Annotated in this window: 49 protein-coding genes, 2 tRNA genes and 1 pseudogene (2 of these 52 only partly in view); 20 read left to right on the top strand and 32 right to left on the bottom strand. The window is 70.3% G+C overall.

The annotated features are described in order from the left end of the window. From ABIE44_RS16000 to tig, 3 genes are all read right to left on the bottom strand, one after another. A protein-coding gene (locus tag ABIE44_RS16000; protein ID WP_209715319.1) for an SRPBCC family protein crosses the window boundary here: on the bottom strand, positions 1-206 show its start. 244 nt of this gene lie to the left of the window's left edge; 206 of the gene's 450 nt are visible here — the first part of the coding sequence; it begins with the start codon at positions 204-206; its stop codon lies off the left edge, out of view. An 8-nt stretch (positions 207-214) separates the two neighbouring features. Continuing rightward, positions 215-1,441 carry an alpha/beta hydrolase gene (locus tag ABIE44_RS15995; protein ID WP_209715323.1) on the bottom strand — a complete coding sequence of 409 codons (1,227 nt, stop codon included), beginning with the start codon at positions 1,439-1,441 and terminating at the stop codon, positions 215-217. Positions 1,442-1,509: 68 nt separating this feature from the next. Further along, on the bottom strand, positions 1,510-2,907 hold the full coding sequence (gene tig / locus ABIE44_RS15990) for a trigger factor (RefSeq protein ID WP_209715326.1): 1,398 nt from the start codon (positions 2,905-2,907) through the stop codon (positions 1,510-1,512). 186 nt (positions 2,908-3,093) lie between these two features. Here tig and ABIE44_RS15985 point away from each other — a divergent pair, with 186 nt between their 5' ends. Then, positions 3,094-4,053: a hypothetical protein gene (locus ABIE44_RS15985; RefSeq protein ID WP_209715329.1), complete on the top strand. Its 960-nt coding sequence runs from the start codon at positions 3,094-3,096 to the stop codon at positions 4,051-4,053. A gap of 7 nt (positions 4,054-4,060) precedes the next feature. Here the strand turns inward: ABIE44_RS15985 and ABIE44_RS15980 are convergent. After that, positions 4,061-4,136: transfer RNA gene (locus ABIE44_RS15980), tRNA-Pro, on the bottom strand. A 111-nt stretch (positions 4,137-4,247) separates the two neighbouring features. On the opposite strand from ABIE44_RS15980, the gene ABIE44_RS15975 reads away from it, so the two are divergent. Then, positions 4,248-4,321: transfer RNA gene (locus tag ABIE44_RS15975), tRNA-Gly, on the top strand. Here ABIE44_RS15975 and ABIE44_RS15970 read toward each other — a convergent pair. The 8 genes from ABIE44_RS15970 to ABIE44_RS15935 all read right to left on the bottom strand — a co-directional run bounded on the left by ABIE44_RS15970 (position 4,322) and on the right by ABIE44_RS15935 (position 11,581). Beyond that, positions 4,322-5,341: an LLM class flavin-dependent oxidoreductase gene (locus ABIE44_RS15970; RefSeq protein ID WP_209715331.1), complete on the bottom strand. Its 1,020-nt coding sequence runs from the start codon at positions 5,339-5,341 to the stop codon at positions 4,322-4,324. Beyond that, positions 5,338-6,483, bottom strand: a complete 1,146-nt coding sequence (locus ABIE44_RS15965; RefSeq protein WP_209715334.1) for a DUF7802 domain-containing protein — start codon at positions 6,481-6,483, stop codon at positions 5,338-5,340. The genes ABIE44_RS15970 and ABIE44_RS15965 overlap by 4 nt, the downstream gene beginning before the upstream one ends. A gap of 104 nt (positions 6,484-6,587) precedes the next feature. Then, on the bottom strand, positions 6,588-7,691 hold the full coding sequence (locus tag ABIE44_RS15960) for a PP2C family protein-serine/threonine phosphatase (protein ID WP_354438164.1): 1,104 nt from the start codon (positions 7,689-7,691) through the stop codon (positions 6,588-6,590). A gap of 39 nt (positions 7,692-7,730) precedes the next feature. Beyond that, on the bottom strand, positions 7,731-8,564 hold the full coding sequence (locus ABIE44_RS15955) for an Fpg/Nei family DNA glycosylase (RefSeq protein WP_209715337.1): 834 nt from the start codon (positions 8,562-8,564) through the stop codon (positions 7,731-7,733). 8 nt (positions 8,565-8,572) lie between these two features. After that, entirely contained in the window at positions 8,573-9,070 is a 498-nt protein-coding gene (locus ABIE44_RS15950; protein WP_209715340.1) for a ribose-5-phosphate isomerase, read from the bottom strand. Between the two features lie 87 nt (positions 9,071-9,157). Further along, positions 9,158-10,111 carry a hypothetical protein gene (locus ABIE44_RS15945; RefSeq protein WP_209715343.1) on the bottom strand — a complete coding sequence of 318 codons (954 nt, stop codon included), beginning with the start codon at positions 10,109-10,111 and terminating at the stop codon, positions 9,158-9,160. A 19-nt stretch (positions 10,112-10,130) separates the two neighbouring features. Further along, entirely contained in the window at positions 10,131-11,015 is an 885-nt protein-coding gene (locus ABIE44_RS15940) for an alpha/beta hydrolase (protein WP_209715347.1), read from the bottom strand. A 2-nt stretch (positions 11,016-11,017) separates the two neighbouring features. Continuing rightward, entirely contained in the window at positions 11,018-11,581 is a 564-nt protein-coding gene (locus ABIE44_RS15935; protein ID WP_209715350.1) for an LURP-one-related family protein, read from the bottom strand. Positions 11,582-11,667: 86 nt separating this feature from the next. On the opposite strand from ABIE44_RS15935, the gene ABIE44_RS15930 reads away from it, so the two are divergent. Then, entirely contained in the window at positions 11,668-12,006 is a 339-nt protein-coding gene (locus ABIE44_RS15930; protein ID WP_209715353.1) for a DUF2568 domain-containing protein, read from the top strand. Here ABIE44_RS15930 and metG read toward each other — a convergent pair. After that, positions 12,003-13,805 carry a methionine--tRNA ligase gene (gene metG, locus ABIE44_RS15925; RefSeq protein WP_209715356.1) on the bottom strand — a complete coding sequence of 601 codons (1,803 nt, stop codon included), beginning with the start codon at positions 13,803-13,805 and terminating at the stop codon, positions 12,003-12,005. The two genes, ABIE44_RS15930 and metG, sit on opposite strands and share 4 nt — an antisense overlap. A gap of 79 nt (positions 13,806-13,884) precedes the next feature. On the opposite strand from metG, the gene ABIE44_RS15920 reads away from it, so the two are divergent. Continuing rightward, positions 13,885-15,690: a CotH kinase family protein gene (locus ABIE44_RS15920; RefSeq protein ID WP_209715359.1), complete on the top strand. Its 1,806-nt coding sequence runs from the start codon at positions 13,885-13,887 to the stop codon at positions 15,688-15,690. Between the two features lie 15 nt (positions 15,691-15,705). On the opposite strand, the gene ABIE44_RS15915 is transcribed toward ABIE44_RS15920, so the two are convergent. Then, on the bottom strand, positions 15,706-16,320 hold the full coding sequence (locus ABIE44_RS15915; protein WP_209715363.1) for a mycothiol-dependent nitroreductase Rv2466c family protein: 615 nt from the start codon (positions 16,318-16,320) through the stop codon (positions 15,706-15,708). Positions 16,321-16,567: 247 nt separating this feature from the next. Between ABIE44_RS15915 and ABIE44_RS15910 the strand changes: the two genes are divergently transcribed. The 3 genes from ABIE44_RS15910 to ABIE44_RS15900 are packed head-to-tail and all read left to right on the top strand — an operon-like array spanning position 16,568 to position 20,277. Then, positions 16,568-16,711, top strand: coding sequence for a hypothetical protein (locus ABIE44_RS15910; protein ID WP_209715366.1), 144 nt, complete (start codon positions 16,568-16,570; stop codon positions 16,709-16,711). A 22-nt stretch (positions 16,712-16,733) separates the two neighbouring features. Next, a complete protein-coding gene (locus tag ABIE44_RS15905) occupies positions 16,734-17,582 on the top strand; it encodes a peptidylprolyl isomerase (protein ID WP_209715369.1) in 849 nt (282 codons plus the stop codon). A 7-nt stretch (positions 17,583-17,589) separates the two neighbouring features. After that, complete coding sequence (locus ABIE44_RS15900; protein WP_209715373.1) at positions 17,590-20,277, top strand: ATP-binding cassette domain-containing protein; 2,688 nt, start codon at positions 17,590-17,592, stop codon at positions 20,275-20,277. On the opposite strand, the gene ABIE44_RS15895 is transcribed toward ABIE44_RS15900, so the two are convergent. After that, positions 20,270-21,847 carry a CHAP domain-containing protein gene (locus tag ABIE44_RS15895; protein ID WP_209715376.1) on the bottom strand — a complete coding sequence of 526 codons (1,578 nt, stop codon included), beginning with the start codon at positions 21,845-21,847 and terminating at the stop codon, positions 20,270-20,272. The two genes, ABIE44_RS15900 and ABIE44_RS15895, sit on opposite strands and share 8 nt — an antisense overlap. A gap of 132 nt (positions 21,848-21,979) precedes the next feature. On the opposite strand from ABIE44_RS15895, the gene pepN reads away from it, so the two are divergent. Beyond that, entirely contained in the window at positions 21,980-24,529 is a 2,550-nt protein-coding gene (gene pepN, locus ABIE44_RS15890) for an aminopeptidase N (protein WP_209715379.1), read from the top strand. Here pepN and ABIE44_RS15885 read toward each other — a convergent pair. Continuing rightward, entirely contained in the window at positions 24,522-24,932 is a 411-nt protein-coding gene (locus tag ABIE44_RS15885; protein ID WP_209715382.1) for a DUF5130 family protein, read from the bottom strand. The two genes, pepN and ABIE44_RS15885, sit on opposite strands and share 8 nt — an antisense overlap. After that, the gene (ctaJ, locus tag ABIE44_RS15880; RefSeq protein ID WP_209715385.1) at positions 24,919-25,305 is read right to left on the bottom strand and encodes an aa3-type cytochrome oxidase subunit CtaJ; all 387 of its coding nucleotides are present in this window, start codon (positions 25,303-25,305) and stop codon (positions 24,919-24,921) included. Before ctaJ ends, ABIE44_RS15885 begins: the two co-directional genes overlap by 14 nt. Before the next feature lie 96 nt (positions 25,306-25,401). Between ctaJ and ABIE44_RS15875 the strand changes: the two genes are divergently transcribed. Genes ABIE44_RS15875 through ABIE44_RS15865 form a run of 3 tightly spaced genes read left to right on the top strand, consistent with a single transcriptional unit; the run spans position 25,402 to position 30,377 of the window. After that, positions 25,402-26,400, top strand: a complete 999-nt coding sequence (locus tag ABIE44_RS15875) for a mechanosensitive ion channel family protein (protein ID WP_354438163.1) — start codon at positions 25,402-25,404, stop codon at positions 26,398-26,400. Between the two features lie 57 nt (positions 26,401-26,457). Continuing rightward, on the top strand, positions 26,458-30,003 hold the full coding sequence (locus ABIE44_RS15870; RefSeq protein ID WP_209715388.1) for an SCO7613 C-terminal domain-containing membrane protein: 3,546 nt from the start codon (positions 26,458-26,460) through the stop codon (positions 30,001-30,003). Further along, positions 30,000-30,377 (top strand): globin, encoded by a 378-nt coding sequence (locus ABIE44_RS15865; protein WP_354438162.1) that lies wholly within the window; start codon positions 30,000-30,002, stop codon positions 30,375-30,377. Before ABIE44_RS15870 ends, ABIE44_RS15865 begins: the two co-directional genes overlap by 4 nt. 14 nt (positions 30,378-30,391) lie before the next feature. Here ABIE44_RS15865 and ABIE44_RS15860 read toward each other — a convergent pair whose 3' ends face one another. Continuing rightward, positions 30,392-31,246: an acyl-CoA thioesterase gene (locus ABIE44_RS15860; protein WP_209715395.1), complete on the bottom strand. Its 855-nt coding sequence runs from the start codon at positions 31,244-31,246 to the stop codon at positions 30,392-30,394. 89 nt (positions 31,247-31,335) lie between these two features. On the opposite strand from ABIE44_RS15860, the gene ABIE44_RS15855 reads away from it, so the two are divergent. Next, positions 31,336-32,547, top strand: a complete 1,212-nt coding sequence (locus tag ABIE44_RS15855) for an acetyl-CoA C-acetyltransferase (RefSeq protein ID WP_209715398.1) — start codon at positions 31,336-31,338, stop codon at positions 32,545-32,547. An 85-nt stretch (positions 32,548-32,632) separates the two neighbouring features. Here ABIE44_RS15855 and ABIE44_RS15850 read toward each other — a convergent pair whose 3' ends face one another. Continuing rightward, positions 32,633-33,172, bottom strand: coding sequence for a YceI family protein (locus ABIE44_RS15850; protein ID WP_209715402.1), 540 nt, complete (start codon positions 33,170-33,172; stop codon positions 32,633-32,635). A 126-nt stretch (positions 33,173-33,298) separates the two neighbouring features. On the opposite strand from ABIE44_RS15850, the gene ABIE44_RS15845 reads away from it, so the two are divergent. Then, positions 33,299-33,793, top strand: coding sequence for a MarR family winged helix-turn-helix transcriptional regulator (locus tag ABIE44_RS15845; RefSeq protein WP_209715405.1), 495 nt, complete (start codon positions 33,299-33,301; stop codon positions 33,791-33,793). A gap of 135 nt (positions 33,794-33,928) precedes the next feature. Here the strand turns inward: ABIE44_RS15845 and ettA are convergent, their stop codons facing one another. The 5 genes from ettA to ABIE44_RS15820 form a co-directional block, all read right to left on the bottom strand. Beyond that, positions 33,929-35,611, bottom strand: coding sequence for an energy-dependent translational throttle protein EttA (gene ettA / locus ABIE44_RS15840; protein WP_209715408.1), 1,683 nt, complete (start codon positions 35,609-35,611; stop codon positions 33,929-33,931). Between the two features lie 11 nt (positions 35,612-35,622). Further along, complete coding sequence (locus tag ABIE44_RS15835) at positions 35,623-36,111, bottom strand: single-stranded DNA-binding protein (RefSeq protein WP_209715412.1); 489 nt, start codon at positions 36,109-36,111, stop codon at positions 35,623-35,625. A 113-nt stretch (positions 36,112-36,224) separates the two neighbouring features. Then, the gene (locus ABIE44_RS15830; RefSeq protein ID WP_209715415.1) at positions 36,225-37,856 is read right to left on the bottom strand and encodes a GTPase; all 1,632 of its coding nucleotides are present in this window, start codon (positions 37,854-37,856) and stop codon (positions 36,225-36,227) included. A 64-nt stretch (positions 37,857-37,920) separates the two neighbouring features. Next, entirely contained in the window at positions 37,921-39,600 is a 1,680-nt protein-coding gene (locus ABIE44_RS15825; RefSeq protein WP_354438159.1) for an ABC transporter, read from the bottom strand. Continuing rightward, the gene (locus tag ABIE44_RS15820) at positions 39,597-40,727 is read right to left on the bottom strand and encodes a PrsW family intramembrane metalloprotease (RefSeq protein WP_209715419.1); all 1,131 of its coding nucleotides are present in this window, start codon (positions 40,725-40,727) and stop codon (positions 39,597-39,599) included. Before ABIE44_RS15820 ends, ABIE44_RS15825 begins: the two co-directional genes overlap by 4 nt. 96 nt (positions 40,728-40,823) lie before the next feature. Here ABIE44_RS15820 and ABIE44_RS15815 point away from each other — a divergent pair, with 96 nt between their 5' ends. Beyond that, positions 40,824-42,245, top strand: coding sequence for an aminopeptidase P family protein (locus tag ABIE44_RS15815; protein WP_354438158.1), 1,422 nt, complete (start codon positions 40,824-40,826; stop codon positions 42,243-42,245). Positions 42,246-42,248: 3 nt separating this feature from the next. On the opposite strand, the gene ABIE44_RS15810 is transcribed toward ABIE44_RS15815, so the two are convergent. Together ABIE44_RS15810 and ABIE44_RS15805 are read right to left on the bottom strand one after the other, a co-directional pair. Next, positions 42,249-42,764 (bottom strand): Dps family protein, encoded by a 516-nt coding sequence (locus tag ABIE44_RS15810; RefSeq protein WP_209715423.1) that lies wholly within the window; start codon positions 42,762-42,764, stop codon positions 42,249-42,251. Positions 42,765-42,804: 40 nt separating this feature from the next. Continuing rightward, positions 42,805-45,894 carry an MMPL family transporter gene (locus tag ABIE44_RS15805; RefSeq protein ID WP_209715426.1) on the bottom strand — a complete coding sequence of 1,030 codons (3,090 nt, stop codon included), beginning with the start codon at positions 45,892-45,894 and terminating at the stop codon, positions 42,805-42,807. A 107-nt stretch (positions 45,895-46,001) separates the two neighbouring features. On the opposite strand from ABIE44_RS15805, the gene ABIE44_RS15800 reads away from it, so the two are divergent. Next, the gene (locus tag ABIE44_RS15800) at positions 46,002-46,610 is read left to right on the top strand and encodes a TetR/AcrR family transcriptional regulator (RefSeq protein WP_209715429.1); all 609 of its coding nucleotides are present in this window, start codon (positions 46,002-46,004) and stop codon (positions 46,608-46,610) included. A 6-nt stretch (positions 46,611-46,616) separates the two neighbouring features. Here the strand turns inward: ABIE44_RS15800 and pntB are convergent. The 3 genes and pseudogenes from pntB to ABIE44_RS15785 form a co-directional block, all read right to left on the bottom strand. After that, positions 46,617-48,027 (bottom strand): annotated as a pseudogene (gene pntB, locus ABIE44_RS15795) (Re/Si-specific NAD(P)(+) transhydrogenase subunit beta). 3 nt (positions 48,028-48,030) lie between these two features. Next, positions 48,031-49,572: a Re/Si-specific NAD(P)(+) transhydrogenase subunit alpha gene (locus ABIE44_RS15790; protein WP_209715436.1), complete on the bottom strand. Its 1,542-nt coding sequence runs from the start codon at positions 49,570-49,572 to the stop codon at positions 48,031-48,033. A 109-nt stretch (positions 49,573-49,681) separates the two neighbouring features. Further along, a complete protein-coding gene (locus ABIE44_RS15785; protein WP_209715440.1) occupies positions 49,682-50,413 on the bottom strand; it encodes an SDR family NAD(P)-dependent oxidoreductase in 732 nt (243 codons plus the stop codon). A gap of 76 nt (positions 50,414-50,489) precedes the next feature. Between ABIE44_RS15785 and ABIE44_RS15780 the strand changes: the two genes are divergently transcribed. Next, positions 50,490-51,491, top strand: a complete 1,002-nt coding sequence (locus ABIE44_RS15780; protein ID WP_209715443.1) for a hypothetical protein — start codon at positions 50,490-50,492, stop codon at positions 51,489-51,491. A gap of 3 nt (positions 51,492-51,494) precedes the next feature. Here ABIE44_RS15780 and ABIE44_RS15775 read toward each other — a convergent pair whose 3' ends face one another. The 3 genes from ABIE44_RS15775 to ABIE44_RS15765 all read right to left on the bottom strand — a co-directional run bounded on the left by ABIE44_RS15775 (position 51,495) and on the right by ABIE44_RS15765 (position 53,788). Further along, positions 51,495-52,937, bottom strand: coding sequence for a serine/threonine-protein kinase (locus ABIE44_RS15775; RefSeq protein WP_209715447.1), 1,443 nt, complete (start codon positions 52,935-52,937; stop codon positions 51,495-51,497). A gap of 15 nt (positions 52,938-52,952) precedes the next feature. Next, positions 52,953-53,096, bottom strand: a complete 144-nt coding sequence (locus ABIE44_RS15770) for a GPGG-motif small membrane protein (protein ID WP_209715450.1) — start codon at positions 53,094-53,096, stop codon at positions 52,953-52,955. A 74-nt stretch (positions 53,097-53,170) separates the two neighbouring features. Beyond that, on the bottom strand, positions 53,171-53,788 hold the full coding sequence (locus ABIE44_RS15765) for a TetR/AcrR family transcriptional regulator (protein WP_209715453.1): 618 nt from the start codon (positions 53,786-53,788) through the stop codon (positions 53,171-53,173). A 102-nt stretch (positions 53,789-53,890) separates the two neighbouring features. Between ABIE44_RS15765 and ABIE44_RS15760 the strand changes: the two genes are divergently transcribed. The 4 genes in view from ABIE44_RS15760 to mhpA are tightly spaced (at most 50 nt apart) and all read left to right on the top strand, a layout consistent with a single transcriptional unit that may run on beyond the window. Further along, positions 53,891-55,024 (top strand): VOC family protein, encoded by a 1,134-nt coding sequence (locus tag ABIE44_RS15760; protein ID WP_209715457.1) that lies wholly within the window; start codon positions 53,891-53,893, stop codon positions 55,022-55,024. Next, positions 55,021-55,764 carry a fumarylacetoacetate hydrolase family protein gene (locus ABIE44_RS15755; protein WP_354438156.1) on the top strand — a complete coding sequence of 248 codons (744 nt, stop codon included), beginning with the start codon at positions 55,021-55,023 and terminating at the stop codon, positions 55,762-55,764. The genes ABIE44_RS15760 and ABIE44_RS15755 overlap by 4 nt, the downstream gene beginning before the upstream one ends. 50 nt (positions 55,765-55,814) lie before the next feature. Then, the gene (locus ABIE44_RS15750; RefSeq protein ID WP_354438155.1) at positions 55,815-55,955 is read left to right on the top strand and encodes an SH3 domain-containing protein; all 141 of its coding nucleotides are present in this window, start codon (positions 55,815-55,817) and stop codon (positions 55,953-55,955) included. Position 55,956: 1 nt separating this feature from the next. Then, on the top strand, positions 55,957-56,719 hold the 5' portion of the coding sequence (gene mhpA, locus ABIE44_RS15745; RefSeq protein ID WP_209715462.1) for a bifunctional 3-(3-hydroxy-phenyl)propionate/3-hydroxycinnamic acid hydroxylase MhpA. 632 nt of this gene lie beyond the right edge of the window; 763 of the gene's 1,395 nt are visible here — the first part of the coding sequence; the start codon lies at positions 55,957-55,959; the stop codon falls past the right edge of the window.

The following is a 56,719-nucleotide window of genomic DNA, read 5'->3' as shown; positions in this document are numbered from 1 at the left end:
ACCTTCGAGGTGGTCGGCCACGCGACCGCCTTGCGTCGGTTGATGCCGAGGATGGTGGCTCCCAGTCCCGGACCGCCGAAGACGTACGCCTTGCGCAGCTCGGGGCTGAACTCCGGCATCCGGCCGAGGTCGGAGACCGCTGCCCACACCTGCTCCGGCGCGGCGTCGATCTCGATGGCGGCGGCCACGGGCAGAGGTGCGGTCATCAAGACTCCTAGGTCGGTTTCGGGTTCGGTTTCTGGGGCGTTCGCGCGAGCCAGCCGCGCAGGGCGGCGTAGACGTCGTCGTGGTTGAGCAGGTCGAAGTGGTCTGCGCCGGGCACGTGCAGCACGTCGGCACCGGGAAACATCTCGACGCCGCCGGGAAGCAGCCCGACAGCCGAACGGTACTGGACCAGGTAGTCGCCGACCGTGGCCGCGACCGGGTGCCGGGCCGACCTGCTCAGCGTCGCCGCGACCAGGTGGTACCGCGCGTTCGGCACCGCCGCCGTGTCCTCGGGCATCCCGTCGTGCAGGTCGAGGACACCGACCGAGCGCTGCTCGAAGATCCGGGCGAGCGGCACCAGCTCGGGCGCCCGGGCGGCCACCCGGATCCCCCGCGCGATCGACCGCTCCACCGGGGAGCCCGTGTGCGGGGCGCCGAGGGTGACGATGTCGGTGACCAGATCGGTCCAGGGCTCCTCGACGTCGAGGGACACCGCGCACGCGGCCCGGGCAATCAGTCCGCCCATCGAGTGCCCGACCAGCGCGATCCGCCGTACGTCAGTGGGCCATGCCTCGACCAGCCGGGTGAGCACCGAGCTGAGGTCGACGCCGGCCTCGGCCAGGGTCTTGCCGGTGTTGTTGCGGATGAACACCGGGCTCCAGCCCTCGTCGGCCTCCAGCCGGGCGCCGTACGACGCCGTGGTGCTGCCGTCCGCGGGGCGGGGACGGCTCTTGCGGACCCAGTAGTCCTCGGTCTCGCAGAGACCGTGCAGGAAGACCACGATCGCGTCGCTCGCCTCCGGGTACGCCGCGGCGAGACCCTCGGGCGTCAGCGGCACGTCCCGCCCGTCGCGCCGTACGCCGATCTCGATCGCCAGCGGCGAACCGTCGGCCACCAGCTTGTCGCCGATCAGGCCGTTCACCGCCGAGACGACGAATCGGCCCTTCGGGGAGTCCTCGATAGCCGGGCCGACGCCGAGGCGGTCCGCAGCGCGCAGCGCCTTGGCCGACGCGCGCAGACCGGCGCCGAGTCCGGCGTACACGCCGGTGGCGATGCCGTCGTGGACCCGGTGCCCGAGGCTCCGGTTGCCCGCGACCTTCTCGAACACGAAGCCGACCCGGTCCGAGACCGACCCGTGGATGTCGCGAGCGGCACCGAGGACGAGCAGGTCGAGGTGCTCGGCGGCCAGCGCCGCGGCTTCGAGAACACCGGCGTCGGAGGACGTGCGATCAGTCATGCCTGAATTGAAACACAGCCAGTGCACATGTGTGCACTGACTGTGTCTCGTGTCGCAGGCGGGGCCGCTCAGGCCTCGGCGGGCTCCTCAGCGGCGGCGTCCGCGGCAGGAGCCTCGGCGGTCTCGGCCTCGGGCTCACCGATGGTGCCGTCGGGGCGGAGCAGCTTCAGCTCGACGTGCGCACCGTTCGAGTCGGTGACCTTGGCACCCTCGACGATGAGCGCGAGCGCCTTGCCGCGGACGACCTCGGCCACCATCTCGGGGATGTGGTTGTGCTCGACCATGTGCTTGACGAACTCGTCCGGGTTCTGGCCGGACTGCTGCGCGCGGCGGAACAGGTGCTCGGAGAGCTCGGCCTGCTCGACGCCGATCTCCTCGGCCTTGGCGACCTCGTCGAGCAGGAACTGCGCCGCCATCGCGTCGCTGACCCGCTTCTCGAGCTCGGCCTCGAACTCGTCGACCGTCTGCTTCTGGTCGTCGAGGTAGCTCTCCATGGTCATGCCGGAGTAGAGGAGCTGCTGCTCGATCTCACCCTTGCGCTCGGCGAGCTCGGCCGACAGGGCCGCCTCGGGCAGCGGGATCTCGGCGCTGTCGAGCAGCTTCTCCAGGACGGCGTCGCGCGCGGCGGCCGCCTGCTCGAGCCGCTTGCCGCGGGTCAGGCGGGTCTTGACGTCCTCGCGCAGCTCCTCGGCGGTGTCGAACTCCGAGGCGGTCTGGGCGAACTCGTCGTCGAACGCGGGCAGCTCCTGCTCCTTGACGGAGTTGACCTTCACGGTGACGTCGACGTCCTCGCCGGCCAGGTCGCCGCCGAGGAGCTGGCTGACGAAGGTCTTCTCCTCGCCGGCGGAAAGGCCACGCAGCGCGTCGTCGACGCCGTCGAGCATGTCGCCGGCACCGACCTTGTAGGAGTAACCGGTGACCTCGCCGCCCTCGACGGTCTCGCCGTCCTTCGAGGCGACCAGGTCGATGGAGACGATGTCGCCGTCGGCGGCGGGCCGCTCGACGTCGTTCAGGGTGGCGAACCGCTCGCGGAGGTGCTCGACCTGCTCGTCGATGTTCTCGTCGGTGACCTCGACGGCCGGGACCTCGACGGCGAGGTCGTCGTACTTCGGGACGTCGATGCTCGGGCGGACGTCGACCTCGGCGGTGAACTCCAGCGCCTCGTTGTCCTCGAACTTGGTGATGTCGATCTCCGGCTGCGCCAGCGGCTGCAGGTCGTTCTCCTGGAGAGCCTGCACGTACAGCTTCGGCAGCGCGTCGTTGATCGCCTCGTCGAGAACGGCACCCCGACCGACCTGACGGTCGATGACGGCCGGCGGGACCTTGCCCTTGCGGAAGCCGGGGATGTTCACCTGCTTCGCGATCCGCTGGTAGGCCGCGTCGAGGCTCGGCTTGAGCTCTTCGAACGGGACCTCGATGGTGAGCTTGGCCCGGGTGGGGTTCAGCGTCTCGACGGCGCTCTTCACAGGTGTTCTCCTTGTAACGACTGGGACCGGCGCACGGAGGGCGACCGACAGGTCAGCCTACTTCAGCGGCGAAGCGCTCAGAAATCGATGTGTCCGTTCCGAGCACCCGGGTACGGGACCGCGAGTTGGATGTCCGAAAACGTGAACGTGCTGACCTCGAGCCACGGAAATGGTGTACTACTCGTTATGACCGATATGTCCGTTCTTCGCCGCTGGCCCGCGTTCCTCGTCGGGGCCTCCCTCGCACTCGGTCTGGTCGCGCTCGCGCCCCTGAGCAGCGACCGTGCCGACGCCGCTCCGTGCGGCCGGCCCACCGGGTGCACCAAGTTCGAGCTGCTCAGCAACGCCTCGACGTACGACTGGTGGCCGTGGGGCAAGGACCCGAAGAGCAACATCGCCCGGTACGAGTTCCGCACCCAGGACGGGAACAAGGCCCCGGCCCGGTGGAGCCGGGGCGGGTCCTGGAACCAGTGGGTCGTCGGCAAGGCCGGCCACGGCACCCTGCAGGCCATCGCCCCGGACGTCCCGGGCGCCCGGACGCCGTTCCAGTCCAGCACCACCTGGGCCACCGGCCGCAAGACCGGTCGCTGGGAGATCCGCTTCCGCACCCGCAGCACCGGCAGCGCGGGTCAGCACTACCGGGTGCAGGTCGAGCTGGTCCCCTCCGGCCCGATCGAGGCGTGCGAGGCGCGCAGCATCACCGTCGCCAGCTGGGACCCCGACCAGCCGACCACCGCCAAGGTCGGCATCACCCGACCGGGCATCGCGCTCGGCTCGAACGTGACCGTGAAGACTCCCCCGCTCAACGCATCGCAGGCCGGCTGGACCAACGGCAGCAGCCCGACCACCTCGGGCTGGCACGTCTGGGCCGTCCAGGTGAAGCCGACCCACATCTCCTGGTTCCTCGACGGCAGGATCATCCGTCGCGAGTCCCGCAAGGCCGCCCAGTTCGACGAGTGGCTGAGCATGCGGCTCTCGCTGATCTCCGAGACCGGCAGGCCCACGGCGTCGGCCAAGAGCCAGCTCGACTGGGGTCGCTGGTTCTCGCTGAAGCGCACGACCAAGAACAAGAAGCTGGTCAAGCAGCTCCGGACCGCGCCCGCGCTCAGCCGCATCGGGTCGAGCGTCAACCCGGGCTGCCACTAGTCGGGCCTGGTCGGGGCGACAGGACTCGAACCTGCGGTCTCCTGCTCCCAAAGCAGGCGCGCTAGCCACTACGCTACGCCCCGTTTCGGCCCGTGTTCCGGGCCGCTGCACGAGTGTAGAGGACGCCCGACATGCGTGTGTCGGTGCTGCTGTGGCAACATAGGCGAGCGCTCCGGAGAAGATCCCGGGGCCGCGGGGATGTAGCTCAATGGTAGAGCCCCAGTCTTCCAAACTGATTACGCGGGTTCGATTCCCGTCATCCCCTCCACTACGGCGCGGCAGCAGCCTTCGCGGCCCGCGCCGCCGCGATGCCCTCCTTCACCGCCGGCAGCACGGTCTCGCAGACGAGTCGCAGACTCTCCCACGACGGCTCCTCAGGAAGGCCGCCGCACAACGGGTGGCTGCTGACGACCCGGATCTCCCGGGCCAGGCACTTGGCGACCAGGTCCTCGGGCGTCTCGACGACGTACACACCGGCCGCGCGCATCTCGGCGACCGAGTCCGAGGAGTCGCGCACCAGCGAGGTGAAGTCGTTGTGCCAGGCGTTGTAGCCGCGCGCCTCGGCGAGCAGGTACTGCCCGTTCTCGGCCCAGAAGCGATCCGGGTCCTCGGAGCAGAAGACCGTCGCCGGTCCCCCGGGCGGCAGCAGCACGAAGCCGGGCTCGCGGCCCGCCGCGCGGCACTCGGCGTCGTACAGGTCCTTGAGCGCGGGGTCGGCCACCTGCGGCTGGAAGTGCAGCCCGAGCCGGGCGGCTCGCCGCGCCGCGGCCTTCGAGCCGCCTCCGTAGAACAGCACCGGCGGCTGGTTCGGCGTCGGCAGCACCCGGACGGTGCGACCCTCGTGCTCGAACTCCTCGCCGGTCCACGCCTGCTGCAGCACCGCGATCGCCTTCTCGATGTCGGCGCCGCGGGTCTCCCAGGCGCGACCGAACATCGCGTACTCCTCGCGCCGGTACCCCAGCCCGATCGTGTAGGTGACCCGACTGCCGGAGAGGTGGTCCAGCACGGCGATGTCCTCGGCGATCCGCAGCGGGTCGCTGAGGTTGGCCAGCAGCGCGGCCACCGAGATCGAGATCGTCGATGTCCGAGCCGCCACCGCCGCGGCGGCGATCAGCGGGCTCGGCAGGTAGCCGTCGTCGGAGGCGTGGTGCTCCGACAGCACGATCGCGTCCTGCCCGTGCTCCTCGAGGTAGCCGACCTGGTCCAGGCAGCGCGCGAACATCTCGTGCTGACGCCCCAGTGCCTCCCCCGGGGCCCGGAAGTCGTAGCGGGTGACGAACGCGCTCATGGTTGCCTCTCGAGAACAGGATCGGGAACAGGGGTACGCCGGCGGGCGTCGCGCACGAGCGGCGCCGCGATGACCGCCGTCAGCACGAAGCAGAGGACGACGTACGGGAGCGACCCCACGAACCGACCGTCGTCGGTGACGCCGTCCGTCGCACCGAGGGTCTGCGGCAGCGCCCAGGCCCAGAGCACCGCGAAGGTCCCCAGGTAGGCGCCGAGATGGACCACCGGGTACCAGCCGAGGAAGCCGGGCTCCTGCGGTTCAGGCGCGCGCCAGCGAGCGAGCACCTCGCGCAGGGTGAGCACGCCGGCGCCGACGAGCATGGCGATCAGCACCGCGTGCACCGCGTCGGTGTTCGGGTCGTCGACCAGGTCGAGGTAGGTCACGGGCAGCTGGCCGGGCATCGAGACCAGCGGCGTCAGCACGCCGACCGCGACCGCACCCGGCAGCACCGAGCGCACCGACGGACGCTCCTTCCGGGTCAGGACCATCAGGCAGAGGAACGCGAACGCGGTCGGCATCACCAGGGCGAAGTTGACCACGCTCGACATCGGCACCGAGCCGAGCAGGTCCTGGTTCATCGAGGCGCTGTAGTCCCAGGCCCACCACAACCGCTGCGGTCCGAGGTGGTCGAAGATCTCGTAGAAGGCCTGGTGGGTGAAGCCCAGGCACACCGCCGTCAGCAGTGCGCCGCGCCAGCCGGGATGCCGCGCGCGGATCCCGAGCCGCTCGACGAGCACCCAGGCCAGGTACACCAGCGCCGGGTAGAGGCAGAGGATGTACAGCGGCATCCGTTCGTAGACGAACCCGACCGTGAACTCGTTGTGCACGAACACCGCGGACACGTAGTCGTCGATCCCGAACGCCGCCGGGAAGTAGAGCGGCGGCTCGAGCACCGCGACGTAGACGACGGCGGCGATCCAGACCCCCAGGTTGACCGCGCTGCCGGTACGCCGCAGCGTGCGGACTGCGTGCACCAGCGCGAGCACCGCGCCCCCGACCATCAGCAGCTCGACGAACGGCATCGTCGCGTCCGCGAGGTCGAACGGGTTGTTCACGTAGGCGACCCGGTGCGCGTCCTCGCACGGGACGCCGCCGAGCCGGTCCGCCAGCCCGAGGAACGTGGGCGTACACAGGTCGGACACCGGCTACCCCTCAGGACGACTGCGGCACTGCACGCGAAACTGCACGCGAAAACGAGAACGTGTTCTCATCTTGGCGGAAGCGGCCCGGCGGGTCCAGTACCGCTTCAGCGGCGGGCCGCGGCGTACGGCGGCCGGCGGTGCACCAGCACCAGGGCCCCGTCGTCGTTGCTGCTGGACAGGTCGTCGATCAGCCGTCGCGCTCCGCGCTCGTACCCGCTCGGGAGCAGCATCTGCGCCCGACCGGCGAGCTTGTCGATGCCGCTGGCGATGTCGCGGTCCACGGTCTCCACCAGACCGTCGGTGAACATCACCAGCGCGTCGTCGGGCATCAGCGTGCCGCGGACCGTCTCGAAGGTGGCCCCCGGGATCAGACCGAGGACGGGGCCGTCGGAGTCGAGCACCGACCAGCGACCGGATCCGGCGTGCAGCCAGACGGCCGGCGGGTGGCCCGCCTTCCGGAGCTCGAAGTCACCGGTGGCCAGCGAGAGGTGCAGGTGGATCGCGGTGGCGAAGCCCTCGGTCCACTCCTGGCGCAGCAGGTAGGTGTTCGCGTCGCCGAGGAACGAGTCGGCGGCGACGGCGGAGGCCAGGCCGCCGAACGCGCCGGAGAGCAGCAGCGACCGGGTACCGGCCTCGATGCCCTTGCCGGAGACGTCGACCACGATCAGCTCGAGGGTCGAGCCGTCGGTGGAGCGGCTGGCCACGATGAAGTCCCCACCGAACGACGTACCGCCGGCGGCGCGCGACGCCGACTCGACGTGCCACTCCGCCGGCAGGGTCGGGATGGCGCCCTGGCGGGCGATCCGGTCGCGCAGGTCGACGAACATCGATTCTCCCCGAGGACCCGCGACACCCAGGCGCATCCGTCGGAACGACGTGACGATGATGAGCAGCCCGATGGCGAAGGTGATCAGGACGCGGACGACGGTGACCGTGCTGATGTCCGGCGTGTAGGCCGCGAGGTAGACCACCCCCACCAGGCAGAAGATGACGAACCAGGGCAGGGTGCGCGGGCCGAGCCACAGACTGGCCAGCACCATCGCGAACACCACCGAGGTCTGCGGCACCACGTCCTCCGCGAGCCGCCCCGCGATGATCAGGGCGAGCGCGAGGGCCACCAGGAACGTCAGCGCCGGGCCGTCGGAGTAGCTGATCTGCCGCTGGAGACGCGCCCAGCGCATGCGCAGCAGGTCACGCAGCTCGCTCACGTCGCCTCGCTCCCCCTGACCCCTCGCACGGTGTGCTGCTCAGCCTACGGCCCTCGACCGGAACGTGGGCTGACAACGGGGGCACCAGAACGAGTTGCGGCCGACCAGGACGTCGGTCCGGACCTTCGCTCCGCAGACCAGGCACTCCTGCCCCGTACGTCGGTACACGTACACCTCGCCGCCGTGGTCGTCCTGGCGCGGCGCCCGCCCCATCGCCTCCGGGGTGTGCTCGGGACGCACCGTGTCGATCCGTCCGGTCCGCACCCCCTCGGCCATCAGCTCGACCAGGTCGTCCCACATCGCGGTGAACTGGGCGCGTCGCAGCGTCTTGCCCGGACGCAGCGGGTGCACCTTGTGCCGGAACAGCACCTCGGCCCGGTAGACGTTGCCGACTCCGGCGAGCACCGCCTGGTCCATGAGCAGGTCGCCGATCGGGCGGTGGCTGCGCGAGATCCTCGCCCAGGCGCGCTCGGGGTCGGCGTCGGGTTTCAACGGGTCCGGCCCGAGGCCGGCGAGCACGGCAGCACGTTTCTCCGGGCCGACGAGGTCGCACTGGGTCGCCCCGCGGAGGTCGGCGTACCCGGCGTCGTTCTGCAGGCGCAACCGGACCTGGCCGGTGGTCACCTCCGGGGGGACGCCGTCGTACAGGTCGAACTTGCCGATCAGACCGAGGTGGACGTGCACGTACCGCTCGCCCGTGAACTCGACGAACAGGTGCTTGCCGGCCGAGGAGGCCGCGACGAGCTCGGTGCCGTCGAGCAGCGCGGCGTCCGCGGCGAAGCGCCCCTGCGGGCTGCTGACCCGCACAGGTCCGCCTGCGAAGGCCGCGTCGAGGTCCTGGGCCAGCTTGAGAAGGGTGTGCCCCTCAGGCACGGCTGCCTTCAGGCATCGGGTCCGAGACCCTGTGCGGACTCCGGCAGGGCGGGGAGCTCACCGGTCGTCTCGTACGCCGCCATCATCGCGATCCGGCGCACGTGCCGCTCCTCGTCGGTGAACGGGGTGGTCAGGAAGACCTCCACGAAGCGGGTCATGTCCTCCAGCGAGTGCATCCGCCCGCCGACCGAGACCACGTTCGCGTTGTTGTGCTCGCGGGCGAGGACGGCCGTCTCCTCGCTCCAGACCAGCGCCGAGCGGACCCCGGCGACCTTGTTGGCCGCGATCTGCTCGCCGTTGCCGGAACCACCGATCACCACCCCGAGGCTGCCCGGGTCGGCCACCACGCCGGCCGCTGCGCGGATGCAGAAGACCGGGTAGTCGTCGAGCGCGTCGTAGACGAACGGGCCGTGGTCGACCGGCTCGTAGCCGTTGTCGCGAAGCCAGCCGAGCAGGTGTTCCTTGAGCTCGAGGCCGGCGTGATCAGATCCCAGGTGCACGCGCATGGGTAGAGGCTACCGAGCGTCCGAGCTTGCTCGTGACCGAGTGGCCGATAACCCGTTGACGAGCGCAGCGAGGAGTACGGGTGAGGGTTATCGGGCGGCGGCGGTCTCTCCCTCAGCGGCTGCGGACCGCCAGACCAGCCAGCCGCCGGCAACTGCGGCCACGAGACTGATCACCAGGCCGACGACGGCGCCGGTCCGCAGCGGCGAGGACACCGCGTCCCAGATGGCGCCGGTGACGTAGGCGTCCGCGGAGGCCCCGATCAGGTCCGAGCGCACCCAGCCGGCAAGACCCAGGACCCCGAGCATCCCGGCCGCAGACGCGGCACCGAGCGCGACCAGCGTCCACCCGCGACGTCGGCTCGTGACCAGGGCCACGGCGACCGCGACCACCCAGACCAGCGGCAGCACCACGCCGAGCGGCTTCAGCACCGAGTAACCGGTGCGAGCAGCGCTGAGGTCGCCGACGTCGACCATGGCCACCGGGACGTCGACGTCGGGCATCTCGATCGGCAGCGCGCCCCCGGTCATCGAGTCGGTGACCTCTTGGAGCACCGTGCTCAGGTCGAGCGAGACGCACCCGTTCTCGTCGACCCGGGAGTCATCGCCGTCCAGCACTCCGAGCAGCTGCTCGTGGCCGCTGCGGTTGGCACTGCCCCAGGCTTTTGCGAAGGTCGGGGTCCTCACGATCTCGCCCAGACCGGCGCGGATCGGGCCCTCGGCGAGAGGGACCAGCGCTGAGGCGAGACCTCCGAGACCGCCCAGGCCGTCGAGAGGGTTGCCGGACGCCTGGGCGCTCTCCCCGCAGACGGTCTCCCGCGCCTGCTCGCTGAACACCGCGATCGTGGCACCGGCGAGTGCATCAGCCACAGCGTTCTGCACCTCGGGGTCATCGGCCAGCGGGGCGACCGCGTCGACGTACCGGTCCGTGTCGGCGACGTACCCGTCGATCCAGGCCGCAACCATCCCCAGCGGCAGGGCGACCGCAGCGACGCCGATCGCGATCCTGGCGGCCAGGCTCTGCTGCTGCATGCCCTCGATCATGCCCGAAGAACCTGGGGCGCTAGGCGTGCTGAGCGAAGAATCCCGCTATCTGACGGGTCAGCGGGTCGGCCGCGTCGAAGACGTCGACGTGACGCCAGAACCCGTGCAGCTGTCCCAGGTAGCGGGTGCCGACCACCTCGACCCCCGCCTCGGCGAGCAGCCGGGCGAGCTCCTCGCCCTCGTCGCGCAGCGGGTCGTGCTCGGAGGTGACCACCAGCGTCGGCGGCAGCGAGCCGAGCCGGTCGCTGAGCAGCGGCGCGAGGTCCGGGTTCACCAGGTCCGCCGGCGTCGCGGCGTACTTCTCCCAGTACCAGGCCGCCTCGGCGGGGTCGAAACCGTCGGTCGCGGTCCGATAGGACTCGAAACCGGCCTGCGGATCCAGGAACGGGTAGGTCAGCGCCACCGCCCGGAAGACGCCGGGGTTGCGCAGCGCCGCGACCAGTGCGAGGTTCCCCCCTGCGCTGTCCCCGTGCACGTACGTCGGACCGTCGATCCCGAGCTCTGCTCGTGATCGGGAGAGCCAGCGCACGGCCGTGTCGGCGTCGTCCGGGGCTGCCGGGAACCGGTGCTCGGGAGGCCGCCGGTAGTCGACGCTGAGCACGGCGCGGCCGGACCGGTTCGCGAGCCGTCGAGCGGCCGCGTCGTGCACGTCGATGTCGTGGAACACGAACCCGCCGCCGTGCAGGTGCACGATCACGCCGTGCGAATTGACTGGCCGGTACAGCCGGCACCGGACCCCGTCGGCGTCGACGTCGGTGACCTGGTCGACGTCCTCGCGCTCGTCGGCCGCGGCGGCGCTCACGGCCGCGGCACGGGAGGCTGCGATGTCGAAGGACGGGTCGAAGACCGGGACCTCGGACAGGCCGGCTTCGACCGCTGCACGCGACTGCGGGTACAACGCCACGGCTAGCGGCCCATCAGGGCGTCCAGCCCCACCGCCATCGCGGCCGCGAGCCGGAAGTCCAGGCCCTGGTACGGCACGTGCACCGTGTAGCGGTCGCGCAACGAGAACTGCCGGTCGACGCTCATCACCAGGTTCTCGCCGTCGAGGAAGTCGAAGTGGAACGTGAACGGGAAGTCGACGAACCGCCGGATGATCGCGATCGCCTTGCTGCGCTCCTGGCCGACCGCGTTCACGTACGGCCCGTTGAGGTGGAACGTCGAGCGCAGCAGGCTCGCCTTGAAGTCCTTCCGGAAGTAGCCGATCGCCTCGCCGCGCTCGTCGAAGACGTCGTACTCGGCGCCGAGGTCGAGCTTCTGGCGGGCCTTGAAGGAGAACACCGGCTGGGTCTTGGCCAGGTCCGCGTAGAAGGTGACCTGCTCCTTGAACGTCATCCGCTTCTGCTCGGCGAATGCGAGCAGGTCCCCCGGTTGTCCGTCGGCGCCGATCGCCCGGATCTCGTAGCGGTTGACCATCAGCGTGAGCTTCTGGGTCATGAAGAAACCGGGGACGTGACTGGGAGTGCTCATGCGCAGAGCCTAGGGGGTGGGCCTGGTCCTCAACTCACGGTCCTCGCTGCGCTCGAGCAAGCCCGGGCACTCGCTAACCTCGGCTCATGGCGATCTTCGGCTGGGCGGTCCTGTTCCTCGTCTTCGTCGACGAGCTGCTCGCGATCTCCGCGGCGGCCACCTGGGGCGAGTACCAGCAGGGCGTCCCGCTCGCCGTCGCCGCAGCGCTGGTGACCGTTGCCGTGTGGTTCCTGTTCGCCTCGCCCAAGGCCCGGTACGGCGGACGCGGCGTCCGCCCCGCGGTGAAGGTGCTGGTGCTCTCGCTCGCCACGGCCGGCCTCTGGGCCTCCGAGCACCACACGCTGGCGATCGCGTTCCTCGCGTTCTCGGTGGTCGTCAACGCGGTCGCCGAGCTGCCCTCGATCAAGGTGCTGGTGACCGACTAGGCCAGCCGGGCGAGCTCCTCCTCGACGACCCCGACGTCGAGCTTGGTGAAGACCGGCGTCGGCTTCTCGATCGGCGTCCCGACGACGACCGGACGACGTGCCCACGCGGGCGCACCGGTGTAGTCGCCGGTGAGGATCGGGTAGCCCGGACCGCCGTCCAGGTCCTCGGCCTCGCGCAGCTCCGGCATCGGGGCGACGTCGCCCGCACCGCCGTACGCCGCGTCGATCGCGTTCGCGGAGAACGGCAGGAACGGCGAGAGCACCAGGTTGAGGTCGACCACGCACTGGGCGGTGACGTGCAGGATCGTGCCGAGCCGCTCGCGCTCGTCCTCCCCCTTGAGCTTCCAGGGCTCGTGGTCGGCCAGGTACTTGTTGACCTCACCGACGGCCTTCATCGCCTCGCCGATCGCGGCCTTCTGGCGGTGCCTGCCGATCAGGTCGCCGACGGTGTCGAACGCGCCGGCGACGGAGTCGAGCAGCGCCTGGTCGGCAGCGGTCAGCTCACCGACCGGCGGGATCTCCCCGAAGTTCTTGTTGATCAGCGTGGCCGTCCGGTTGACCAGGTTTCCCCACCCGGCGACGAGCTCGTCGTTGGTGCGGCGCACGAACTCGGCCCAGGTGAAGTCGGAGTCCTGGTTCTCCGGGCCGGCCGCCGCCACGAAGTAGCGGAACGCGTCGGGCTGGTAGCGCGAGAGCAGGTCGCGGACGTAGATCACGACGCGCTGGGAGGAGGAGAACTTCTTGCCCTCCATCGTCAGGAACTCGCTCGAGACGACCTCGGTCGGCAGGTTCAGCTCGCCGTACGCGTGCAGCGACCCACCCTTGTCGCCCTTGCCGGCGTACGCCAGCAGCTCGGCGGGCCAGATCTGGCTGTGGAAGGTGATGTTGTCCTTGCCCATGAAGTAGTAGGACAGCGCGGCGGGGTCGTTCCACCACTGCCGCCAGGCCTCGGGGTCCCCGCCCTCGAGGCCCGTACGCCGCGCCCACTCGATCGAGGCCGACAGGTAGCCGATCACCGCGTCGAACCAGACGTAGAGCCGCTTGGTCGGGTTGTCCCGCCAGCCGTCCAAGGGGATCGGGATGCCCCAGTCGATGTCGCGGGACATCGCGCGCGGCCGGATGTCCTCGAGGATGTTCTGGCTGAACTTGATCACGTTCGGCCGCCAGGTACCGCTGGCCTCCCGTTCGTCCAACCAGACCTTGAGCGCACCCGCCAGCGCGGGCAGGTCGAGGAAGAAGTGCTGGGTCTCGATGAACTCCGGGGTCTCGCCGTTGATCTTGGAGCGCGGGTTCTTCAGGTCGGCCGGGTCGAGCTGGTTGCCGCAGTTGTCGCACTGGTCGCCGCGCGCGGCGTCGTACCCGCAGATGGGGCAGGTGCCCTCGATGTACCGGTCAGGCAGCGTGCGGCCGGTGGACGGCGAGATCGCCCCCTTGGTCGTCTGCTCGAGGAAGTAGCCGTTGTCGAAGACACCCTTGAACAGCTCCTGGACGACGGCGGTGTGGTTGCGCGTCGTGGTCCGGGTGTAGAGGTCGTAGGAGATGCCGAGGTCGCGCAGGTCGGTCGCGATCACCCGGTGGTTCTGGTCCGCGAGCTCCTGCGGGGTGAGGCCGGCCTCGTCCGCGGCGATGAGGATCGGTGTGCCGTGCTCGTCGGTGCCCGAGACCATCAGCACGTCGTGACCCGCCATCCGCATGTACCGGCTGAAGACGTCGGAGGGCACGCCGAAACCGGCGACGTGGCCGATGTGTCGCGGGCCGTTGGCGTACGGCCAGGCGACTGCAGAGAGAACGCGGGTCATGGGCACGATCCTAGTGCGGCGAGATCCGGAACTCTGCGTTGCCGGAATGCGGTGGACGCGCGCGCAGAACAATGGCCGAATGCATCTTCGTCGGCGCGCCCTCGCCGTCCTGTGCGCCGTGGCTCTCCTGACGCCGGTCGCACTCGGGTTCTCCCCCGCCGAGGCCGCCAGGCCCGAGCCCGCTCCGGCCGCTGCTCCACGCGCCACGCCGGCGGCACCGCTGCTCGGTGAACGGTTCGACGTCACCGGGAAGATCGGCAGCAGCACGCGTGCGGTCAAGCTGCAGCGACGCTCCTCCGACGGCAGCTGGACGACCGTCGCGAGCGGGACGACCACCCGGACCGGTCGCTACGCCTTCGTCACGCGCGCCAGGTCCACCACGGTCGTGCTGCGCGTCCTCGCTCCGGCGACCTCCGAGAAGGCCAAGCGACGGACAGGCGCGGTCACCGTCACCACCACCGCCGAGACCAGCTCCCTCTCGCTGACCGGCAACCGTCCGACCCTCACCGTGGTCTCCACCCTGTCGCCGGCGCGGACGGGCCGGGTCCTCCGGCTGCAGGTCCTCCGGGGCGGCAGCTGGAGGACGCTGGCGGAAAAGACCCAGACGAGCTCGCCCACCCAAGGTTGGCCGCTCGCCGACCCGGGCGGACGGCCGCAGCAGTACCGCCTGGTGGCGCTCGGTTTCGACGGCTCCGCGCCGTACGTCGGCACCGCGATCGCACTGACGCCGTACCCGGCTCCCGGCACGCTGCCCCGGATCACCCTGAGCACCGAGGGCGCGAAGCCCGTCGCGAGCCGGGAGGAGTACGTGAGCGGCACCTTGCAGGTCGATGACGGCGCAGCCCAGCCGATGCAGATCAAGGGGCGCGGCAACAGCACCTGGGCCATGCCGAAGAAGCCGTACCGCATCAAGCTTGCCACCAAGGCGGGCCTGCTCGGCATGCCCGAGGAGAAGGACTGGGTCCTGCTCGCGAACTTCGCGGACCGTTCCGCGCTGCGCACCTGGACCGCCTTCGGGATCGCGGCGAAGACGTCGCTCGGATGGACGCCGGACTCGCGGTTCGTCGACGTCACGCTCAACGGCATCGACATCGGGCTCTACCAGCTGACCGAGCAGATCGAGGCGAACAAGGACAAGGTGGCGCTGAAGGCCGGCGGCCTGCTGCTCGAGGTCGACAGCCGGTACGTCGAGAACGAGGAGCCGGGCTTCACCTCACCGCACGGCATGCCCCTGGCGTTCAAGGATCCCGGCGAGCCGACCGAGAGCCAGAAGTCCGACGTCGGGGCGAGTGTCAGCGCGTTCGAGACCGCGCTCTACGGGCCGGACTACCTCGACCCGGTGACCGGCTACGCGAAGTACGTCGACCTCGACTCGTTCGCGGACTGGTACCTGGTCAACGAGCTCATGAAGAACCTCGACTCCGACTTCTGGTCCAGCGTCTTCGTCTCCTGGGACCCGGCCGGCACGTTCACCATGGGCCCGGTCTGGGACTTCGACTTCTCCAGCGGGTACGCCCGGACGAGCACGTCGACCTGCTGCGCGTCCACGCAGGGCTGGTGGCTGCGCTTCGACGAGGGTGCCAAGCGCCAGGCGACCCACAACACCCACTGGTTGACCCGGATGATCACCGACCCGGCGTTCCTCGCGCGGGTCGAGCAGCGCTGGCGGGACGTGGTCGGTCCCGCCACCGGCGAGGCGATCGACGGACTCGCCGCGCAGCAGGCGCTGATCGCCACGTCCGCGGCCGGTGACCGGGCAACCTGGCACGCCGACGGGCAGAGCCTGCCCGGCACGGTGCACGCACCGGACCAGCCGGGCGAGACCGACTACCTGATCAGCTGGCTGACCGCGCGTCGCGCCTGGATGGAGTCCCAGCTCGGCTGACTGCCCAGCAGGACCTCAGCTGAAGTCCAGGCTCCCCGTCCGCGTCCGCTTCAGCTCGTAGAAGTCGGGGTACGACGCCAGCGCGACCGCCCCGTCCCAGAGCTTGCCGGCTTCCTCGCCCCGCGGGATCGAGGACAGCACCGGCCCGAAGAACGCGACGCCGTTGATCGCGATCGTCGGAGTACCGACGTCGTCACCGACCTGGTCCATCCCCTCGTGGTGCGACTTCGCGACCGCCTCGTCGAGGGAGGAGTCGTCCATCGCGTCCGCCAGCTCGGGCTCCAGACCGACCTCGGCGAGCACCTCGGTGACCAGCTTCCGGTCGATCGGCTGCTTGCCGTGGTGGATGCGGGTGCCGAACGCGTTGTACAGCGGGAAGAGCACCTCGTCGCCGTGCTTGGCCGACGCCGCGATCAGCACCCGGACGGGTCCCCACGCCGGCGCGAGCAGCTCGCGGTACTCGGCCGGGATGTCCTTGTCCTTGTTCAGGTAGGCCAGGCTCATCACGTGCCACTTGACCTCGATGTCGCGGACCTGCTCGACCTCGAGGATCCACCGCGAGGTGATCCACGCGAACGGGCAGAGCGGGTCGAACCAGAAGTCAGCGGTGCCTGCGGCAGGAGTCGTCATGTCGGGCGAACCTCTCCCGGCCGGGCTCTATTCCCCCCGGGCATTCCCCGGGCACTACCTCGCCGACCGGCGCGGGTGTGACGCACGCGACGCCGCCCAAACCAGGACAAGCCGAACAGTTCGCTCCGCGGCAACAAAGTCGTAACCCAGCCACACCCCGGATGCGTTGAAATACGCCCCGGACGGGCCTACAAATAAACCACCAGCCTCGGGCTTCCCACCGGGGCGCAACAGATCGGGACACGACATGAACAGCACCTTCACTGACCTGGCCCCCACCGAGACCGACGCTGCCGGCGTCGTCGGCGGAGCAGCTTTCCTCGACCTCGGCCCCGCGGTCATCGCGCTCGTCGGCGGCATCACGGCCGTTCTCGGCCTGCACATCGACTGATTGCCCGAGCAGACCCACCACGATGACGGGCGTCTCCCTCCCTGACGCTCCTGCATCTCTCGCCGCACGCCGCGTCTTCGCGGCGGACGGCGTCGTCTTCACGGTCTCCGACCTCGCACGACGTGCGAGGCCCGGGGGCCGTGAAGCGCTTTTCGGCTCCCCGGTCGAGGCCGAGGAGGGCTTCCGCCGCAGCCGCGGCCTGCTCACGGCGGACCGGCTCGACGCCTGGCTGGCCACGTGGGAGATCGACCCCGACGACTTCCGCCGGTGGTGCGCCGATGCCTGCGCCGGTACGACGACCGCGAGCCCGTGGTGCGCCTTCGTGTGCTCCGGCGACCTCGAGGCCACCAGCGCCGAGCTGCTCAGCGCGGCGGCCGCGGCGTGCGCCCTGGGCGCCGGGCCGGTCGACGCCGCCACCTTCGAGCCGGACGGGTGGGTCGAGCGCCTGGCGACCACCCGCACCACCGACGCCGCGGTGGGGGCCGTCGTCGCGGCGCACCGCCTCGACTGGACCCGCCTGGTCGCGCACGTCGTGGAGACCACCTCCCGCGCGGTCGCCGAGGAGCTGCGGCACCAGGTGCTGCACGACGGCCTCCCGCTCGCCGACGCTGCAGCAGCAGCCGCGCTCCCGGTGCGCCAGGTCGACGACGTGCTCAGCCGGATCGGCGCACCCGCCGTACGGGCCGCGCTGGCCGGGGCCCTGCCCGGGGAGCTCCTCGGCCCCGTGCCCGCCGGCGACGGGTGGTGCCTGCTGCACGTCGTGTCCCGCACCGACCCGAGCCCCGAGGAACCCGGCAGCCGGGCACGTGCCGAGGCGGTCGTCCGCGCCGAGGTGATCTCCGGCGCAGTCGCGCGTCACGTCGTAGCCTGAGCGCGCGATGGAGCCATCACAGAGCACGAGGACCGCGCGGGCCGACCGACTCCCCGTCGGCCTGCTCGCCCTCGACGACGCCCCGTTCGAGGTACGCCGCCTGGTGGCGGGCTCGCTCGACGCGGCCGAGCACGTCCTCGGTGACGAGCTGGTCACCGAGGGCGAGGTGCCCGACGTCGTGCACGTGGTGGTCCGCGGCACCGCCCGCGCGACGGCGCGCGGCCACGACGGGTCCGAGGTGCAGGTCCGGACCCTGGGGCCCGGCGACCTGATCGGGCCGGAGGCAGCGGCCGAGGACCGCGCCGCGGTCAGCGTGCGGGCCACGGGACCGTTGCAGACCCTGACGCTGCACGGCTCGGTGGCGCGGGGTCTGATCGACCTCTGGGAGCCGACCGCCACGCTGTTCCGCTCCTCGACGCTCGCACGCCCCACGCCGCGCGCGAAGCGACGCTCCCCCGCGCCGCCGCTCCCCCCAGCCCCTGCCCCGGTGCCCCGCGACGCCGTACCGGTCGAGCTCCCGGCCGCGGACTGGTCCGCCTTCCGCAGCCGCGGCCGGACCGCCAAGGTCCCCCAGGTCTTCGGGCTCGACGAGATGGACTGCGGAGCCGCCGCCCTGACCGCGATCTGCCGCAGCTTCGGCCACCCGGTCAGCATGGTCGCCGTCCGGGAGGCGGTCTCGACCGCCTCCGACGGCACCAGCCTGCTCGGTCTGCACCGCGGGGCCCAGCACCTGGGGCTGACCTCCGCGATGACCACGGTCTCGACGTCCCGGCTCGACGAGCTGCCACTCCCCGCCCTGTGCCACGTCGACGGCAACCACTGGGTCGTGCTCGACAAGGTCGGCGCCCGCGAGGTCCGCGTGATGGACCCGGTCGGGGTCTCGGGGTTCCTGACCCGCACGGAGTTCGAGGAGCGCTTCACCGGCTACGCCCTGCTGGTCGCTCCCACCGAGGCGCTGGCGGACACCCCGGTCGCGTCCTCCGGTGGCCCCTTCTTCCGTCCGTTCCTGCGCGCCGAGTGGCCGGCGATCGTCGTCGCCACGCTGTCCGGCATCGGGATCGCCGCGACGAGCCTGGCCATCCCGCTGTCGAGCAAGTGGGTGATCGAGAACGTCATCCAGGGGCAGGACACCGGGTCGCTGCTCCCGGTGATGGCGATCGTCCTCGGGGTGCTCGGCCTGTCCGCCGCCCTCACGGTGCTGCAGCGCTACACGGTCACCCGGGCAGCACTGCGGATCGACCGGGCCAGTCTCGACAAGGTCGCCGAGACCCTCCTCGCCCTCCCGATCGGGTTCTTCGCCAACCGACGCACCGGGGACGTCGAGCGCCGGCTCAACGGGTTGCGCGAGGTCCGCAGCTTCTTCCTGGTCCGGGGCGTCGGCGCGTTCGTCGCCCTGTTCCAGGTGATCGGCGCCTGGGTGATCATGGCGACCTGGGACGTGCGCCTGCCTGCGGTGTACCTGGCGGTGGTCCCGCTCTACCTCGTGCTGATGTACGTCTCGCGCCGGAAGCTGCGACCGGCGTTCCAGAGCCTCGAGGAGTCCTGGGGCCGCTACAAGTCGCGGCAGATCGATGCCATCCGCGGGATCGACACCGTCAAGGCGGCCGGTTCGGAGAAGCAGCTGCAGCGCCGGCTCGCCGCCCAGTTCGACGACCTCTCCGGCCGGCTGTTCAGCGCGGATCTCACGATCATGCTCTACGAGGGCGCGCTGGCCGTCGTCGGTCTGATCCCGCTGTCGCTGGCGATCAGCTTCGGGTCCTACCAGGTCGTCGAGGGCAACATCCCGATCAGCGAGTTCGTGCCGTTCCTCTCCCTGGTCATGGTGACCAGCGCACCCCTCACCCTGCTGCTGGGCACCTGGGACGTGTGGCAGCAGGGCCGCGTCCTGCTCGACCGGCTCGGCGAGTTCGTCGACCACGAGCCGGAGCAGGTCGAGGGCACCGGCACCACCCCACCGGAACCGCAGGGGCGGGTGCGGCTCGACCGCGTCGGGTTCCGGCACCCCGGTGCGGTCGACCGGCTGGTCCTCGACGACATCTCGATCCAGGCCGAACCCGGCGAGACGGTCGCGATCGTCGGACGCTCCGGCGCCGGCAAGTCGACCCTGCTGCTCCTCATCGCCGCCCTGCTGCGTCCGGTCACGGGCAGGATCACCTCCGACGGCGTCGACCTGGCCGAGGTCGACCTGCGGGCCTACCGCCGCCGGCTCGGGGTGGTGCTGCAGGACAGCCACCTCTTCGACGGCACCGTCGCGGAGAACATCGCGTTCGGCGAGGACGAGATCGACCTGGACCGTGTCGTCCGGGCAGCGCGCACGGCCACCGCCGACGACTTCGTACGCCGGATGCCCCTGGGCTACGAGACCCGGGTCGGCGAGCGCGGCACCCGGCTCTCGGGCGGTGAACGCCAGCGGATCTGCATCGCCCGTGCGCTGTACCGCGACCCTCAGGTGCTGCTGCTCGACGAGGCGACCAGCGCGCTGGACGCGGAGTCCGAGACGCAGCTGCAGGCGAGCCTGCGGGCCGCCTTCGTCGACCGCACGGTGTTCGTGGTCGCTCACCGGCTGTCCACCGTGCGCGACGCCGACCAGATCCTGGTCCTCGACGGCGGTCGGATCGTCGAGCGCGGGCGGCACGCCGACCTGCTCGAGCGCCGCGGTCTCTACTTCGAGCTCGCGGGCAACCAGATCACTTGACCGCGACGGTCCGCGTGGTCGTCTTCTCGTGGACCTTGGAGGAGCCCGAGTAGACGACGGTCAAGGTGCGCTCACCCTGGTGCAGCCAGGACGGCGCGAACGTCGCCTTGCCGTTCTTCAGCGTCAGGGTCATCTTCTTCCCGCTCCGGGTGAGCAGGGTGACCGTGCCGCGCGGGCCGGTGACACCCGTGGCGTAGATCGCGACCGTCACCTGGCGGTGCGCGCGCGAGGCGACGGCGATCTTGGCGAACGCGTGCACCTCCCGCTTGATCTTGAGATCGCGGACGACCGTGGTGTAGCCGGGGCGGGCGAAGGACACCCGGACGCTGAGCCTCGTGCCGGGGTCCAGCGCGCTCGGGACGTACCGCGCGTTCGTGGCGCCGGCGATCGGCTTGCCGTCGCGCAGCCACTGGTAGGTCTCGGCGGCCTTCGGTGCGACGGCTCCCGGCGTGACCGTCAGGGCCCGCCCGACGTACGCGTTGCCGACCAGCCGCGGCTCGGCGGTGACCGCGAGCTTCTCCGGGAGCACTGCGACGGTGGGAGCGCTCGCTGCCGGGGCGGCGTCGTACCCGGTGCGGTTCGCGGTCGCGACGAAGCGGACCGCCTTGCCGAGCTGCTCCGGCTTCAGCGTGATGCTGGTCCCGCTGCCGCCCGGGATGAACCGGCCGTCGGCGAACCAGCCGTAGCGGATCCCCTCGGCGGCCGGCGCGAACGTCGGCACCGACGCGGTCAGGGTGGCGCCCACCTTCGGGATCCCCGAGATCACCGGCTCGCCGTCGACCGCCATCGTCCCGGGGACGGTGGCCTTGCTCACCGCGGTGTTACGGGTGCCGGTCTTGTACCCGGCCTTGGACGCGGTGACCTTGACGCTGAAGGTCTGGCCGACCTGGGCGGCGGTCGGCCGGTAGGTCGCCGTGGTCGCACCGGCGATCGCCTTGCCCGCTGCCAGCCACTGGTACTTGTACGTCGCGCCCGCCCGGTTCCACGTGCCGGGCTTCGCCGTCAAGGTCTGGTCGACCTTCGGCGTCCCCGTGATGGTCGGTGGCGCGGTCGAGGTGACGGCCTCGTCGACGAGGTGGATGAACCCGGTCGGCCAGCCACCGCCGGCGCGGGTGATCTTCCGCCAGTCGAAGTCTCCGCGGTAGTGGTCCTCGGAGATGATGATCGTGTTCGCGTCGACGATCTGCTGCACGTAGGCGACGTGGTTGCTGCTCCACCAGGCGACCGAGCCGATCATCGGCGTCTGGTTCACCTTGGACTTGAAGACGACGCCCCAGTTGCGCGCGTCGCCGCTGCCCTTCCACGGACGGTCGACCGGCATGCCGGCCTTGATCATCCGGTAGGCCATGTAGTTGGTGCAGTTGTGGCCGGAGTACATCCGCCACCACATCTTCTTGTAGTTGCTCGGCCCGTAGCCGAAGCTGCTGTACCCGGCCTTCTCGCACGCGGTGAAGCCCTTGCACAGGATCGTCGAGGATGCCTGCGCCTGCGGGGGCGACAGGAGGAGCCCCGCGACCAGCCCGAGAAGGGCGATCACGAGCCCAGGACGGGTCCAACGACGGGTCTGCACACCCGAACGCTAGAGCAACATGAGTCACTCTGACTACCACTCGTCCCAGAAAAATCAACACGACACGCCGTTACAACGTTGTAGTTTCATGCCTGTTTTCAGGGCCTTCTGCCCCGGTGGCATGATGCCGACATGCCTGGAACAAACCTGACTCGCGAAGAGGCGCAGACCCGCGCCACGATCATCGACGTCGACTCGTACACCATCGAGCTCGACCTGACGACCGGCGAGAAGACCTTCGCCTCGACCACGACCATCGCCTTCTCCTCCACGCTCCCCGGCGGCAGCACCTTCGCCGACCTCGTGGGCGCGACGATCCACGAGATCACGCTCAACGGAGAGTCCCTCGACCCCGCCGCGGTGTACGCCGACAGCCGGATCCAGCTGGACAACCTGCACGTCGAGAACGTGCTGGTGGTCCGCGCCGACTGCACCTACAGCCACAGCGGCGAGGGCCTGCACCGCTTCGTCGACCCGGTCGACGACCGCGTCTACCTCTACAGCCAGTTCGAGGTCCCCGATGCGCGTCGGGTGTACACCACCTTCGAGCAGCCCGACCTCAAGAGCGTGTTCACCTTCCACGTCACCGCTCCGGCGCACTGGACGGTCGTGTCCAACCAGGTCACCCCCGAGCCCGAGCCCCTCGCCGACGGCAAGGCCGTGTGGCGCTTCCCGACCACGAAGAAGATGTCGACGTACATCACCGCCCTGGTGGCCGGTGAGTACCACGAGGTGCAGGACGTCTACGAGGGCAAGTTCGGCACGATCCCGCTCGGGCACTACTGCCGGCAGTCGCTCGTGGAGTTCCTCGACCGCGACGAGCTGGTCAAGATCACCAAGCAGAGCTTCGCGTTCTTCGAGGAGCAGTTCGACTACCCGTACCCGTTCGAGAAGTACGACCAGCTCTACGTGCCGGAGTACAACATGGGCGCGATGGAGAACGCCGGCTGCGTGACGCTGCGCGACGAGTACCTCCCCCGCTCCCGGCAGCCCCGCTCGTTCTACGAGTTCCGCGCCTCGGTGATCACCCACGAGATGGCGCACATGTGGTTCGGCAACCTGGTCACGATGAAGTGGTGGGACGACCTCTGGCTCAACGAGTCCTTCGCCGAGTGGGCCTGCTACTGGTGCGAGGCGGAGGCCACCGACTTCACCGACGCCTGGACCGGCTTCACCAACGCGCGCAAGCAGACCGGGTACCGCCAGGACCAGATGCCGAGCACGCACCCGATCGCAGCCGACAACTACGACCTGCACGCCGTCGAGGTCAACTTCGACATGATCACCTACGCCAAGGGCGCCTCGGTGCTCAAGCAGCTGGTCGCCTGGGTCGGGCTCGAGCCGTTCCTGGCCGGACTGCGCCAGTACTTCAAGGACTTCGCCTACGGGAACCCCGAGTTCGCCGACCTGCTGGCCGCGCTCGAGAAGTCCTCGGGCCGCGAGCTCCAGGGTTGGGCCGCGGAGTGGCTGCAGACCGCCGGCGTGAACACGTTGACCCCGTCCTTCGAGCTCGACGGTGACGCGTACTCCTCCTTCTCGGTGCTGCAGACCGCCGACCCGGACTGGCCGACACTGCGCCGCCACCGCCTGGGCATCGGCCTCTACGACCTGACCGAGGACGGCCGCCTGGTCCGCCGCGAGTACCTCGAGGTCGACGTCGAGGGCCCCGCCACGCCGATCAGCGAGCTGGTCGGGAAGAAGCAGCCGGACCTGCTGCTGCTCAACGACGCCGACCTGGCGTACGCCAAGATCCGTCTCGACGAGCGCTCGCTGGCGACCGTGGTCGAGGGTCTCGACAAGCTCGACGACTCGCTCGCCCGCGCGCTGTGCTGGGGAGCCGCCTGGGACATGACCCGGGACGCCGAGATGACCGCGACCGACTTCGTGCACCTGGTCCTGGCCAACATCGGCTCGGAGACCGACGCCTGGGGCATCAGCCGGATCCCGGACTACGCGGCCCAGGCGACGAACTCCTTCTCCGCGCCTGCGAACCGGCCCGCGCTGCAGGAGCGCTGGGAGCGTGGGCTTCGCGCCCTCCTGGAGGAGGCTGCCGCCGAGAGCGACCAGCAGCTCACCTTCGCCCGCTCGTACGCCGGCGCGGCGCGCAGCGAGGCGGCCCTGACCGACCTCGAGGAGATCCTCGACGGGAAGCTCTCCTTCGAGGGCCTCGCCGTCGACCAGGACCTGCGCTGGGTGCTGATCAGCGCGCTGGCCCGTCGCGGGCGTGCCGGCGACCGGATCGAGACCGAGCTCGCGGCCGACAACACGATCTCGGGCAAGGAGCACGCCGCTGCGGCCCGGGCCGCCCAGCCGACCGCGGAGGCGAAGGCGGAGGCGTGGCAGGCCTCGGTGCTCGACGCCGACACCCCCAACGAGACGCACCGCTCGATCGTCGGCGCGTTCCAGGCGAGCGGCCAGGAGGAGGTGCTGGCGCCGTACACGGCCAAGTACCTCGAGGCCGTCGAGACGATGTGGGAGCACCTCGGTACGCACAAGGCGTCCACCGCGCTGGCGGCGCTGTTCCCGCGTCCGGCCGCGTCGCAGGCGCTGCTGGACGAGGTCGACGCGTGGCTGGAGAGCACCAGCGCGAACCCGGGCGCGAAGCGCTACGTGGCCGAGGGACGCGCGGACGTCGCCCGCTACCTGGCCGGCCAGGCCAGGGACGCCGCCGCGACTAGCTAGAGGCGTGTCCAGAGGCGTGCCCAGAGGCGTGCAGGGTGGCCGGCTGGCGGGCAGCGTCCGCCAGCTGGCTGACCCCCCGCTTGATGCCACCGACGAGGTCGCCCTGGCTGAACGCCGACTCCATCGCCGCAGCAGCGAGCCGGACTGCGTCGTCGTTCAGGACCCGGCGCACGACGGAGCCGGTGACGATCTCGAGCACCCGGGCGGCCGGGTCGATCATGATCAGGACGCTGCGTCCCGGCGCGATCAGCGACGCGTGCAGCCGCTGGGCGAACTCGGCCGAAGCGCCTTCGGCAGGACCGACGTAGAGCGAGAACTCGTAGCGGCAGGCCGTCTCGGCCGCCCGGATGGCTCGGTCGATGTCGTACCGCTGGTCGGCCGAGAACCCGTCACCACTGGCCACTGGTGCCACCCCGTTCGGACTCCGCGGCCTCGATCTGCTGGGCCGACAGGTCGTCCGCTGCCTCGACGCCCTTGCGCGGGCCGCCGAACCACTCGGGGTCGGAGCGCCAGGACTGGCCCGGCTCGTAGCCCTTGTCGCTGATCATCGACGGCAGCGCCGCCAGCAGCGTGATCACGGCGAACAGACCGGCGGGGATCAGCACCAGGATCAGCAGGTAGTGCAGGCCCGAGACGTGCGGGGCGTCCGGCTGGGTGACCGGGGTGTCGGCGAACGCGGTCGCCGGGACCAGCACGGAGCCGAGGATCCCCACCGAGAGCGCCAGCAGCGCACGACGAAGACGGGTACGGGACTTCCGGGCCTGGAGATCACTCATGGGCCAAGGATACTCAGTCGCGGACTCGGTCGAGCACCAGCGCACTGGTCCTGGTCGCGTGATCCTCACTACGCCCGTTCGCGTAGCCTCCGTTCCATGCCCGCCGCGACGACTGTGCAAGCGATCTTCTCCATGCCCGAGACCTGCAAGGACTCCGACAGCTGGACCTGTGCTGCGGTGTTCCACTGGACCGACAACGCGGACCTGGCACACGCGGCTGCCTGGGTGATCGGCAAGCCGTTCGCGATCCTCTGGCTGGTGATCCTGGGCCTGGTGGCCCGCTGGATCCTGCACAAGGTGATCGACCGGCTCGTCGCCCGGGCCAGCGCCGGGGTGGTTCCGACCAAGCTGATGAGGGGCCCGTTCGCCGAGCCGGACGCCGAGGTCGGCACCCACCGCCGCGTCCAGCGCGCCCAGACCATGGGCAGCCTGCTCAAGAGCATCGTCACCGGCGTGATCTTCGTGGTCGTCCTGATGATGGCGATCTCCGAGCTCGGCTACGACATCGCCCCGTTGATCGCCAGCGCCGGCATCGTCGGCGTCGCGCTCGGCTTCGGCGCCCAGAGCCTGGTCAAAGACTTCCTCTCCGGCATCTTCATGATCTTCGAGGACCAGGTCGGCGTCGGTGACACCGTGAACCTCGGCGAGGCCAGCGGCACCGTCGAGGCGGTCAGCCTGCGCGTGACCCGGCTGCGCGACGTCGACGGCACGGTCTGGTACGTCCGCAACGGCGAGATCCTGCGCGTCGGCAACCAGAGCCAGAACTGGTCGCGCTCGGTGCTCGACATCGCGGTCTCCTACAAGGAGGACATCGCCAAGGTCCGCCGGCTGCTCAAGGAGGTCGCCCACGACCTGTGGGAGGACAAGGGCTACCGGGACCGGATCATCGAGGAGCCCGAGGTCTGGGGCGTCCAGTCGCTGAGCCCCGACTCGGTGGTCGTGCGGGTCACCCTCAAGACCATGCCGCAGCAGCAGTGGGTGGTGGCGCGCGAGATGCGCGAGCGGATCAAGGCCCGGTTCGACGAGGAGGGCATCGTGATGCCCAGCCCGGGCCGGGTCGTCTGGAACGACCAGAACTCCCCCGGGACGAAGTAGCCCGATCCGAGTAGCCGTACTCAGGCGCAGGCCTCCGCGCCCCATCACGCTGGAGGCATGAGCAAGCTCGCTGACCGCACCGTCTGCCCCGACTGCCGCGCGCCCCTGGACCCCGACGTCACCTGCACCGGGTGCGGTCTGGCCCTGAACGGGACCGACGCCGCCGTTCTCTGGGGTCTGCTACGCCGCGCCGACCGCGTCGTCGAGACCCTGCGCGACGCACCGGTCCCGGCACTGGTCCCCGCACCCGCCCCGGCACCCACACCGGCACCCACGCCGGTACTTACACCGGCAGCCGCCGCTCCGACAGCTACGCCGGCGCCGTACCCGGCCTACCCGACCTTCGCACCGCGGACACCGCGTCCGCCGCAGGCTGCTCGTCCGGCCCGCGCGCCTCGCCCACGGGTGAACGCGCCGGCGGTCCTGCTCAGCCTCGGCGGTCTGTGCCTGCTGGTCGCCGCCATCGTGTTCATCGCGGTCCGTTGGGGCTCGCTCGGCCTGCTGGGCAGGACGACGGTCCTCATCGTCGTGACCGGGCTGTTCGCGGCCGGCGCCGGCGCCCTGACCCGCCGCGGCCTGCGCGGCGGCGCCGAGACCGTCTGGATGCTGACCTCCGCCCTGGTGACGATCGACATGCTCGCCGCCTACGACGCTGGGCTGCTCGGACTGGACACTCTGGACGCCCACCACCTCGGCGGGCTGATCGGCCTGGTCCTGCTCGGCCTCGGCACCGGGGTCGCGTCCTGGGCCGCCACCACACCGACGCGCACCTTGGGCGGCATGATCGGGATCGCCTCGGTCGGGCTCCTGACGCTGACGGCGAGCGAGGCCTGGACCCGCTCGCCCAGCACCGTCGCCTGCGCTGTCTCGGCCGCGCTGCTCGGGGCGTTCTCGGTCCCGTTCCTCCGTCCGAGCGCCGGGCGCCTGACCCTCCTCGGGTGGGTGGCCGTCGGACTCGGCACGGTCAGCTGGTTCGTCGTCCTCACCGAGGGCATCAACCGGGCTTCGGTCGTCACCACGGCCCAGTGGTGGCAGGACGCCCGCTGCTGGCCCCTGGTCGTCGCCGGCCTGTACGCCGCCGTCGTCGCATCCGTGAGCCGCTTTCCCGAAGCACTGCGCCTCGTCACCGCCGGCACGGCGCTGACCTGCGGCGGAGTGCTGGCCTTCGGCGGGACCACCACCGCCTCCGACGAGGTGCACCTGCTGATCGGCTGCGCGGTGGTGCTCGGCCTCGCCGCCGTGTCGGCGTACGGATCGCGGGTCTGGAGCGCCCCGGCCGCGCTCTTCGCAGCGACCGGGACGACGCTCGCCGCCGGGACCGTGATCGTCCGCCCGGTCGCCGTCCTGGAGAACCTGCCGAACCCCGCTTCGGGCTCGTCGTGGACGCTGGCGGCCTGGACCGCGCCGGTCCTCGCCGCGACCGCCGTGCTGACCGCGCTCGGGCTGCTCCGCCACGTCCCCGAGGACACCCGCGCCCGGGTGCGCGGGGCCCTGTACGCCGGCGCCCCGGTGCTGGTCGCCATCGGCGGTGCCACCGTCCACTTGGAGAGCGGACCCGCCCGGTTGTCGGCCGTGGTGGCCTGGAACTCGCTGCTGGTGCTGGTCACCGCGATCACCGTCGCGCTGCGCACCCGGCCCGGTTCCGACCTCGCCGGCCTGGTCGCCGGCGCCTACGTCGTCGCGATCGGACTCGCGCTGGCCTCCCCGTCCCACGGCCTGACCGCCGGTCTGACGACGCTGCTCTGCATCGGCCTGACAGTGCTCGCCACGCGCGCCGACACCGCCCGCCTCGACGGCGCACTGGTCCCGCTCCTCGCCTTCGCCGCAGCCGCGTCGGCGTACGTCGCCGCCACCCAGTGGCCCGACGTCGCGGGCGGAAGCACCAGCGAAGCGTCGGTCACCCTGGTCCTCACCGCGATCGCCATCGCCCTGGCCGCAGAACGCCTCGGACGGACCGAGGCGACCCGGACCGCCCTCGAGCTCTCCGCAGCACCGGCCGTGCTGGTCGCGATCGCGCTGGCCTCCGTCGCACCGTCGTACGAGCTGACCGCGACCCTGGCAACGCTGCTCTGCGCGGGCCTGACCGCGCTGGCCACCCGCAACGACGACCGCCTCGACGGCTCACTGGTCCCCCTGCTCGCCTTCGCAGCAGCCGCGTCGGCGTACGTCGCCGTCACCCAGTGGTCCTACGTCGCGGGCGGAGACGCGCGCGAAGCGTCAGTCACCCTGGTCCTCACCGCGATCGCGATCGCCCTGGCCGCAGAACGCCTCGGACGCACGGATGCAACCAGGACCGCCCTGGAGCTCTCCGCCGTACCGGCCGTGCTGGTCGCGATCGCGCTGGCCTCCGACGCACCGTCCCACGAGCTGACCGCGACCTTGGCAACCCTGCTCTGCGCCGGCCTCACCGTGCTCGCCGCCCGGCACGACACCCAGCGCCCCGAGGGGGCGCGCGTCCCCCTGCTCGCGTTCGCTGCCGCCGGCGCAGCGTACGTCGCCGCCACCCAGTGGCCCTACGTCGCAGGCGGAAGCAGCAGCGAGGCAGCGGTGACCCTGCTCCTCACCGCGATCGCCGTCGCCCTGGCCGCAGAGTTCATCGGACGCACGGATGCAACGAGGACCGCCCTGGAGCTCTCCGCCGCCTTCGCGGTCCCGGTCGCGATCGCCCTGGCGGCCGTCGCGCCGTCCCACGCGCTGACCGCAACCGTGGCGACGCTGCTCTGCGCCGGCCTCACCGTGCTCGCCGCGCGCGCCGACACCGCCCGCCTCGAGGGCGCACTGGTCCCGCTCCTCGCCTTCGCCGCAGCCGGCGCGGCGTGCGTGGCCGCCACCCAGTGGCCCTACGTCGCCGGCGCCGGGGCCAACACGGCGGGCCTCGCCCTGATCGGCGTCGCCGCGGTCGTCGGCACCGGGGCGTCCCGGATCCGGAGGACGGAGCCGACCCGGATCGCCCTGGAGTGCTCGGCCGTGCTGGGCTCCGCGGTCGCCGCGGGCCTGCCGGCGGACAGGGACGTCGTCACCCTGGTCGTCACGCTCGCCGGTGCCGCAGCCGCCCTGGTCGCCATCACGAACCGCGACCGCGAGCTCGCCTCGTGGCTCGCCACCGGCCTGCTCGGCGTCGCCACCGTGATGCGGATCGACGACGGCGTGAGCACCCCGGAGGCGTACGCGGTCCCGGTCGCGCTGGTCCTCCTCGCCGCCGGCTACCTGCGGCTGCTGCGCGACGACCAGGTCTCCAGCTGGCGCGCGCTCGGCAGCGGCCTGAGCCTGGGGGTGCTCCCGAGCCTCCTGCTCACCCTGGACGAGCCGGTCTCGCTGCGCGGTGCCCTGATCGCCGCGGCCGGGCTGGCCGTGCTCGCCGTGGGGGCTCAGCGCCGCTGGAGCGCGCCGTTCCTGACCGGCGCCGGGGTGGTCGCGATCCTCGCCGTGCGGCACGTGACCCCCATCGCTGCCGCGCTCCCCCGCTGGATCACGCTGGGCACGGTCGGTCTGGTCCTGCTGCTCGTCGGCATCACCTGGGAGGCGCGTCGGCGCAACGCGGCGGACGCCGAGAGGTACCTGGCCGCGCTGCGTTGCGCCCGGGTCGGCACAATGGGGTGGTGAGCACCTTCTACGACGAGATCGGCGGCATGGAGACGATCGCTGCGATCGTCGACCGCTTCTACGCCGGCGTGGCCGACGACGAGGTGCTCCGGCCGATGTACCCCGAGGAGGACCTCGGCCCCGCCGCCGAGCGGTTCACGCTGTTCCTGGCGCAGTACTGGGGTGGTCCGGGCACCTACTCCGAGACGCGGGGGCACCCGCGGCTGCGGATGCGGCACGCGCCGTTCCCGGTCGACCCGAACGCCGCCGTGCACTGGCTCAAGCACTTCCGCGACGGTCTCGACAGCGTCGACCTGACGCCCGAGCAGGATGCGCAGTTCTGGGACTACGTGACCCACGCAGCGCAGTTCATGGTGAACACGCCCGAGAGCTGACCGCAGCCGACCTCTCAGGCGAGACCCGAGGCCGCCAGCTGCTCGGTGAGGCGGAGGTGGTGGTCGGCCGGGAGCGCCGCTGCCCGCTGGGTCTCCTTGTCGAAGCCCACGGTGACGACCTGGGTGCGCGCGTGCACGGTGTCCCCGTCGCGGACCTCGCCGGCGAAGACCGCCGAGGTGCGCCCGACGTGGCTGATCCAGCTGTGCAGCTCGTAGGGTTCGTCGCGGTACGGCGTCGGACGCAGGTACTCCACGTCGATGCGGGCGACCACGAAGTCACCGAAGACGTCGCCGGCTTGGTGCATCGCCATCGAGTACTGGATCCGCGCCTCCTGGAAGTACTCGACGTACTTCACGTTGTTGACGTGGTGGTACGGGTCGAGGTCCGACCAGCGCACCTGCAGCGGGTACACGTGCTGCGACGTACCGGCCGAAGAAAGCGGCTTGCGGCTCTCTGCCGGCTCCAGGTACCGCTCCAGCGCTGCCCGCTCCTCGGGACTGATCCGCCGGGGCGCCTCCGTCTCCAGCACGATCGGCGCCTGCCGGCTCGAGGATCGCAGGTACACGACCCGACCCTCGGGACCCTCGTCGTAGATCTCCGAGGCCATCACGAACGACCCGGCCTTGATCTCGGTGATCCAGGAGTCGATCAGCACCGGACGCTTGCGGAACTTCAGGGGCGCGAGGAAGTCCATCTCGTGCCGGACCACCACGACACCGTCCGGGCCCGAACGTCGGAACCCGTCGGCCGGGGCGCTGAGCGTCGCGATCCGAGCCTCCTGGAGGTAGTCCAGGTAGGCGACGTTGTTGATGTGCCCGAGCAGGTCCATGTCAGCCCAGCGGATCGGGCACTCGTAGGTGTGACGCACGACCCAGATCCTTTCACCAGAACACGTTCTAGACTGACCGATGGCAACCGGAGTTGCCCATCTCACAGACCAGGATCGGAGTACCACCCATGCCCGAGGCAGTGATCGTTTCCGCGACCCGCACCCCCATCGGCCGCGCGAACAAGGGATCCCTCAAGGACTTCCGCGCCGACGACCTCACCGCCTTCATCACGCAGGCCGCACTGGACAAGATCCCGGAGCTCGACCCGAACGAGGTCGGCGACCTGATCCTCGGCTGCGGCCTCCCGGGCGGCGAGGCGGGCAACAACATGGCCCGCATCGTCACCACGCTCATGGGCTACGAGATCCCCGGTACGACGCTCACCCGCTACTGCGCCTCCTCGGTGCAGTCCAGCCGCACCGCGTTCCACGCGATCAAGGCCGGCGAGGGCGACGTCTACATCTCGGCCGGCGTCGAGATGGTCTCCCGCTACCAGTTCGGCACCTCCGACCACATCCCGAACACCAAGAACCCGAAGTTCGAGGACGCCCAGGCCCGCACGACCAAGTACGCCGAGGGCGGCCAGGACTGGCACGACCCGCGCGAGGACGGCCTGCTCCCCGACGTGTACATCGCCATGGGCCAGACCGCCGAGAACGTGGCCCGGCTCAAGGGTCTGGACCGCAAGGAGCTCGACGAGTTCGGCGTCCGCTCCCAGAACCTGGCCGAGCAGCAGATCGCGTCCGGCTTCTGGGCCCGCGAGATCACCCCGGTGACCCTGGCCGACGGCACCGTCGTCTCCGCCGACGACGGCCCGCGCGCCGGCGTCACCTACGAGGCGATCTCCCAGCTGCAGCCGGTCTTCCGCCCCGACGGCGTCGTCACCGCCGGCAACTGCTGCCCGCTGAACGACGGCGCCGCCGCCGTCGTGATCATGTCCGACACCCGCGCGAAGGAGCTCGGCATCAAGCCGCTCGCCCGGATCGTCTCCACCGGCGTCTCCGGCCTGTCGCCGGAGATCATGGGCCTCGGCCCGGTCGAGGCGACCCGGCAGGCGCTCAAGCACGCCGGCATGACCATCGACGACATCGACCTCGCCGAGATCAACGAGGCGTTCGCGGCCCAGGTCGTGCCGTCGTACCAGGAGCTCGGCCTGCCGCTGGACAAGGTCAACGTCAACGGCGGCGCGATCGCCGTCGGTCACCCCTTCGGCATGACCGGCGCCCGCCTGCAGAACACGCTGATCAACAGCCTGGACTGGCACGACAAGTCCACCGGCCTGATCACCATGTGCGTGGGCGGCGGCCAGGGCATGGCGATGATCCTCGAGCGCGTCTGAGCTACGCCGACCCGGCACTGATGTGCAGAAGACCCCGTGCGTCGCACGGGGTCTTCTGCACATCAGTGCCGGGTCGGCGTGATTTTCAGGCCTGGTCGAGCACAGCCTCCACGGCGAGGTGGATCTTGACCGCGTCGCCGACGAGCAGCTTGCCGCCGTCGAGCGGGATGTTGAAGTCGATGCCGAAGTCCTTGCGGTTGATCTCGGTGTTGGCCTCGAAGCCGATCCGCTGGTTGCCCCACGGGTCGTTCTCGATGCCCAGGAACTCGACGTCCAGCTCGACCTCGCGGGCGACGCCCTTGATGGTCAGCGTGCCCTTGGCGGTGGCGCCGTCGAAGGACAGCGAGGAGAAGGTCATCGGGCCGGAGTTCTCGACGTCGAAGAAGTCGGCGGAGCGCAGGTGGCCGTCGCGCTGCTCGTCGCGGGTGTTGATCGAGTTCAGGTCGATGGTGGCCTCGGCCTTGGTCTCCGACAGCGCGGTGCCGGTGGTGAGCTTGCCCTCGAACTTCTCGAACTGGCCGCGGACCTTCGACATCAGGTGTCGGACGGTGAAGCCGACCTCGGAGTGACTGGCGTCGATCGTCCAGGTGCCTGCGACCACGTCGGTGCTGATGGTGCTCGTCATTGCTGTGCCTCTTCCCAAATCTCGGATTGGTTGAATGTTCAACTCTGTGGCGACCCTAACAGCAGGTCGTAGAAGTTTCAACTAACGCAGCCGCGAAGGTATTCCGACTCCCCTAGACTCGCGCCCATGACCGGATCCGATACGCGCTGGCTCGACGCCGACCAGCAGCTCAACTGGCGCGCCTTCATCGTCGGCAGCACCCTGCTGATGGACACCCTCGACCGCGAGCTGCGTCAGGCGCACGGTGTCTCGATGGCCGAGTACGAGATCCTGGTCAGGCTCTCGGAGTCCCCTGACCGCACGTTGCGGATGGCGCAGATCGCCGAGTCGATGCAGCACTCGCGCAGCCGGGTCACCCACACCGTGAGCCGCATGGAGAAGGCCGGCCTGATCCGGCGCGAGGCAGCCGAGGACGACAAGCGCGGGGTCGACGCCGTGATGACCGCCGAGGGCTGGGAGCTCCTCCAGCAGGCCGCGCACACGCACGTCACCGGCGTCCGGGCGCACTTCGTCGACGTCGCCGACGCGGCGGACTACGCCGCGATGGGACGCGTCATGAACGCCGTCTCGGACCAGCTGCTGGCCGAGAACCCGGAGTTCGACGACATCCGGGAGCACTAGGGTTTCGAGGCCAGCGCCAGCGCGCCGGCACCTCAACCTCCTCGCTGCGCTCGGACCCTAGTCGCGTGTGATCGCGCTTCGCGCTCAACACACTCAATCGGCTCGGCCGTACGAGCAAGCTCGACGGCTCTCGCCTCAGTCGCGTGTGAGCCGCCGGTGGGTGACCCGGTGCGGACGGGCGGCCTCGACGCCGAGGCGCTCGATCTTGTTCTCCTCGTACGACGCGAAGTTCCCCTCGAACCAGAACCACTCGCCCTCGTTGTCCTCGGTGCCCTCCCACGCCAGGATGTGCGTGGCGATGCGGTCGAGGAACCAGCGGTCGTGGGAGGTGACCACGGCGCAGCCCGGGTAGTCCAGCAACGCGTCCTCGAGCGCGGAGAGCGTCTCGACGTCCAGGTCGTTGGTCGGTTCATCGAGCAGCAGCATGTTGCCGCCCTGCTTGAGCGTCAGCGCGAGGTTGAGGCGGTTTCGCTCTCCACCCGACAGCACCCCCGCCTTCTTCTGCTGGTCCGGGCCCTTGAACCCGAACGACGCCACGTAGGCGCGCGAGTTCATCTCGAAGTTCGCGACCTTGATGAAGTCCAGACCGTCCGAGACGACCTCCCAGACGTTCTTCTCCGGGTCGATGCCACCACGGCTCTGGTCGACGTAGGAGATCTTCACCGTCTGCCCGACCGTCAGCGAGCCCGCGTCGGGCTGCTCGCCGCCGGTGATCATCCGGAAGAGCGTCGTCTTGCCGACGCCGTTGGGGCCGACGACGCCGACGATGCCGGCACGGGGAAGCGTGAACGAGATGTCGTTCCACAGCACCCGGTCCTCGAACCCCTTGGTGAGGCCCTTGGCCTCCAGGACGACGTCACCGAGGCGCGGCCCCGGCGGGATGTTGATGTCAGCGGTGTCGATCTTGCGAGCCTTGTCCGCCTCGGCTGCCATCTCCTCGTACCGGGCCAGACGGGACTTGCTCTTGGTCTGACGAGCCTTGGCGTTGGAGCGGACCCACTCCAGCTCCTTCTCGAGCATCTTGGCGCGCTTGGCGTCCTTCTGCCCCTCGATCTTCAGACGTTCCTTCTTGGTCTCCAGGTACGTGGAGTAGTTGCCCTCGTAGGGGTGCGTCTTGCCACGGTCGAGCTCGAGGATCCACTCGGCGACGTTGTCGAGGAAGTACCGGTCGTGGGTGATCGCGAGCACGGCGCCCGGGTACGTCTTCAGGTGGCCCTCGAGCCACTGCACGGACTCGGCGTCGAGGTGGTTGGTCGGCTCGTCGAGGAGGAGCAGGTCGGGCTGCTGGAGCAGCAGCTTGCAGAGCGCCACCCGGCGCCGCTCGCCTCCCGACAGGGTGTCGACGATCGCGTCCGGCGGCGGGCAGCGCAGCGCGTCCATCGCCTGGTCGAGCCGGCTGTCGAGGTCCCACACGTTGGCGGCATCGAGCTCGCTCTGCAGGTTCCCGGCCTCTTCGTTGAGAGCGTCGAAGTCGGCGTCCGGGTCACCCATCGCGGTGTAGAGCTCGTCGAGACGCTTCATCTTGGCCTTGGTCTCGGCCACGGCCTCCTCGACGTTCTCCAGGACGGTCCGACCCTCGGTCAGCGGGGGCTCCTGCTGCAGCATCCCGACCGTCGCGCCCGGGTCCAGCAGGCCCTCGCCGTTGTTGGCGTTCTCGATGCCGGCCATGATCTTCAGCAGCGTCGACTTACCGGTGCCGTTCGGCCCGACGACGCCGATCTTGGCACCGTGCAGGAACGACAGCGTGACGTTGTCGAGAACCACCTTGTCGCCGTGCGCCTTGCGGACGTTGCGCAACGTGTAGACGTACTCACCCATAGGCGCAGAGCCTACGCGGGCGCGGGCACCTCGGGCGAAGCGGGTGCGACCTCGTCACCGTCGGAGTTCAGCTGCGGGCCGTCCGCGGAGAAGCTGTGCAGCTGCTCGCGAAGGGCGGCGTCCGGGACCGTGTCGACGGTGGTGGTCCGCGGCGACTTGGCGAACAGCGTCGTGCCCTTGTTGAGGTCGTGCCCGACGTAGGTCGCCTCCACGATCCAGGACACCGAGGCCGGCTGGTCCTCGCGTTCCCAGACGTCCACCTTGACCCGCCCGTGGACGACCACCGCGTCGCCCTTGCGGATCGACTCGGCCACGTTGCGCCCCAACCCGCGCCAGCAGTTCACCGTGAACCACGACGTGGTGCCGTCGACCCACGTGCCGGCCCGGTTGAACCGCGGCGTGCTCCCCACGCGGAAGGTGGCCACCCGGGTCTCCCCCACCTCGCGCACCTCGACGTCGTTGCCGACCCAGCCCTGCAGCGTCACCATCGTCTCGTTCATCAGCATCTCCCTCGCAGTAGTGGAAGGAGCACGATGCGTCAGAGGCGGTCGGCCGCAACCGGGTGCGAGGCCCGCCTGTGCGCCACCTGGGGACAGACCGGGTTGGGGAGAACTCAGCCGAGCGCGATCCGCAGGTTCTCCGTGGTCGCCCGGTACGCGTCCAGCTCCACGGTCAGCGGCGCGATCACCAGCTCGTCCGCGACCTGCTCCACGGCAGCGCGCAGCCGGGACTCGGCGCGTTCGGCCCGCCCGTTCGCGATGCTGCCGATCGCGGCCCGGCAGCCCAGCGCCAGCAGCAGCCCGCCGAGCAGCCCCCCGACGAGCAGCAGGGCAGGCACCAGCACCCCGCCCACCTCCGGGTCGGGCAGGTCGGCCGCCGACACACCGGCCCACCAGACCCCACCGGCCACGGCAGCGAGCAGCAGCACCCACTGCAGCCCGCGCACGAGCTGGGTCCACGCAGGCGTCCGCCCGACCTCGAGGTCGGTGGCCATCACGGCCCGGTCCAGCCGAGCTGAGATCTCGGGGAGCTGCGCGGTGGCCGCACGGCTGACGGCCGTCTGCCACGGCCGCGTCAGCGGCGCCGACAGCCGGTCCGCCAGGTCGCGCACGGCGCCGTCGACCCGCGGGATCTGGACCTGGTTGGTGTCCGGTACGGCGGAACGCGCGCTCGCGATGAACTCGCGGTCGCTGGCCCCGAGCTGGAGGTGCTTGATCGGGTCACGGCGCAGGCGCGCGACCCAGGAGACCGCCGGCCACCCGGTGGCACGCTGCGCGCGGACCAGGCTCGCCTTGCGGACGGCGTCGACCACGACCGGTACGCCGGCCGCCTCCGCGAGCGCCTGCCGCAGACCGTCGCGGTCCTTCTGCTCGATCACGGGCGGGGTGGCCTGACCGTTGACCTTCGCGATCGCGCCGGCGACCTCGGTCAGGTTGGTGGCGAGACGGGCCTTGGTGGCCGCCTTGTCGGCGACCTTGGCGATCAGCGTCTTGCGGAGGTCCTCGATGCCGATGCCCTCGCGCGCCGAGATCGGGATCAGCGAGATGCCGTGCAGCCCGTCGGCGTCGAGCAGCCGGCGCAGGTCGGCGAGCATGCCGGGGCGACGCTCCTCGGCGACCTCGTCGATGTGGTTGAGCACGATGATCATCACGCCGGTGTGCGCGGCGAGCGGGCGCAGGTAGCGGTCGTGGATCGCCGCGTCGGCGTACTTCTGGGGATCCAGGACCCAGATCAGCAGGTCGGCGAGCCGGACCAGGCGCTCGACCTCGAGGTGGTGCGCCACCTCGGTCGAGTCGTGGTCGGGCATGTCCAGCAGGACGAGCCCGTCCATGTCCTTGGGCTCGCGGCCGGTGTCGAGCATCGAGTCGCGCACCACCTGGTGCCGGGGCGGGATGCCCAGCCACTGCAGCAGCTCGCTGGCGCCGTTGGTGCCCCAGGTGCACGCGGAGGCCCACGAGGTCGTCGGGCGACGTACGCCGACCGAGGCCAGCTCGAGACCGACCAGCGCGTTGAACGTCGAGGACTTGCCCGAGCCGGTCGCCCCGCCGAGCGCGACGACGGTGTGGTCGGCCGAGAGGCGCAACCTCTCCGCAGCCTTGCCGACCACCTCGGTGGCGGGCGCGAGCAAGGCGTCGTCGAGTCGGCCGCGGGCAGCGCCCACGGCGGCATCGAGGCCCTTCACACGGACCCCGATCTCGGTACCCCGGGCGCCCAGGTTGTTGGGCCCCTCGAGCAAGGACGTCATCTGCTCCCTCACGACTGCTGGCGTTGAGCCCTCAGCCTACCGAGTGACACCCGTTGTTCACGCCTCAGCGGGGCTGTACGGCGAACCGGATGTCGTCGATCTGGCGGGCCGCTGAGCGCAGCTCCTCCTCGACGTGGGCAGAGACGCCCAAGGCGTCGAGCCGGTCGCCGTACCGGCGCTGCTCGCTGTCGACCAGCAGCAGCATCCGCTGGTTCAGGTCCCCGCGGATCTCCGCGGCGAGCCGGCGGGTGGCGGTCTCGCCGAACGCGGCCTCCAGGATCTTCGCACCGAGCGCCGCGACTCCGTCCGTCGTGCTGCCCGCATGACCGAGCACCACCACCATCATGGCGACCGAGAGACCCTCGCGCTGGTGCCCGCCCTCCGCGCCGATCAGCTCGGTGACCCGCTGCTGCCACTCCCGCACCGTCTGCTCGGCGCGCAGCCGCAGGTCGCGGGAGGCCCGGGAGAGGTCCTCGGGGATCGAGTCGAGCAGGGCTGCGCCGGCGTCCAGGGAACGCCACGCGGCATCGGTCCGCGCGGCTGCCGTCTCGGCGTGCTCGACGATCAGGGCCTGAAGACCGGACTCGACGGCGTCGATGAGCAGGCTCGCCTGCTGCGGCGCGCCCTTGACCGCGTTGCTGACCCGGTCGCGGAGCCTGCTGGCGCGCGACTCCAGGCCGTTGAGGATCTCCCCGCTCCCGACGAACTCCTGCCAGTGCGTGAGGACCTCGCCGCGCAGCAGGGAGCCGTCCGCCGAGGCGTGGTCGATCTCGTTCAGGGCGGCCTCGTACGCGATCTCGGCCTCCCGCCGCAGCCGCGCCTGGGTCTCGACCTGGTCGTGGGAGGCGTCGGCGACGGTGAAGCTGCGCGTCGGCAGCGTGCGGATCGCCCCCTCGAGCGTCTGCCGGATGACTCCCTGGCGGGCACTGGTGTCGGCGGCGAGCGAGCTCAGCCAGGCTCGGATCTCCCGCACGGTGCTCGACGGCAGCAGGCCGGCCGCGTCGACGTCACCCTCGGGCACGATGAACAGGGGCGAGTCCCGCAGGCCGCGCGCGCTGAGCATCCGGGCCAGGTGGGTGCTGACCTCGTCCACCGCGTCGGGAGGCGTCCGGTCCAGGACGATCGCGACCGCGGCACTGCGCTCGGCCGCCTGCCGCAGGTACTCCCACGGGATCTGGTCGGCGTACCGGGCGGCGGAGGTGACGAACAGCCAGAGGTCGGCGGCACCGAGGAGCTGGGTGGCCAGGGTCCGGTTCTGCTCCTCGACCGAGTCGATGTCGGGCGCGTCCAGCACGGCAAGGCCGGGCGGGATCGCGGTCGAGGCGACGAGCTGGAGAGCGCCCGGGTCGATCGAGGCGTCTGCTGTACGACGCAGGTCCGGCAGGATCCGCGGGTTGCTGAACCACTCGGCATCGGCCGGGTTGTAGACCAGGACCGCCGCACGGGTGGTCGGGCGCAGGACGCCGGGCTCGGTGACGCGCTGACCGATCAGCGAGTTCACCAGCGTCGACTTGCCGGCACCCGTCGAACCTCCGACCACGGTCAGCAGCGGGGCGTCGATCTGGATCAGCCGCGGCAGGATGTAGTCCTCGAGCTGGTCGAGCATCTCCGCGCGGGCCTTCCGCGCGGGCTCGGAGTCAGGGATCGCCAGCGGCAGCCGGGCACCCTCGAGGGCCTCGCGGAGACGCACCAGCGTGGTGACCAGCTGGGCCGTGGCCGGGCCGGGCAGGGGAAGGGACGTCATCGCAGCGCCTCCGCGGTCTGGGGCCAGAGCAAGGCCGGTCGCAGTGCGTGCATCCGGGCGACGTGCTCCTGACCGATCTCCTCGTAACGAGCCGGTGCGGTGCCACGCAGGTAGCGGTGGTGCAGGAAGCCGAGCTCGATGGCCTCCCCCTGGTAGTCCTTCATCGCCTCCAGCGCGGGCCTGCCGCCGACCTGGTCGGCGTACCGGCGGCACGCCTTGCGGGCCGGGATCCGGGTCAGCCACGGCACCTCGCGGGCGTCGAGGAACCCGCGCGCCGCGCAGTCGGTCAGCGACGTCGCGAGCAGCACGCCCTCGCGTCGGCGCGACCAGACCGCGAACGCGACCATGATGAGGAAGGCCGGGACCATCAGGCCCAGGTACGCCGCGAGCACGCCGGAGCCGCCGTTGATCAGCAGCGACCCGTTCCAGGCGGCGTGCGCACCGACCGCGAAGGCGTAGCCGACCACGGGCGCGAGAAGACGGACGGCGCCGCTGCGGCTCCCGACCGCGATGCCCAGACCGATGCCGATGAACGCCGTGAAGAAGGGGTGCGCGAACGGGCTCGCGATGCCGCGGATGATGAAGAGCGCCACCGCGTCCTCGATGCCACCGGTGCGACCGTCCTCGCCGATGTAGGCCTGGCTCAGGTAGAGGATGTCCTCGACGAAGGCGAATCCGACGCCGACCATGCCGGCGTACACGATGCCGTCGAGGATCCCGTCGAACTCGGCGCGCTTGTAGAGCAGCAGCAGGAGGACGAAGGCGCCCTTGGCCGCCTCCTCGGTGACGGGGGCGACCAGGACCGACTCGACCGCCTCGGACGGGCCGAAGGCGAAGGCGTCGAAGGCCTGCAGGAAGATCGCCGCCGTGGTGGCGACGAAGGCGCCCCAGCCCAGACCGAGCAGCAGCAGCGACCGCGGCTCCGGCTCGTACCGGTCCAGCCAGAGGTAGCAGCCGATCACGGGCCCGAACGGCATCGCCGAGAGCACCACGCCGATGGCGACCGCCTCGGGCGCGCCGGAGGCGAAAAGAACTAGCGCCATCACGCCGGCACCGATCAGCATCGTCACGCCGAGAGTCACCGTGAACGCAACACTGTTCCGGGGACTCCGACGACTGCTGGACATGGCCTGAAGCCTAGTGGCCCGGAGCACCGGATCCCGACATCCCCGCGCTCGGGGAGGACCGACGGGACCGTCGTACAGTGACGGGATGGAGGAATCGTGAGCGACCACACAGACGAGACCGGGGCCCGGACCGAGAACCACGACCAGGCCGTGCCCGAGAAGTACGCCGCGTTCATGCGCAGCGGCTGGGGCGATCGCGAGCTCGACCTCCCGGCACACCCGGTCGCCTCCTGGGCGGCCGCCCGGCGCGCACGGCTGGCCGAGATGTTCCCCGACGAGCGCCTGGTGATCCCCTCGGGCGGGTTCAAGGTGCGCTCCAACGACACCGACTACCGCTTCCGTCCGGAGACCGCGCACACCCACCTCACCGGCAACCAGACCTCCGACGCGGTGCTGGTGATCGAGGGCGGCGAGTCCACGCTGTTCGCCCGCCCGCGCAGCAGCCGCGAGACCGACGAGTTCTTCCGCGACCGCCAGTACGGCGAGCTGTGGGCCGGCCGACGACCGTCGCTGGGCGAGCTGTCGGACTCCCTGGGCATCGCGACCCGGCACATCGACGAGCTCGACGGCGCGCTCGGCGGCAGCGCCAAGACCCGTGTCCTGCGCGGCGTCGACGCGGCCCTCGACAAGCAGGTCGCCGAGGACGCCGGCCGCGACCAGGACCTCGCCCGGGTGCTCTCCGAGCTCCGCCTGGTCAAGGACGCCTGGGAGCTCGACGAGCTCGCGCACGCCTGCGACATCACGACGCTCGGCTTCGAGGACAGCGTCCGGGAGTGGGACCGCGTCCTGGAGTACGGCGAGCGCTGGGTCGAGGGAACGTTCTTCCGTCGCGCCCGCGCGATGGGCAACGACATCGGGTACGACTCGATCGTCGGCGGCGGCCGGCACGCGACCACGCTGCACTGGATCGAGAACTCCGGCCCGATCGATCCCGGCACCCTGGTGCTGCTCGACATGGGCGCGGAGGCCTCCTCGCTCTACACCGCCGACGTCACCCGGACCCTGCCGGTCGACGGCCGCTTCACCAGCCTGCAGCGCGACCTGTACACCGCGGTGCTCAACGCCCAGCAGGCCGGACTCGACGCGGTCCGCCCCGGCGCGCACTTCCGCGACCCGCACCACGCGGCGATGGACGTGCTCGCGCACGCGCTGGGCGACCTCGGGCTGCTGCCCTGCTCGGTGGAGGAGGCACTCGCTCCCGACAGCAAGGTCTACGCCCGCTGGACGCTGCACAGCACCAGCCACATGCTCGGCATGGACGTGCACGACTGCGCCGTGGCCGCGCCTGAGGTCTACCCCGAGGGACCGCTGGCCGAGGGCATGGTGCTCACCGTCGAACCCGGGCTGTACTTCCAGGAGGACGACCTGCTGGTGCCCGAGGAGCTCCGCGGGATCGGTATCCGGATCGAGGACGACGTCGTGGTCACGGCCGACGGCTCGCGCAACCTGTCCGCAGCGCTCCCCCGCGACCCCGACGAGATCGAGGCCTGGATGGGAGCGCTGCGGGACGGTCGCTGAGCCCTACTGGTCGGTGCGCAGCCGCCCCGAGGCGTCCTCGAGGTGCGCCCGCACGAACCAGTGGAAGAGCTCGAGCTTCTCGGTCTGGCCGATGAGCAGGTCCTGGGTGACCGGGTCCAGCTTCTCGAGCTCGTCGATGTTCTCCCGGTACGACGTCACGACGCCGCGGTAGACCACGTCGAGCGCCTCGAGGTGGTCCTGGGTGGAGGCACGGCCGATGCTGTAGTCGTCCCAGCTCCGCTCGGCGACGAGCGCTCCCGGCGTACCGCGCGGCGCGCCACCCAGGGTTGCGATCCGCTCGGCCAGGTCGTCGGCCATCGCGCGAACGGCCTCGACCTGCGGGTCGATCATCTCGTGCACCGCGATGAACTGCGGGCCGACCACGTTCCAGTGCACGTGCTTGAGCGTCAGGTGCAGGTCGTTGGTCGCGTGCAGGCGGGACTGCAGCAGATCGATGACGCGGATCGCGTCCGCCTCGTCCAGCCCGGGAGTCGTGTAGTGCAACTTTGTAGTACTCATGCAGGAGCACTACCCGACCAGGCCCGGGCGGAAACGGGTTCTACAAGGTGTCTGCCGTCATGATCGGCGGCGCCAGGATCTTCGGCTTCGGCAGCGAGAAGCCCGGACCGGCGGTCGCGGCGACCGACGTACCGGCATCCTCGGAACGTCCGGGCCACCAGCTCTTGTCCCCGAGCAGGGCGGCGCACGCCGGCACGATCAGGGTCCGCACCACGAAGGTGTCGAGCAGCAGGCCGACCACGACGGTGAAGCAGAGCTGGGCGACCGCCGAGAGGGTCGAGGCGACCATCGGCAGGAACGCGCTGGCGAAGATGATGCCTGCCGAGGTGATCACCGGGCCGGTGGCCGTGACAGCCTCGCCGACCGCCCGCGGCGTCAGCCGCCCCCGTGTCTCCCTCATCCGGGACATGAGCAGGATGTTGTAGTCCGCCCCGACGGCCACGAGCAGCACGAAGCTGAGCACAGGCACGTTGAACGGCATGTCCTGACCGAGGATCTGGTGGAACAGGATCACCGTCAGACCGAGCGCGGCGCCGTAGGACAGGATCACCGACAGCAGCAGGTACAGCGGCGCGATGAGCGAGCGCAGCACGATCATCATGAGCACCAGCACCGTGAGCAGCACCGCGATCAGGACCAGCTTGAAGTCCGCCTTGAAGTAGTGACGGAGGTCCGCTGCCCCACCGGCAGCGCCGGTCGTCTCGATCTTGCTCCCGTCCAGGGTCGTCCCCTGGAGCGCCTCGGCGACCCGGTCCTTCGCCGCATCGAAGCGGTTCAGGCCGTCGTTGGCGCTCGGGTCGGTCGCGCCGATGATCTGGATGCGGGCGACACGGCCGTCCGAGCTCAGGAAGTTCGAGAGGGCGGACGCGAACTTCTCGTTGTCCAGGGCCGAGGTCGGCAGGTAGAAGCCGGCCGCCTCGGAGGTGTCGGACTGCTCCTTGACGTCACCGAGGACGTCGCTGGTCTTGTCGAGACCGTCACCGAGCTTGATCGTGTTCTCCACGATGTCGCTGATCCCCGGCGGGAGCTTGTCGAGACCGTTGGCCAGCTGCTGGCTGCCGCTGGCGAGCTGGTTCAGGCCGCCGTACAGGCTGCGCTGTCCACCGTTGAGCTGCTGGTGACCGGCGACCGACCGGTTGAGGCCGTTCGCCAGGTTGCGCAGACCGTCGCTGATCTTGCCCTGGCCACCGGCCAGCTGCGAGGCCGCGCGGGAGGCCTGGGACAGGCCGGGCACCAGCCGGTTCTTCTGGCCGTTGTAGATCTGCGCGAGTCCGGCGCGGGCCTGCGGGCAGATCGGGCTCTGCGCGCAGAACGGGTCGGAGTTGAGCGCCTGCAGCACCTGGCCGATGCCGTTGGTCGACTGGCTCAGGCCGGACCGAGCCTGCTCGAGACCGTTGGCCAGGTCGCGCAGACCGCCGCGGATCTGGTCGGCGCCGCTGGCGAGCTGGCGTGCACCGCCGGCCGAGCGGGAGGTACCGCTGGTCAGCTGGGCCATGCCGTTGATCAGGCGCGGCATCGCGCTCGCGGCCTGGCGCATGCCGGCTGCCTGCTGGTCGGCGCCGCTCGCGAGCGACGCGGTGCCGTTCTTCAGCTCGTTGAGCCCGCCCTTGCCGCCCTTGATGTCGTCGGCCGCCGACCCGAGCTGGGTCGCGACCTTGTCCAGCGTGGACGTGATCCGGGCGTCCTTGAGGGCCTCGCCACCGGGCTGTGCCGCCGAGCGGACCGACGCGACGTTGTCCAGCTTCGCGACGTCGCGGCTCGCCGCAGCGAGCACGGCGAGGTCGCGGGAGTTGCGCATGTCGTGGTCGGCACTGATCAGCACGTAGTCGGGCTGGGTCGTGTACTTGCCGAAGTGGTCGTCCAGGACCTTCTGGCCGCTGGCGGCCTCGGTCGCGCTCGGGTCGTCCGGCTTCTCGGAGTACGCCATCGTGACCGTCGGGATGAAGGCGGTCAGCAGCACCAGGACGGCGGTGCCGGCGAGCAGGATGCGGCCCGGCTTCGCGGCGACGTACCGACCGGTGCGGTTCCAGAAGCTGTTCTCCGGGGCGGCCGGAGCAGGCCCGATCCGCCGGCCGACGAGCAGCAGCATGGCCGGGGTGACGGTCATCGCGATCAGCACCGTCGTGCTCACCGCGACCGCCATCGCAGGGCCGGTGGTGGCGAACACGCTGAGCTGGGCGAAGTTCAGCACCATCGAGGAGATCGCGACCGTGCCGGCCGAGGCGAGCAACGCCGGTCCGATCTTGATCATCGCCTGCGCGACGCCCTGGTAGACGTCACCGGTGCGGGCGTACTCCTCCCGGAACCGCGAGATCAGGAAGATGCTGTAGTCGGTTCCCGCGCCGAGCACGATCGCGACGCAGAACGACTCGGTGTAGGTCGACAACCCCATGCCCGCCTGGCCGGCGAGCGAGAGCACGCTGTTGGTGCACAGGGTGGCGATACCGATCGTGACGAGCGGGACGAACACGCTCGCGAAGCGGCGGTAGATGAGCAGCAGGATCACGAAGAGCAGGACCATCGAGACGATGCCCGAGATCTCGTTCGCCTTCGTCGCCAACGCTGTCATGTCGATCAGGTTGGCGGGGTCCCCGGTGACGTAGACCTTGGACTCCTGCGCGAGGCTGGCCGTGGACGCCTTGACCTGTTCGCGGACCCACTTCACCTGGTCGTTGGACTGCACCGTGCCGAAGTCGGCGGTCAGCCCGACCGGGAGGTAGGTCGCCTGCCCGTCCGTGCTGGTCAGCGCCTTCTTCTTGTCGGCGTCGCCGACGTAGTCCTGCACGTCCGCGACGTAGTCGGTCCGCGACTTCAGCTTGGCGACCAGGCTGGTGTACGCCGCCTCGTCGACGGCGGTGAGCTTGTCCTTGTTCTCGAACACGACCAGCACGAACGAGCGGGCACGGCCGGAACCGAACGCGTCGTCCATCTTGGTCAGCGCTGCCAGCGTCGGTGCGTCCTTGGGCAGACCACCGTTGCTCTGGCTCGCCACGACGTGATCGACGCTCGGCAGGAACGCCATGCCGAGTGCTCCGAGAACGACCCAGAGACCCATCGTGACGAGCGGCAGGCGGAGGATCGCCTTGACGCTGCGTCCGGGCTTCTTGTCGTGCGTCTGATTCGTGTCCACAGGATAGTTATACACCATGTTTGTACTCCGAGTACAAACGAAGCGTTTGGCACGCCCCTTTGACACGAAAGTTGTGCGGCACCCGCGGGACCGCAAGGATAACCCGCATGCGTAAGGTTCCGGCCCAGATTGCTTCTCAGCTCCAGAACGCCCTCCCGCTGATCGCTGGCCAGGGGCTGGAGCAGACCAAGATCGACGAGATCGCTGACGCCAGCGGTGTCCCGAAGGCGACGCTCTACTACTACTTCAGCGGCAAGGAAGAGATCCTCGCCTTCCTCTTCGAGGACATGCTCACCGCGATCGCGGACCAGGCAGCCATGGCGGCCGGCACCGAGGGCACCGCGAAGGAGCGTCTCGAGGCAGTCGTGAAAACCCAGATCCGGCTGCTCGTGGAGAACCCGGACCTCGGTGCCGCGCTGATCGGTGACCTGGGCCGCGTCGCTCGGACGCCGACGCTCATCGATGCACTCGCGCAGGCGTTCTACGCCCCGGTCGAGGGACTCATGGTCGAAGGCAACAAGGACGGCTCCCTGCGCGAGATCCACAACCCGCTGCTCGGGTCGATGTCGATCTTCGGCTCGGTGATCATGTCGATCCTGGTCACGGTCATCTCGCCCATCGCGGGACCGACTGTGGAAGACGTCGAGGTCCCCGACGATCTCGCCGGGGACCTCCTGGACGTCGTGATGCGGGGCCTGCAGCCCGAGGGTTCCTGACCCGCCCTAGCTCGGCAGCGCGCGGACGATCTCCTCGACCTTGTCCTTGGCGTCACCGAACAGCATCTGGCTGTTCTCCTTGAAGAACAGGGGGTTCTGGACGCCGGCGTACCCGGCTGCCATCGACCGCTTGAAGACGATGACGTCCTTGGCGTTCCAGACCTCGAGCACCGGCATGCCGGCGATCGGGCTGCCCGGCTCGTCCAACGCCGCCGGGTTCACGGTGTCGTTGGCACCGATGACCAGGACGACGTCGGTCTCCGGGAAGTCGTCGTTGATCTCGTCCATCTCGAGCACGATGTCGTAGGGAACCTTCGCCTCGGCCAGCAGCACGTTCATGTGCCCCGGCAGACGACCGGCGACCGGGTGGATGCCGAACCGCACGTTGACGCCCTTCGCACGCAGCTTCGCGGTCATGTCGGCGACCGCGTGCTGGGCCTGCGCCGTCGCCATCCCGTAACCGGGGGTGATCACCACGGACGAGGCGTTGGCCAGCAGCTCGGCGGCCCCCTCGGCCTGGATCTCGCGGTGCTCGCCGTAGTCCTTCGCATCACCCGCCGGAGCAGCGATGCCGAAACCACCCGCGATGACGGAGATGAACGAGCGGTTCATCGCCTTGCACATGATGTAGGACAGGTACGCAACCCGAGGACCCGACGAGCGCACCGGTGACGATGAGCAGGTCGTTGTTCAGGAGGAAGCCGGACGCCGCGGCGGCCCAGCCGGAGTAGCTGTTGAGCATCGAGACCACGACGGGCATGTCGCCACCGCCGATCGAGGCGACCAGGTGCCATCCGAGGGCGAGCGCGAGCAGGGTCAGCACGACCAGGATGACGTCCTGGAGCGCGTCACCCTTGTCGCCGGTCACGTAGATGACCGTGAGGACCGCGAAGACGACCAACGAACCTACGTTGATCAGGTTCTTGCCCGGCAGCATCAGCGGGTCGGACTTCATCTTCCCCGACAGCTTTAGGTTGGCCACGATCGAACCCGTGAAGGTGACCGCACCGATGAAGATGCCGATGGCGACCTCCGCCTCGTGGATGTTGATCAGGCTCGGCAGCGCGGAGTGTGCGCCCTCGAGGTGACCGTTGATGCCGATCAGCACGGCGGCGAGACCCACGAAGGAGTGCAGCGCCGCGATGAGCTCCGGCATGCCGGTCATCTCGACGATCTTGGCCCGCCACAGACCGATCGCAGCGCCGACCGCGATCGCGACGAGGGTCAGCAGGATGGAGGTGTCGTAGCTGGAGTCCCAGACCAGGGCGACGGTCGCGACCAGCGCGACCCCCATGCCCACGATGCCGTAGGTGAGACCGCTCTTGGCGGACTCGTGCTTGGACAGACCCGCCAGCGACAGGATGAACAGCAGTGCAGCGACGATGTACGCCGCATTCGCGACAGAGAACACGTCCATCGGTCAGGCCCCCTTGTTGAACATGCCGAGCATGCGACGGGTGACCGCGAAGCCACCGAAGATGTTGATCGACGCGAGCAGGATCGCGATCGTCGAGAGCGCCCGGATCACGCCGTCGTCGGTGGAGATCTGGAGCAGCGCTCCGACGACGATCACGCCGGAGATCGCGTTCGTCACCGACATCAGCGGCGTGTGCAGCGCGTGCGCCACCTTGCCGATGACGTAGTAGCCGATCACGATCGACAGCATCAGGGTCGTGAAGTGCTGCGGGATCGGGTCCGGAGCGGTCGCGTTGACCAGCCAGAACGCCGCGATCGCGCCGAGTACCAGCCCGACCTTCGCGCCGGCCGTCAGCGGGGCCTTCGGCTCGGTCGCCGGAGCCACCGGAGCCGCAGCGGCCGCCGGCGCGGCCGAGACCTGGACCGGCGGCGGCGGCCACATCGACTCACCGCCCTTGGCCACGGTGATGCCGCGGACGATCACGTCCTCGAGGTCGAGGAAGAGCTCCCCGTCCTTCTCCGGCGTCATCAGCTTGAGCAGGTTCACGATGTTGGTGCCGTACAGCTGCGAGGTCTGCGCGGGCAGACGACCGGCGAGGTCGGTGTAGCCGATGATCGTGACGCCGTTCGGGGTCACCACGACCTCGTCGGTGACGGTCAGCTCGGTGTTGCCGCCGTTGGCCGCGGCCATGTCGACGATCACCGAACCGGTCCTCATCCCGGCGATGGTCTCGGCGGTGATCAGCTTCGGGGCGGGACGGCCCGGGATCAGCGCGGTGGTGATGACGATGTCGGCGCCGCGCGCCTCCTCGTCGTACATCACCGCGGTGGCGGCCTCCTGCTCGGCGGTCATCTCCTTGGCGTAGCCGTCGGAGGAAGCTGCGGCCTCCATGGCCGGATCATTCACCGTCACGAAGGTCGCGCCCATCGACTCGACCTGCTCGGCCACCTCGGGCCGCACGTCGAAGGAACGGACGACGGCGCCCATCGAGCCGGCCGCACCGAGCGCGGCCAGACCGGCGACACCGGCACCCACCACGAAGACCTTCGCCGGCGGGACCTTGCCCGCCGCGGTGACCTGACCGGTGAACTGGCGACCGAACGCGTGCGCGCTCTCGATCACCGCGCGGTAGCCGGCGACGTTGGCCATCGAGGACAGCACGTCCATCGACTGCGCGCGCGAGATCCGCGGGACCGCGTCCATCGCCAGCGCGATCACGCCGGCGTCGACGAGCTGGTCGACCAGCTCCGGGCTGCGGCCGGGAGCCATCAGGGAGATGATCACGGCGCCCGGACGGAGCTTGCCGATCTCCTCGGGCGTCGGCGCGTTCACCTTGACGACGATCTCGCTGTTCCAGACGTCCTCGGCGCTGCCGACGGTGATCCCGGCGTCGGTGTACGCCGAGTCCGGCTGGTCGGCGTACACGCCGGCACCGGTCTGGACGACGACGTCGTACCCGAGCTTCTGCAGCTGTCCGGCCGTCGCGCTCGTCGCAGCGACGAGGGTCTCGCCGGCCTTCGACTCGCGGGGAATTCCGATACGCACGGTTTCTCCTTAGGACTCCGCGGTCAGCCCCGTGACCGCGCTAGTCGGACACTGTAGGGGCTTTCGGGTCCCAGGTGGGGGCACGTCCACGAGTGTGAGAAGGGACATGTCACCAGACGACGCCGCGGTCCACCTTCAGGTCGGTCGCGGTGATCGACGAGGCAGCGTCGGAGGCGAGGAACATGATCGCCTCAGCCACGTCGGCGGGAGGCATGAAGCCCGGCAGAACGCCCTGGCTCTTGGCGACGAGGTCCCAGTTCGCGTCCTGCGGGAGGCTGTTGGCCGCACCCTCGATCATCTTGGTGTCGATACCACCCGGCGAGACGCAGTTGACCCGGACGCCCTTGTCGGCGAGCTCGATCGCCAGCGCGCGCATCGCCAGGAGGACTCCACCCTTGCTGGCGCAGTACGCGGTGTTGTAGGGCTGGCCCATCAGCGCGGAGATCGATGCCACGGTGACGACGTTGCCCTTCGACTCCACCAGCGCCGGCAGCACCGCCTGGGTGAGCAGGATCGGCGCGACGGTGTTGACGGCGAGGTGCAGGCCCAGGCTCGCCGGGGTCAGCGCCTCGAGACGGGAGTGCGACTGGACGCCGGCGACGTTGCAGAGCACGTCCAGGCCGCCGAGCTCGGAGAGCGCGTGCTCGGCCAGCGCGGTGATTGCAGTCGGGTCGGCGAGGTCGGTCGCGACGACGCCCTCGGCCTCGGTCACGTCCGTGCCGACGACGGTGGCCCCCTCGGCGCGGAACAGGTCGGCGAGCTGCTTGCCGACGCCGCCGGCGGCGCCGGTCACGAGGACACGGCGGTCGGTGAAACGCTGAGCGCGGGACTGGTCGGACATCGGAGCTCCTGACGATAGGTGGACGGCCGCTATCTGATCACATGACCAAACAATCTGACTGGCATACTCCCGATCCATGTCGCAGCCCTCCCCCTCCGTCGCGGCCGAGCAGTGGTTCGTCAGCCGCGGGCTGCCCTACTTCGTGGACGACATCCGCCGCACGGTCAAGGGTCGCCTCGGACGCCGCCCGCTGGGTGCGGTGGCGGCCGTCGCCGCCCTCTTCGCCGCCGGCGCGGGCATCGGGACGGGCCTCGGCACCGAGGACACCAGCAGCATCGTGCTCTTCGCACTGCTCGCCAGCGGCGTCCCTCTCGTCACCTACGCCGCCCGCCGCCTGTACGCCGGCACGGTCGTCCGCTGGACGATCGGGCGCACGCTGTCCTCGCTCGGGCTCCTGGTGCCGCTGGTCACCCGGGCACTGCCGCTGCTGCTGCTCTTCGTGACCTTCTTGTTCATCAACACCGAGGTCTGGCAGGTCGCCTCGGCCCTGGACGACGGCGTGCTCTGGGTCTCGGTGGTGCTGTTCGCCCTGGTCGCGATCGCGTTCCTCCTGGTCCGGCTGCCCGAGGAGCTCGACCAGGTCGACGACGAGATGACCGGCTCGCGCCTGACGGCAGCGTGCGCCGGGACACCGCTGGAGGACGAGGCAGCCCGAGTCGCGGCGTCGTACGAGGACGCGGACCTGATCGCCACTGCCCAGGTCACCGGTCTCGCGAAGGCCAACCTCGTGCTCGTGCTGCTCATCTCCCAGGCCCTGCAGGTCCTGCTGCTCAGCCTGGCGATGTTCACGTTCTTCGTCGTCTTCGGCATGGTCTCGATCAAGCCGGACGTCATCCGGTCGTGGGTCGGGCCGGACGCTCCGACGCCCTTCGTCGACAGCCTGCCGCTGCTGACCCACGAGCTGGTCCGGGTCTCCACGTTCCTGTCGGCCTTCTCCGGTCTCTACTTCACCGTCTACGCGGTCAGCGACGAGACCTACCGGACCCAGTTCTTCGGGTCGCTCATGAAGCAGCTCCGTCGAGCCGTCGGGGTGCGCACGGTCTACCGGTGCCTGGCTCGGGAGAACGCCGGGCAGTAGCCGCTACTTGCGCTTGCCCTTGCCCTTGCCCTTCTTGCCCGGACCCTTGGGCTTGCTCTTCTTGTCGTTGCCCTTCGCCTTGGCCGGGGCCTTCTTGGTCGGCGCGGCCGGCGCCTTGACCACGGTCGGCGTGGGCGTAGCCGTCGGGGTCGGTGTCGGAGGGGCCGGCAGGCCAGCGCGCAACGCCGCCACCGCCGCCAGGATCGCGTCGGCTTCGGCTGCGGACACGGATCCCCCAGCCCGCAGCGCTCTCGTCTGAGCGGCGAGTGCCGTCAGGTCCCGACGTACCTGGGTGTAGCTGTGCGCCGCCAGGGACTGGTCCACGAGGCCGAGGCGGGTCTTCAGCGGCTCCGCCCCGGGCAGCGCAGCGTCTACCGACGCATGCAGCGTCTTGAGCGCAGGCTCCAGCGAGGCCGACACGCCCGCCGGAACCTTCCAAGCCGTTACAGCCGGAGACTGCTCCGGCCGGAGCAGGACCGCGCCTCCGACCACCAGGCCCACCGCAACGACAGCTGCGACCGCCCACCGCCACCAGGCGGTCAGCGGCGAGCGGCGTACGGCCGGCGTGTACATCGTGGCGGCCATGGTCTGCTCGACCTCGGTCGCCGGCGTCGGCACCACCAAGGGCACGAACGACGCGCCCGTTCCCTCGGCAGCCTCCGCCTCCAGGACCGCGGCGACCGCCGCGAGCGTGGGACGTTCCTCCGGGAGACGTCGGGTCATCGCCTCGAGGAGGTCGCGCCAGACCGGCCCCACCGAGACCGGGATCGCAGGAGCGGTCGTGAGTCGCGCGACAGCGGCCTCGACGGGCGTGCCGTCGTACGCACGCGCACCGGTCAGGGCCTCGAGCAGGACGAGCCCCAGCGAGTAGACGTCGACGGCCTCGGTCAGGGGTTCACCGCTGACCTGCTCGGGCGAGAGGTACGCCGGCGAGCCGATCGTGTCGCCCGTCCGGGTGTGCCTTGCGGCGTCCCCGAGCGCCCGCGCGATGCCGAAGTCGGTCAGCAGGACGCGGTCCCCGTCGACCAGGATGTTGCCGGGCTTCACGTCGCGGTGGACGATGCCGTTCGCGTGCGCGTAGGCCAAGGCCTGAGCGACCTGGTTGCCCAGCGCCGCGACGCGTGCGGGGGGTTGGGCGCCCTCGGAGCGCAGGAGCCGGGAGAGGTCGGTCCCGTCGACGTACTGCATGACCAGGTACTGGTTCTCGCCCTCCGTGCCGACGTCGAGCACGGTGACGAGCCCCGGGTGGCTCAGCCGAGCAAGCGTGCGCGCCTCGTCGCGGAAGCGCTCCCGGGCTCCCGGGTCGGGGACCGAGTCGCGCAGGAGCTTGACGGCGACGGTTCGTCCCAGCAGCGAGTCCTCGGCACGGTAGACGTCGGCCATGCCTCCGGAGCCGACGACGTCCCCGAGGACGTAGCGGCCGCCGAGGACGCGGGGTTCAGGCATGGTCACAGTCTGGTACTAGCTGAAGATCGAGACGCCACCCGGTCCGACGAGCAGGCCCAGGACGACCAGGAGCACACCGTAGAGAACCTGTCCGCGGAGCGCAGTCACGATTCCCGAGACGACGAGAACAACAGCAATCAGCCACAAGATGAGATCCACGGGGTTCCCCTTTCACGCGCGCCGACGCCGTGTCGGCCAGAAGCAGGTACCCGTGGTGCCGGCGGCCAAACCCGTCAGGACGGCAGCGCAGGGAGCGGTCGCGAGCAGATCTCCGCCGCCTCGTCCGCCGGGACGCCGAACATCCGCAGCAGGTCCTCGGCCATCTGGTCCACCGTCGACGCGTCGTCCAGGGCGGGGTCCTCGTGCAGGGCGGTGCCCAGCGTCAGCACTCCCCCGGCAGCGAGCATCAGCGCGACCTTCGGGTCGGCGAGCGTGAACCGCCCGGACTCCACCCCGAGCTCGATGTCCCGCAGTGCACGCGGCGCCAGACCGCGGTCCGACCCGATCACCGCCGGTCCGTAGGAGAGCAGCACCTTGCTCAGCTCGGGCATCACCCGGTGCAGGCGCCCGGTGAGCCGGTAGCTCTGGGCGAAGACGACGGCGGGGTCGTCGTACTCCTCGGCGAGCTGGTCGAGCAGGTCCGCGTGTGCCTCGATCGCGTCGTCGGCGGCTGCTTGGAAGAGCTCTTCCTTGCTGGCGAAGTGGTTGTAGAAGGAACCCATGCCGACGTCGGCGACCTGCGTGATCTCGAGGATGGCGACGTTGTCACGCCCCTCTGCGATCAGTCGCTGAGCGGCCTTCACCAAGGCAGCACGCGTCCGCGCCTTGCGCCCTTCCTGCTTCACGCTCACGCACGGAACCGTAGCAACGAATCTTCATTCCTGACGAATTCGTCAGAAACCCTTGACACTACTCGCGGGATAGTTGACGATTTCCTCAGAAAGAGGGGATCGATGAGCACTCACCACACCCACAGCGACCTGCACAGCGAGCAGGGCGGTACCGCCGGCGAGCACCCCGGCCGCGCGAGGAACCCCGTCGTCAAGGTCCGCGACCTCGCCTGGCTCGAGTTCGAGAAGCCAGACCTCGCGGCCGCGGAGAAGTTCGGCCACGTCTTCGGGTTCAGCACCAGCCTGCGCACGGCCGACGAGCTGCACCTGCGCGGCACCCTCGCCGGCTCCCCCGCGGTGCTGATCCGCCGGGGCGCGAGGTCGCGCTTCACCGGACCGGCCTTCCGGGCGGACTGCGACGCCGACGTGCTCCGCCTCGCCGACCACCTCGGCACCCGGGTGAGCCCGCTGCGCGAGTCCCTCGGCGGCATCACCGTCGACACGCTCGACCCGAGCGGCGCCCGGGTCCGCGTGGTCAGCGGGACCCACGAGCTCGACGCCCTGCCCGACCAGGAGCCCCTGGTGCACAACACCGGCACCGAGGTCCCCCGCACCAACAGCACCCAGCGGCCGCCCGCCGAGCCGGCGCGGGTCCAGCGCCTCGGCCACGTGGTGCTGCAGACGAACAAGTACCGAGCCGCACTTGACTGGTACCTGGAGAACCTCGGGCTCATCGTCAGCGACTTCCAGTACTACGAGGGCCAGCGCGAGCTCGGGCCGACGATGAGCTTCATCCGGTGCGACCGCGGTTCCGAACCCGCCGACCACCACACCCTGGCGATGACGCTCGGGCCGTCGAACCGGTACGTGCACTCGGCCTACCAGGTCACCGACCTCGATGCGCTCGCCGCCGGTGGGGAGGTGCTGCTCGAGGCCGGCTACCACCGCTCCTGGGGCATCGGACGGCACATCCAGGGCAGCCAGATCTTCGACTACTGGCGCGACCCGGACGGGTTCATGGTCGAGCACTTCACCGACGGCGACATGTTCGACAACACCCTCGAGCCCGGCTGGGCGCCGATGACCGCCTCCGGCCTGGCGCAGTGGGGCCCGCCGGTCACCAAGGACTTCCTCGGGCTCCGGCCCGGAAAGGACTCCATCGCCGAGGCACGCGCCATCGCCTCCGCCCTGCGCAGGAACGACTCCGACTTCACCCGCACCCGCCTCAAGGGCCTCCTGAAAGTAGCCAGCTCATGACCACCACCGTCCTCCGTGCCGACAACCAGTGGTGGGTCCTCACCGCCGAGGGCGCCCACCTGATCCCCACCCGCGCGACCACGACTGCCGAACTGCTGGCCGACCGGGCCGCCATCACGTCGGCCGCGGCGGCCGCGGCCGGTCCGGCGCCCGAGGCCCTGCAGTCCCCGGTGACCGCCCCCTGCCGGGTGGTCGCCCAGATGACGAACTACGTCTCGCACATCCGCGACTCCGGGATGAACCCGGCGACCGTCCCGATGACGTTCTTCCGCAAGACCTCGCACTCGATCACCGGTCCGCTCGACGACATCGTGCGCCCCGCCCACGTGACGCTGCTGGACTACGAGGTCGAGATCGGTCTGGTCATCGGCAAGGACGTCCCGGTCGGGACGACGATCACCGAGGCGAACATCGCCGAGCACGTCGCGGGCCTCGTGGTCACCAACGACGTCTCCGCCCGCGACCTCCAGCTGCCCAAGACGCAATTCTTCGAGGGCAAGTCCTACCCGACCTTCACTCCCGTCGGCCCGTACCTGGTGCTGCTCGACGCCGAGGACTGGAAGCGGTTCGGCGACCTGCGCCTGCGCACCTGGGTCAACGGCGAGATCCGCCAGGACTCCACGGTCGCGGACATGCTCTTCAAGCCGGTCGAGGCGTTCGGCACGCTGACCGGGTTCCAGCCGCTGGCCGCAGGCGACCTGCTGCTCACCGGTACGCCGGGGGGCACCGCACCGCCCTGAAGGCCCCCGCCAAGCCGGTCGAGATCGTCGGTGCCCTGCTGCCTCCGGCCGTGAAGTGGAAGGCGTTCTTCAAGGCCCAGGCCAAGAACGAGCTCTTCCTCCGCGACGGTGACGTGGTCGAGCTGCACATCGGCACCGACGACGGAGCGATCGACCTCGGCCGTCAGCGCAACACCGTCCGGTTCGGCTGACATGCACCACACCGTCGTGATCGCCGGAGCCGGACCGACCGGTGTCACCGCCGCGATCCTGCTCGGCCAGCACGACGTGGACGTCCTGCTGCTGGACCGGTGGACCGACGTCTACCCGCAACCGCGAGCGGTCCACCTCGACGACGAGGTCTACCGGATCCTGGCCAAGCTGGGTGTCGCCGAGGAGTTCGCCGCCATCTCCCGTCCCGGCGCGGGCCTGCGCCTGCTCAGCCCCGACCACCAGGTGCTGTCCACCTTCGACCGCACCAACCCGCGCACGGTCAACGGCTTCCCCGCTGCGAACATGTTCGACCAGCCTGATCTCGAGGCGATCCTGCGGAAGCGGCTGACGGCGTACCAGTCGGTGACCCTGCTCGGGGGCGCCGAGATCACCGCGGTGACGAACGGGTCGCGACCGTCGGTCACCTTCGAGCGTGACGGCGTGCCGGAGACCGTGACCGCCGAGTTCCTGCTCGGCTGCGACGGAGCCAACAGCCTGACCAGGGCGGCGATCGGCAGCGCGATGGAGAACCTCCGCTTCGAGCAGCGCTGGCTGGTCCTCGACATCGCCACCGACCGCGAGCTCGGTCACTGGGAGGGAGTGCACCAGGTCTGCGACACCACCCGCGCCGCGACGTACATGCGGATCGGTGAGCGCCGGCACCGCTGGGAGTTCCAGCTCCTCGACCACGAGACAGCCGCCGACTTCAGCACACTCGCTGCTGTCGCGCCGCTGCTCGCGCCGTGGGACACCGATCTCGACG

The sequence above is a fragment of the Marmoricola sp. OAE513 genome, from assembly GCF_040546585.1.
Lineage (GTDB): Bacteria > Actinomycetota > Actinomycetes > Propionibacteriales > Nocardioidaceae > Marmoricola.
The sequence above is the reverse complement of the archived record's forward strand: the minus strand, read 5'-3'. Positions and strand labels throughout refer to the sequence as shown.

Coding starts and splice junctions, on each gene's coding strand:
- ABIE44_RS15760 (WP_209715457.1), top strand. CDS start 53,891: ATGAGCACTCACCACACCCACAGCGACCTGCACAGCGAGCAGGGCGGT.
- ABIE44_RS15835 (WP_209715412.1), bottom strand. CDS start 36,111: ATGAACGAGACGATGGTGACGCTGCAGGGCTGGGTCGGCAACGACGTC.
- ABIE44_RS15910 (WP_209715366.1), top strand. CDS start 16,568: ATGAACAGCACCTTCACTGACCTGGCCCCCACCGAGACCGACGCTGCC.
- ABIE44_RS15825 (WP_354438159.1), bottom strand. CDS start 39,600: ATGACGTCCCTTCCCCTGCCCGGCCCGGCCACGGCCCAGCTGGTCACC.
- ABIE44_RS15905 (WP_209715369.1), top strand. CDS start 16,734: ATGACGGGCGTCTCCCTCCCTGACGCTCCTGCATCTCTCGCCGCACGC.
- ABIE44_RS15935 (WP_209715350.1), bottom strand. CDS start 11,581: ATGAGCACTCCCAGTCACGTCCCCGGTTTCTTCATGACCCAGAAGCTC.
- ABIE44_RS15830 (WP_209715415.1), bottom strand. CDS start 37,856: ATGACGTCCTTGCTCGAGGGGCCCAACAACCTGGGCGCCCGGGGTACC.
- ABIE44_RS15810 (WP_209715423.1), bottom strand. CDS start 42,764: ATGAGTACTACAAAGTTGCACTACACGACTCCCGGGCTGGACGAGGCG.
- ABIE44_RS15855 (WP_209715398.1), top strand. CDS start 31,336: ATGCCCGAGGCAGTGATCGTTTCCGCGACCCGCACCCCCATCGGCCGC.
- ABIE44_RS15915 (WP_209715363.1), bottom strand. CDS start 16,320: ATGACGACTCCTGCCGCAGGCACCGCTGACTTCTGGTTCGACCCGCTC.
- ctaJ (WP_209715385.1), bottom strand. CDS start 25,305: ATGAGTGATCTCCAGGCCCGGAAGTCCCGTACCCGTCTTCGTCGTGCG.
- ettA (WP_209715408.1), bottom strand. CDS start 35,611: ATGGGTGAGTACGTCTACACGTTGCGCAACGTCCGCAAGGCGCACGGC.
- ABIE44_RS15945 (WP_209715343.1), bottom strand. CDS start 10,111: ATGATCGAGGGCATGCAGCAGCAGAGCCTGGCCGCCAGGATCGCGATC.
- ABIE44_RS15845 (WP_209715405.1), top strand. CDS start 33,299: ATGACCGGATCCGATACGCGCTGGCTCGACGCCGACCAGCAGCTCAAC.
- ABIE44_RS15900 (WP_209715373.1), top strand. CDS start 17,590: ATGGAGCCATCACAGAGCACGAGGACCGCGCGGGCCGACCGACTCCCC.
- ABIE44_RS15850 (WP_209715402.1), bottom strand. CDS start 33,172: ATGACGAGCACCATCAGCACCGACGTGGTCGCAGGCACCTGGACGATC.
- ABIE44_RS15820 (WP_209715419.1), bottom strand. CDS start 40,727: ATGTCCAGCAGTCGTCGGAGTCCCCGGAACAGTGTTGCGTTCACGGTG.
- ABIE44_RS15875 (WP_354438163.1), top strand. CDS start 25,402: ATGCCCGCCGCGACGACTGTGCAAGCGATCTTCTCCATGCCCGAGACC.
- ABIE44_RS15985 (WP_209715329.1), top strand. CDS start 3,094: ATGACCGATATGTCCGTTCTTCGCCGCTGGCCCGCGTTCCTCGTCGGG.
- ABIE44_RS15870 (WP_209715388.1), top strand. CDS start 26,458: ATGAGCAAGCTCGCTGACCGCACCGTCTGCCCCGACTGCCGCGCGCCC.
- ABIE44_RS15775 (WP_209715447.1), bottom strand. CDS start 52,937: ATGCCTGAACCCCGCGTCCTCGGCGGCCGCTACGTCCTCGGGGACGTC.
- ABIE44_RS15800 (WP_209715429.1), top strand. CDS start 46,002: ATGCGTAAGGTTCCGGCCCAGATTGCTTCTCAGCTCCAGAACGCCCTC.
- ABIE44_RS15970 (WP_209715331.1), bottom strand. CDS start 5,341: ATGAGCGCGTTCGTCACCCGCTACGACTTCCGGGCCCCGGGGGAGGCA.
- ABIE44_RS15780 (WP_209715443.1), top strand. CDS start 50,490: ATGTCGCAGCCCTCCCCCTCCGTCGCGGCCGAGCAGTGGTTCGTCAGC.
- ABIE44_RS15930 (WP_209715353.1), top strand. CDS start 11,668: ATGGCGATCTTCGGCTGGGCGGTCCTGTTCCTCGTCTTCGTCGACGAG.
- ABIE44_RS15785 (WP_209715440.1), bottom strand. CDS start 50,413: ATGTCCGACCAGTCCCGCGCTCAGCGTTTCACCGACCGCCGTGTCCTC.
- ABIE44_RS15950 (WP_209715340.1), bottom strand. CDS start 9,070: ATGCGCGTGCACCTGGGATCTGATCACGCCGGCCTCGAGCTCAAGGAA.
- ABIE44_RS15920 (WP_209715359.1), top strand. CDS start 13,885: ATGCATCTTCGTCGGCGCGCCCTCGCCGTCCTGTGCGCCGTGGCTCTC.
- ABIE44_RS15755 (WP_354438156.1), top strand. CDS start 55,021: ATGACCACCACCGTCCTCCGTGCCGACAACCAGTGGTGGGTCCTCACC.
- pepN (WP_209715379.1), top strand. CDS start 21,980: ATGCCTGGAACAAACCTGACTCGCGAAGAGGCGCAGACCCGCGCCACG.
- ABIE44_RS15995 (WP_209715323.1), bottom strand. CDS start 1,441: ATGACTGATCGCACGTCCTCCGACGCCGGTGTTCTCGAAGCCGCGGCG.
- metG (WP_209715356.1), bottom strand. CDS start 13,805: ATGACCCGCGTTCTCTCTGCAGTCGCCTGGCCGTACGCCAACGGCCCG.